The organism is Emticicia sp. 17c, assembly GCF_037153985.1.
GTDB lineage: Bacteria > Bacteroidota > Bacteroidia > Cytophagales > Spirosomataceae > Emticicia.
This window is the reverse complement of the sequence record NZ_JBBAYI010000006.1, coordinates 57,672-115,342: the sequence shown is the minus strand read 5'-3', so window position 1 is coordinate 115,342 and position 57,671 is coordinate 57,672. Positions and strand designations below refer to the sequence as shown.

Here is a 57,671-nt window from a genome sequence, read left to right as displayed (position 1 = left end):
GGCCGACCAGATTGGTTCGGTAGAAGTAGGGAAACTGGCCGATTTTGTGATAACAGAAGAGAACCCTTTGGCTAATCTTAAAACGCTTTATGGAACCGGAGCCATCAGGGTAAACGATAAAAACGAGGTTGTAAGGGTAGGAGGGGTAAAATATACCGTAAAAGATGGTGTGGTATACGATGCCAAAAAACTATTGGCAGATGTACGCAAGATTGTTGCTGAGGCCAAAGCCAAAGAAGGCTTTGAAATTACGCAGCCCGGAGTACCGCCCAAGAGTACATCGAAAGTTCAGGGTTCTGACAAGAACTAATGTAAAAAAAGCCGGACACTTTGCGAAGGGTCCGGCTTTTTTTATTTCTTTTTATAATCGCCACGAGAGAAGTGTTTCTCTATCCAGCAATACATCAGAATAAAGAAATAACGGCTGCCCATTTCCTTTATTTTCAATTTCGATTCGCCATACTTGCGGTTTGTCCAGCTATTGGGTACAACGGCAAAAGAGTATCCTCTTACAATTGCTTTAAGGGGGAGTTCAACCGTTAAATTAAAGTGTGGAGAAAGAAACGGCTTAATTCCTTCAATGGTTTCGCGTTTGTATAGTTTAAAGGCATTGGTGGTGTCATTATATTTAATGCCCATCATGGTTTTAATAATGAAATTGGCAATGCGATTGATAAATTTCTTTAATGGGGGGTAATCAATTACTTTTCCGCCTTTTACCCAGCGGCTACCATATACCGCATCAACGTTTTCGCGGAGCATGGTCTGGTAATATTTTACCAAATCTTCGGGGTCGTCCGACATATCAGCCATAAAAACGGCCACACAGTCGCCCGAGAAACGCTCCAATCCATACCGAACGGCATAGCCAAAGCCATTAGGGCCTTTGTTAGTTTCAAAAACCAAGGTTGGAATTTCCTTTGAAAGCTCATGAAGCACATTCAGGGTTCCGTCTTTTGAGTTATCGTTTGTTACCCATATTTCATGCGGAATCTGATATTTGGTTAGTGTGGCATATAGCGTGCGTAGTGTTTCGGGGATGCTTTCTTGTTCGTTGTAAGCAGGAATAACAACACTTAGTTTCATTCTGTTTCTCTGGATATATAAATGGCCCTTCGTTTATGAGAAAGACTTCTGCATAAACATTGGAAAAAGATTAAACATCTACTGATAATAAAACGCAAATGTCTGAAAACTAAGGATAAAATCAAAATGAGGGAAACAGAATGCTACCTGCAAATACAAATTAACCCAGACATCAAACATTAATGCTGGGTTTATATTGCTAATATTTGAGATAGGGGGGCTTTTAATACAATAATCTATTTATAACTGGAGTGAGCCTGTAAAAAATCAATCAATGAATTAAATAATGGGTAAAAAACACTCTGGTCACTTGGATATAAATAAGGTGCTTCTGATACGAATAGGTATTCACCTGTTTGAGGGTAAAATAGTTTGAGTTGTGCATAATATTTTCTGTCTCTTTGTAGAGCAACTAAAGATAAATATAGAAAGGGTTTAAATTTTTTTGAAGCATTGCTTAGACCTATTAGGCTATTCACAGTAGGGATTTCGTTTTGCAGATTCTGAGCAATAATTTTTCTTTCTAATCCCTCAAGGTTCATTGTTTCTTCAAAAAAATTCAAGTTTTTGGTCATCCCAATTAAAAACTCATTATTATCAACAACAACGAGGCTTTTAAGCGAATCTAAATCAATGTTTTCTTTAGCTTCAATAATGGGAGCTTTTAAAGTTTTTTTAAAATATCCAGTTTTTGAGTCTCGTGTTGACACTTTAAAGGTTGTACAGCCGGTTACTAAAGTTACTAAAAAAATCAATAAAGCTAGATGGATTTTCATAATTGTATAAATGAGAGGTTATTATTTGTTTTTTTTAAACACAACTAAATCAGACTGATATATGTTAAGTTTTTTTAACTCTTCAGCTATTAATTTGCGCCATTTTTTCTGTATTTCATCATCAATACCATGCCCGGCTTCTTGGTCATATTTTTGTTGAAGTTTTTCTAAATCACTCATTGTCTGTTTTATTTCCTTTTCTAATGTTTCCAGGGTTATAGGGGTAATATATTCATTTATTAACTTTTTCCTTAATCTTCTGGCAAATAGCTCTGTAATATCAAAATGTAGTTGTTCATGTTCAAGTACTTCTGGGTTTTCAAAATTTTTATCAAACCATGATTTTCTGCAATCGAAATAGCTTTTTATATAACATTCTTTTATCAAAAAAGTAAAAGGAGTAATTTTACTAGCTCTATAAAGTATACCTGCACCAGTAGTTGCTATCGTTATTGGATGAAAAGACTCAAGGGGCTTAACTTTACTTTTAAAGTCACTGTAAATAAGTTTTCGAGTATCAGACCAGTAAATAATCTTTTCAAATTTTCTATTATCGGGTGTATGATATACTAGTGCCTCTATTCGGCAGCAAGTACTCCAATTATCAGGTAATTTTAAAGAGGTTATTTTAATCAGATTTCCTCCACATTTTATAGCTTGTTTAGTAATAGCGTCTTTTGCGCTTTCATAGTCACAATTGATAGAGGCCCCTTTGTCGCCAAAACGAATTGAGGCAAGAAGGGTAGCTTCCTGAGGCAAAATATCATCGGGTTCCATAATTATAACATCTTGTGTAAGAGAATTGCCTGTTTGGTAGATTTTTGTAACCACCATAGGGCTGCAGGATGTAAATAGGGCCAGAAAAATGATTAGTATATATCTCGACATTTAATAATTGGAGAGTAGACCAAAGCCGAATTTGGTTATAGGTTTTTAAATTTTATCAAATATAACAAAAAAATTATTTTACGGTATATTAATCCTCTGCAATAATAGTGACCCGCAAAATTATACATATAGATATGGATGCCTTCTACGCCTCGGTAGAACAACGCGACTTTGCCGATTTGCGCGGGAAACCTATTGCTGTTGGTGGTAGTAGTGAGCGTGGTGTAGTGGCTGCGGCCAGCTATGAGGCACGTAAATTTGGGGTACGGTCGGCGATGTCGTCCAGAATAGCTAAGCAGAAATGCCCGCAATTGATATTTGTTAAGCCGCGTTTTGAGGTTTACCGACAGGTATCGAGAGAGATACGGGAGATTTTTCTTGAATATACGCCTCTTGTTGAGCCTTTGTCGTTAGATGAAGCGTATCTGGATGTAACAGAAAATCTGAAAGGGATTGAGACGGCTACACAGATTGCTCAGGAAATAAAAACCAGAATTAAAGAAAAAACAGGGCTGACCGCCTCGGCAGGTGTTTCGGTTAATAAGTTTCTGGCAAAAATTGCCTCTGATTATAAAAAACCAGATGGCCTTTTTGTGATTAAACCAGCACAGGCGGCGGCATTTGTTGAAGCCTTAGAAATTGGCAAGTTTCATGGTATTGGGCGTGTTACTGCCGAAAAAATGAATAAAATGGGGATTTTTACAGGAAAAGACCTCAAACAAAAAACGTTGGAGTTTTTGACCAAGCACTTCGGCAAAGTAGGCAAGTATTATTTTGATATAGCACAAGGGGTTGATAACCGCACAGTAAACCCCGATAGTATCAGGAAATCGATAGGGGTAGAGAATACCTTCGACCGCGATTTTACAGAACCCGATGATTTGTATCGGGAAATGGATGATATTCTGGAACAACTCTGGAAAAGAATGGCCCGAATAAAAGCCTACGGAAAAACCATTACCTTGAAAATTAAATTTGCCGATTTTGAAAGTATTACCCGAAGCCGCACGTCACAGCTTTCGGTAATGGAAGCAACATTACTGGCAAAAATCTCTTACGAAATGCTACACGCGCTTTTGCCTATGCCAAAGGGCGTGCGTTTATTAGGAATTTATTTATCGAACCTTGAGTTTGAAGACGAAATGATAGGCAGGCAATTGACTCTTAACTTCTGAGGTTGGGCAATAAAAAAGCCCATCAGTAAAGATGAGCCCTCTTATTACTACATGATTCAGATTAGTATTATTCTACTCGGCTTAGTTTTACCGTATTAGTACGGTTGTTTTCCTGCAAAGGCATACTAAGCGTGTTAATAAACAAATCACCTGTTTCCAGTTCTCCTTTTTCTACCAGAAAATTACGGATAGAAGTAACAACTTCTTCAACTGTGCTGTCTTTCAGGTGGTTATATTTGAAGGCGTTTACGCCAGAGTAAAGACTTAATTGTGTAATGAGCTTATCGTTGCCCGTGAAAACAAATGTACTGGCTTTTGGGCGGTGATGCGACAACCGGAATGCGGTGTAGCCTGACGATGTAATGCCAATAATAGCTTTTACTTTTAAGTCACGAGCTAAACGGCAGGCTGTCATAACTACGTTATCGTTCTCTTTTTCGTCCGACACATAATCATCGGCTGTAACTCGTGCATGATGGCGATAATATAGTTTTTTCGGGTCGGCGTCTGCTTCAACTTTCAGAATGGTATTTACCATTGTCTGAACGGCCAGAATCGGGTATTTACCTGAGGCACTTTCGGCACTTAACATTACGGCGTCGGCTCCATCCAGTACGGCATTGGCTACGTCGCCTACCTCGGCGCGGGTTGGGCGCGGGCTGTCAATCATGCTTTCTAGCATTTGTGTTGCTACAATTACAGGTTTCGCTGCCAGATTCGATTTCTCAACCAGATTTTTCTGAATCATAGGTACATCTTCCGACGGAAGTTCAACACCGAGGTCACCACGGGCAACCATAATACCGTCAGTAGCTTCTATGATAGAATCCATGTTAACTACTGCTTCTGGTTTTTCTATTTTGGCTATTACTTTTGCTTCTCTGCCTTGTTGTTTAATAAAGCTTTGAATCTCCTTTATTTCTTCGGCGGTTCTCACAAACGAAAGGGCAATCCAGTCAACATCGTTGGCTAAGCCGAAACGTAGGTCTTCCCAGTCTTTTTCGGTAACAGAAGGTTGCGAAATATTAGTATTAGGCAGGTTTACGCCTTTCTTTTGTTTTAATAGCCCTCCATAAACCACTTCTGTGATTACATCCATGCCATCAACGCCTATTACTTTTACTTCTAGCTTGCCATCATCCATCAGGATTCTCTCGCCAAGTTTTACGTCTTTGTACATACCTTTATAGGGTGTACTTACACGCTGGGCGTTTCCGACAATATCTTCGTTGGTAAAAACTAATTTATCTCCTGCAAAAATTTCAACCCCATCATTCCCCTTCTCCATTTGACCGATACGGATTTTCGGCCCTTGTAAATCTTGTAAAATGGCACATTGAAAACCGTGTTCAGCATTTATTTTACGAATACGGTCAATTCGCATCTGATGGTCCGCATGGGTTCCATGTGAAAAATTTAAACGGAAAACATTTACACCAGCCTTTGCTAGTTCCAATAACATTTCTTCACTTTCAGAGGCAGGTCCGACAGTAGCTACAATTTTGGTTTTTCTATGCATATTTAAAATAAAATATTTCTTCGCCTTTAGAATCTCGCAAAAATAATAACTATTTATGAGAATTACCGAATAAACTATTTTGAATTGTATAAGTTATATACGGGCGACGAAAACAAGGATAGGGGTAAGGGGTTTATAATCAGCAATTTAGCTGCTTATTAAATTATAATGAACAAGCCTTTTTTAAAAGGGCAAATACTGAAAATACATTTTTATATGTAAATTCTGAATGGAAATGACGACAAAAAAACATTAAATTTGTAACTAAGAAGTGGATTTTTTCTTTCATGATTTGTATTTGAAAAAAATATATAGAAGTTTTTGCCGGAAAAAAATATTCTGTTAAATTTGTGTCCTTGTAAAATTCAAAAACAATTGAAACAAACAGCTATCGCAAATTCACTTCTCCTTCTACTCAGCTTTTCAGTGTGAGAAACGGAGATTTTGTATAAATCAAAAGCCCTTTCTTGCACAATGTGAGAAAGGGCTTTTTTGCGAGATAAGAATCAGTAAATTAACTAAAATAACCTCGTTCAGCGATGAGCCAAAAGATTTATGTCTTCGACACCACCTTACGAGATGGAGAACAAGTTCCCGGATGCCAACTGACAACCGAAGAAAAGGTAATGATTGCCAAACAACTCGAAAAACTGGGTGTCGATATTATTGAAGCAGGATTTCCTATTTCAAGTCCTGGCGATTTCAAGTCAGTAGTAGAAGTGGCAAAAGCCGTAACCGAACCTACCGTTTGTGCCCTCTCAAGAGCCATTAAAGGCGATATTGAAGCAGCAGCCGAAGCACTGAAACTAGCCAAACGCCCACGTATTCATACCGGAATAGGGGCTTCAGACATTCACATTAAGCATAAATTCAATAGTACTCGCGAGCAGATTATCGAACAAGCAGTTGCTGCGGTGAAACACGCCAGAAAGTATGTAGATGATGTTGAGTTTTATGCCGAAGATTCGGGCCGCGCTGATTTGGAATTTTTAGCCAGACTTACCGACGAGGTAATTAAAGCAGGGGCAACCGTTGTAAACCTGCCTGATACCACCGGTTATGTATTGCCTAACCAAATGTTTGAACGTATATCGTACATCATGAATAATGTGCCAAATATCGATAAAGCCATTATTTCGATGCACAACCACAACGATTTGGGGCTGGCAACAGCTAATACTATTGCTGGTATTCAGGCCGGAGCCAGACAAGTAGAGGTAACGATTAATGGCATTGGCGAACGTGCCGGAAATACGTCGCTCGAAGAAGTAGCCATGATTCTGAAAGTACATAAATCGTTGGGGTATCATACCAATATCGAAAGTACCTTGCTTTCACCATTGAGTAATCTGGTATCAGAAACCATGCGTATGCCTGTGCAGGCCAATAAAGCCATTGTGGGGCGTAATGCTTTTGCGCATTCGTCGGGTATTCATCAGGACGGCTTCCTGAAACACACCGAAAACTACGAGATTATCAGCCCGCAAGAAGTAGGAGTTGATAAATCATCTATTGTGTTAACAGCCAGAAGTGGGCGTCATGCCTTAAAACACCGCCTCGAAAAACTAGGTTTTAAACTCGATAAACCTGAAATTGACGATACATACAGCCGCTTCTTGGATTTGGCCGACCGAATCAAGGAAGTAAACGATAAAGATTTAGTAACGTTAATGAAAGAAACTGTTTCTTGATAGTACGGCAAAATCATGAGGGGGGAGTTTATGAAGTATATTCATGAACTCCCTTTTTTTATTTACCTTGCATAGTAAAACGTTTTTGAATAAACCTTAACCCTGCGAACAATATGCTTAATCGCCGCCATTTTCTTCATACATCAATTTTGTCTGGCTTAGGTTTGGCTAATATGAATTTTAAGTTTTCGGAAGAAAAAGCCGCAACTTTAAAACCTGCCGCCCTCAAACCCGGCGATACCATCGGGCTGGTTTGTCCGGCGTACTCGGCTTTTATCAAAGAAGACGTGCAGGTTGCTATCGAAAGTCTGGAGGCGTTGGGCTTTAAGGTAAAGAAAGGAAAACATATTTTTGACCGATACGGGTATCTGGCAGGAAAAGACGAAGACCGGGCCGCCGATATTAACCAGATGTTTGCCGATAAAAGTGTTAACGGAATTATGGCCATGCACGGGGGGTGGGGGTGCGCCCGTATTCTGCCTTTGCTCGATTACAAGACCATTCAGCGGAACCCAAAGGTTTTTATCGGATATAGCGATATTACCGCCTTGCTGATAGGTATTTATAGCCAGACAGGGCTGGTTACTTTTCATGGGCCGGTGGGGTCGTCGTCGTGGAATAGCTTTTCGGTTGATAATTTCAAAAGTATGCTTATTGATGCGCAGCCTGTGCGTATGACAAACCCTGTTAAAAAAGGCGATAACCTGACACAGGTTGAAGACCGGATTTATACCATTAATGTCGGAAAAGCAAAGGGCCGCCTGCTAGGAGGAAACCTGACCGTTCTGAGCCATTTGTTGGGGTCGCCGTATGTGCCTGATTTTAAAAACAGTATTCTGTTTCTAGAAGATGTCGGAGAAGATATTTATCGGGTTGACCGAATGATTACCCAGTTGAAGATTGCGGGTATTCTGAATCAGATTTCGGGCTTTGTGTTCGGAAAATGTACCGACTGCCCCCCCTCAAAAGGTGGCTTTGGTTCTTTAACGATGGAGGATATTTTTGAAGACCACATCAAGCCCTTGCAAAAACCTGCTTTTTCGGGGGCTATGATTGGGCATATTAAAGATAAATTCACGGTGCCGGTGGGTCTTGAAGCCACCATTGATGCCGAAAAAGGAAGTATTGAGCTAAGCGAAGCGGCTGTTAACAAATAAAAAGGCTTTCGGCTTTTGAACCAACGGCTAGCAAGCACTCAGTTTGTTCAAAACTGAGTGCTTTTTATTTTAATAACCCTGTTAGCGGGCTGCAGGAGCCCTTCTTTTAAGCACAAGGCTATCGGCCGGATAATGCGCTTTCAGTGTATCCATCTGGGCTTTTGCCCAATCAACAATAGCTTTTCTGTCGGCTTCGCTCAGGTTGGCTTCTTTGTGCAAACCCAAAAAAGTGTAAGATTCCAGAGGCATTTCTTTTTCGTCGACCATTTCGATGGTTTCTTCAAACTTATGGTTTTGAACTGCCACAGGTAATGAGGTAAAAGTTGAAAAATTAAGGTGGCGTTTGCCATCTTCAACGTGGTGGTTCATCCACCATGCCACAGGTTGTATCTGCGAGTACCACGGATACGTGGTTTTATTGCTGTGGCAGTCGTTACAGGCTACCTCGAGCAAGTGATTTACATGAGCCGGAACCACATATTTGGTTGAAATGTCATGTGTTTTGTCGTCAGATTCGTTTTTGGCAGGACGAATAAACTGAATCAATACAAGAACGACGCCGAGTGCTAACAGAATTTTCTTTACCATTTTTGAATAGATTAGTGTTTAAATTAAAAAGGAACTTATATCAAAAAACGATGATACCATTGAAAATATATTCAGGATACTTACAGAATTTCTACGTAGCCATCTGTTCCATTAACCCTTATGCGTTGCCCGTCTTTTATTAGGTGTGTTACATTTTCTACCCCAACAACGGCCGGTAGGCCGTATTCACGTGCAATAACGGCTCCGTGGGTCATCAGGCCGCCTACTTCTGTAACCAAGCCTTTTATTGATACAAAGAGTGGTGTCCAGCTAGGGTCTGTAAACGATGTTACCAGTATGTCTTCTTCTTCCAGAACGGCATCTTCAATGTTCAGAATGACCCGCGCTCTGCCTTCAACTATACCCGACGAAACAGGTAAGCCCACAATTGCACCAGCAGGCAGGTTTTCGCGTTTGTATTTTCCTGTGATAATCTCCCCGTCGGATGTAATCACGCGCGGCGGAGTCTGTTTCTCATACTTGCTAAACTCGTTTTTCCTGTTTTGAATCAGCGCGTAATTGACCTGACCTGTACGCACTGTTTCTCTGAACTCATCAAAAGTAAGAAAAAATACATCTTCTTTTTCATAGATTACTTCTTCTTCCTGAAGCCTTTGGGCCTCTTTCATCAAGCCTTGTTTATAAACAGATAAATGGCTGATGATGCTATATTTGGGGTATTCCCGATAACCAATAAAGTTCCGAAGAATACCAATAACACGCGCAACTTCGCTGGCTTTTTGTTCGCCGTCGGGTAGGAGCCTCAATTTTGCCAGTAATTCCTGTTCTTTTTTAAGGGCTTCCTGCCGCCCCTGTTCAAATTTTTGCTTACTAGCCCCTGCCCCAAAGTTTTTAATGTTACCCAGAATCATCGGAATAAGTATTGCGGGTTTTTCGCTCCAGCGGGTTCTGGTAACATCAATTTCTCCGACACAACGCATTCCGTACTTGTTAAGATACGCATAAATAGCTTGCTGTGCTTCCTTCCCTCCATTAAAGTTAGTTATTTCTGTCAGGAAGTCATCATTTTTGGTTTGTTGTAAATACGCAATCAGGTCAGGGTATGGACGAATCACATCTGCTACATCTAGTAATTCAAGCCCCATTGCAGACGTGATGTTATTTGGCACCGACTGCGAAAGGGTATCGGCTACATTTTTTTCGCCTAACCAGCTAGCTATTTTTTCGTTAAGCCATGCCGAGGCGTTAATGGCAGCCATAATTACTTCCATACTTTTGGGTTCGAGTAATGATTTTCTTAATTTCTGGAGGTCTTCCAGAATAAAATCGAAGAGTGCTTCTCCTGATATGCTCTCAATGTTATGCTTTAATTCCTTGACAGAAGCCTCGCTACGGTTGATTAAATCGTTGGCAATGGCCGAATTATCTTCGATAGGCGACTGAAAAGCCTCTGGTAAGCTATTTTTGTTGGCAGATACCGGCTCGTCGGCAGGAATTGGTTCTAAAAAATCACCCCGTTCTATTAATGTCACGAGCGCATCTTTAATAAGGGGGTCGTGTTGCCCCATGGCATTGAGTATGGCTGTTCGTTGAACGGGTGTGACCAGATTGGGCATGATGTCGACAAATAGCCTTCCACCTGCTTTAAACATAGGTCGAAAAGCCGTTAACTGCCATAACGATAAACCGAGCGGCCGCATGGGGTCGGTCATCATTTGCTGGTGCCCTACCGATACGTAAACATGTTTTTCTTGGTCGGTCGCTTCCGGCACAGGAAACAAAGTCGTGATTGGCCTGCTTTGCACAATATAAAAAGTATCGTCTGCCATACACCACTCAATATCCTGTGGCTGGCCAAAGTGGTCTGCTATTTTTTGGCCTATTCTGGCAAGGCTTAAAATCTGTTTGTCGGTTAATGCCTGCGTTGTCTGTTGTTCGGGGGCAAGCGGGTGTTCGTATGTGCCGCCTTCTTTTAAAGCATCAATAGCCAGTTTTTTGGCAGATACCATTTTGTTGATAATTTCGGCATTACGTACTTTATAATTATCGGCATTTACAAGGCCGGAAACCAGTGCCTCGCCAAGCCCGAAACTGGCATCAATCGATAACGTTTTTCTGTTAGAAGTTACAGGGTCGGCAGTGAATAAAATGCCTGACACTTGCGGAAAAACCATTTTCTGAACAACCACCGACAAGTAAACTGCGTGGTGGCTGAATCCGTTCTGCATCCTGTAAACCACAGCCCTTTCGGTAAAGAGTGATGCCCAGCACTTACTGATATGTTTCAGGATGGACTGTTTGCCGATTATATTCAGATAAGTATCTTGCTGGCCTGCAAATGAAGCAGTTGGCAAATCTTCGGCAGTAGCACTTGAGCGTACGGCATAGGGGGTGTTTTCGCCAAATATGGAAAGAAAGTGCGTAACTTCGTCCTGAATGCTTTGGGGGATTGTGATGGATTCGATATTCTGGCGGATTTCGGAACTCAATGCAATTATTTTATCCCGATTATCCGATTTCAGATATGATAACTGTTTGAGCAAATTGTTAACCGACGGGTTATTTTCAACAGCCATTTTATAGGCTTCGGTTGAAATACAAAAACCTTCTGGTACATTTATGCCGTTAATATGCGATAGTTCTCCCAGATTCGCCCCTTTACCACCTACAAGTATAAGTTTTGTTTTGTCGATGGCCTGAAAACTAAATGTGAATGATGTTTTGCCAGTAATGTTTTTCATATTTTGATTTTATTTAATGTGTACTCACAAGGCTAAATACCAATAAGTTATGTTAAGAAGATTAAGTAAGCCAACAAATTTAGCGTATCATGCTTGCCAAGTAGCTTTAACGGGTTTTATAAAGTATTTTATGGTGTGTGGCTGATTTATTTTTGGTGATAAATACAGGCTATTTACTTGGCTTTTACAAGCCTGTATAAAATCAAAGCCCTTTCAGGAGGTTGGCTGAAAGGGCTTTGGCTTGAGTTGCTTTAGGGTTACTCTTCTCCGCCAAATCTGTTTCCGCCAATGATATGCCCGAAAAACAGGGTGTTCAGGAATAATTTATTGGTTCCGTACCAGAATGCCCTGAAATTAGGATTCTCTGACATCAGTATGACCCTTCCGGCACCAAGATTCTGGGTAATAACTGCCGGAGAGTTTTTAATCATGGCTTCGTTTTTCGGATGCACATAACCAGCCAGTAGGGGGTTAGCCGTAAAAACGAGTGGCGTATTATATGGGTTTTTAGTGTCTTCAAAGAAAATGTTGTTGTCTTTGAACAAGGCCAGTTTATCTTGCGAGTACCCGAAACATATTGGATGCGTAGGGTCAATTTTTGCTTCAAAAATAGTACCTGCCGTTTCCATGGCCCCATTGTAGCGTTCTTGTAAGGCATAAGGGCGTTTTTCGGTACCCTCATTGTTTGGCCTGCTCTTGATGCTGACAGAAGCTATTTTTTTATTGGCTGCCCATTCGGTTGCATCGGTTGTAACCACTAACACACCGCCGCCTTGCACAAATCTTTTAATTTTTTCGTCCGAAAGGTTATTGTAATTGCCGGCAACCATCACAATATGGGTATATTTTTCCAGATTTATCCGGTTAACCGTTTCAACATCAGCAAAAGTAAGCGGAATATTGATGCGTTGGTCGAGCAAATGCCAGATTTCGCCAGCATCGTTGGCATTAATGCCTGCTCCTGCCAGCATCAGAACACGTGGTTGCCGTAACCTGCGGAATTTCTCGCTTCCGAGGTCAATACCTGCCGGAGTTAACCCTGTGGTTGTGGCATAAAAATCAATGCCGTCTCTTTCGGCTAAAGTCTGGAGTAATGCGTTAGGGTCATTTCCATTACAAATTATCTGAATAGTGCCGTAGTCGAATTTCTGTTCTTTGCCACCAATAATGGCGGTTAAAGGCTCAACAGCCACCTTTAGTGTATAACCTTTTTTAAGTAGCTCATAAGCGGCGCGAGGGGCAAAATAACTGTTCCACTCAAATAAATAGGCATAAGAGCTAGTGCCTACAACTTTCCCTTTCGGGAAATCATTTGTAGTAACTTTTTCGCCTAACGAAACGTTGGTTTTAACTTCGACGGTAGGGGTATTCATACAATATTGAAGCGACCACGCCGAGATATCATAAAAAAGGCTGTCTTCAAACTTGGTGCGCTTCTCGAACATCGATTTGATAAGGCGGTGCTGAGGTTGGTTCATCGGAACCACAAAAGCATTGCTTTTGCTAAACGAAGTGCCATCAATATTTTCATCTTTTGATAACTTATATACATCAATCTGGTTTCGTTTCAGCATATTGACCATTTCCCATGTTTTGACGGCATCTTTGCTGCCGCCGAAAACGTATGCTTTCACGGCATCGGTTGAGGTTTCCTTGTAAAAATTACGCATGTGTTCCAGTAGTTCTACGCGCATCTCTCGGGCGGCTTTAAGCGTTGAAAGCGTGGCAGAAAACTGATTACGGATAGTAAACGGAAAACTTAGTAAACCATTTGGGGTTTCTTGTAAATGCCCGCGCGATGAGGCCTGCTCGAACAGAATACCAATAGAGCCGTTTACATCGGGCAGGGTTGAGCCTTTGCCATAATAAAAATCATCGTAGTTTTCCTGTGTGTAATAGGCCGAGTTGATTTTGTCCAGACCGGTGGCATGGTATTTACCTATTTTGGCCGTTAGCTCAATATTACTTTTGGGGGTAAGTGGGTGTGTACGTGACGGAACACCCGGCTGAAAGAAAAATGTTGAGGCGCTACCCATTTCGTGGTGGTCGGTCAGGATATTAGGCCGCCAGTCGTAAAACTTCACTAAACGCCCTTTACTTTCAGGCATTTGCTGATAAAGCCAGTCGCGGTTCAGGTCAAACCAATAATGATTGGTTCGGCCACCGGGCCATGTTTCGCTGAACTCACGGCTGTTGACATCGCTTACGAGTGTGGTGCTACGGTTAATATTTACCCAAGTGGCAAAGCGGTTGCCTCCATCGGCATTAATACAGGGGTCAATCAGAATAACAGCTTCGTTCAGCAGTGAATCAATGCCCGCCCCTTGTGCTGCCGCCAGATAATAGGCCGACATGAGGTTCGAGTTTGTGCCGCTGGGTTCGTTTCCGTGTACCGAATAGCCCATCCAGACCACAATTGGCATTTTCTTTATATCCAGACTACCCGACTGCGACGGGTTTACGAGTTTCTGGTGTTCGGCTTTTATCTGCTCAATTTGTGCATGGTTTTTAGGCGAAGTTACTGTCAGGAGCAGTAGTTCACGGTTTTCAAAGGTTTTGCCGTAAACCTCTACTTTTATTCTGTCTGAAAGGCGCGCCAGTTCGCGCATATAGGCATATTGTTCGTAGGGAGTTACGTGTTGCTCGCCCACCTGATAACCCAGAAATTTTTGTGGGGTCGGAATTTTCGGGTCATAGCTAACATTCTGGGGCAGGTAGTAGCTGTCGGCTACTTGCCCTGAGGCACAAAAGTTTAAGAGAATCAGGCAGAAAAGTAGTAGTTTCTTCATGCGAATAGTTTTAGTTTGTTTGAGATAGGTTATCATGCTTTTGTTCTTTGGAAGGTAAGCCGTAATGGCTGAGAGCTAAGTTCCGCCAAATAAGTTTAAACATAATTGGTGGAATGTAAAAATACAAAAAGCCTCCGACAGAGAGGCTTTTTGTATAGACAAAGGAATATATAAACCTTAAAAACCGATATAAAAGGGCGGTATGCCCATTATATACTTTTTAAGGAGTCTTTGGTTGAGTACGATGTAAAAAAATCAGTTAGCAGCTTTCAGCTTTGCTTCTATGGTTTGCTGCGTATGAGGCACGGCTCTTAAACGCTCTTTCGGTATTAGTTTACCGGTGTCGCGGCAAATGCCATAAGTACCATTTTTAATTCTAATCAAAGCAGCTTCTAACTGTTGGGCAAACTTCTGCAAACGACCCGCCGACTGGCTTAACTGTTCTTTCTCACTCACGTCAGCACCATCTTCTAAAAGTTTTGTACTACTTGAAGTGTAATCAGTACCATTGTCATTTTTACGACTCAGCGTTTCCTTGATAAAGTTTAACTCGTTTCTTGTTGCTTCTAATTTGTTGGTAATAATTACCTCAAATTCCCTTAACTCTTCTTCTGAATATCGGGTTTTTTCTTCAACTGCGGCCATAATCGTAATGTGTAATTTGTTAAGATTCGGGGTACATGTCTAAAAAAACGCCACAAAGATAGCGTTTTTCGACGCGGAATCCAATGGCTTGCTAAAAATATTAGAAAAGCCGTAAAAAAATTTATTTAAAGGTAATTTTTTAAAAACAATAAAATATTTGGTTAAGTTCGTTATTGTCAGTGCAGTATTAGGTATATTTAAAAAAAGTAGCATAAAATAATATTCTGAAAAAGTTTAACAATTTTAAGAAATACTTTCTTTTTTCTAAGTTTGCACCCTAAAAATAATCATCAACAATAGAAAATTCTGTTTATGAATTACATAGAACCGGCTCCTATTAAGGATACAGAAAATCCGCTGGAGTCAATGATGTCGCGATTTGATGCAGCAGTGAAGATTCTCGGAATCAGCGAGGAAATGTATTATATTCTGAAGGTTCCGGCGCGTCAGGTAACTGTTGGCTTGCCCGTAACGATGGATAACGGGCAAATTAAAGTGTTTGAAGGATACAGAGTGATTCACTCAACTATTCTGGGGCCTAGTAAGGGTGGGATTCGTTTTGACCCCGCTGTTAATATTGATGAAGTGCGTGCGTTAGCCGCCTGGATGACGTGGAAATGCGCCGTGGTAGATATTCCGTACGGTGGTGCTAAAGGCGGAATTGCCTGCAACCCCCGTGAGATGTCGGCAGGTGAAATGGAACGCCTCATGCGTGCTTATACGCTGGCAATGCTCGATATTTTCGGGCCAGATAAAGATATTCCGGCTCCTGATATGGGTACAGGGCCACGCGAAATGGCATGGCTGATGGATGAATACTCGAAAGCAAAAGGCATGACAGTAAATGCCGTTGTGACGGGTAAACCATTGGTTTTGGGCGGTTCGTTGGGCCGTACGGAAGCAACTGGGCGTGGAGTAATGGTTTCGGCGTTGTCTGGTATGGAGAAATTACGCCTGAACCCATACCGTGCTACGGCAGCCGTACAGGGTTTTGGCAATGTGGGGTCGCATGCGGCACAGCTATTGCAGGAAAAGGGCGTAACAATTTGTGGAATCAGCGATATTTCGGGAGCTTATTACAATGCCAGAGGTATTGACATCGAAAAAGCCATTGCTTACAGAAATGCCAACAAAGGTAGCCTTGAAGGATTTAAAGAAGCCGACCTTATCAGTAACGAAGAACTATTGGCCCTGAATGTAGATGTGTTGGTTCCGGCGGCGAAGGAAGACGTAATTACACATGAAAACGCGGCTAATATTCAGGCAAAACTGATTGTGGAAGGAGCCAACGGCCCAACCTCGGCCAGTGCCGATGATATTATCAATGAAAAAGGTATTATGGTTGTGCCTGATATTCTGGCTAATGCCGGAGGTGTAACGGTTTCTTACTTTGAATGGGTACAAAACCGTATTGGTTACAAATGGACACTCGACCGCATAAACCGCCGTTGCGACCGTATGATGAAAGATGCCTTTGACAAGGTTTTTGAAACATCGCAGAAACATAAAGTGTCGATGCGTCTGGCGGCTTATATTGTAGCTATTGACAAAGTAGCAAGTACGTACAAGTTCCGTGGTGGATACGGTTGATACATTCACTTGAGTAGCTGATGTTTTTCTTATACTGCGCCCATCTGGCTGTTAATAGTGCAGGTGGGCGCGTTGTGTAGAGCCATTATATTTTTACTTATTCTTTTCAAAACAGTTTATTCAGTAAGGTAAAAAGCGTATTTTTGCCAAAATTTTTAAAAATTAAACGATATGGCAAGTAACAGAACTTTCACAATGATTAAACCGCACGCTGTGGCTGATAATCATGTGGGTGAAATAATAGCAATGATTGAAGCTGCTGGCTTTAGAATCGTGGCAATGAAAAAAACGCAGTTAACCCCTGCACTGGCAGGTAAATTTTACGAAGTACATAAAGAAAGAGGTTTTTATGGCGAATTGTGCGAAATGATGTCTTCTGGACCAATCGTGCCGATGATTCTTGAGAAAGAAAACGCCGTGGCTGATTTCCGTACTTTAATCGGAGCTACGAATCCGGCTAATGCAGAAGAAGGCACTATCCGTAAAAAATTCGCGAAGTCATTGGGCGAAAATGCCATTCATGGCTCAGACTCAGACGAAAACGCAGCTATTGAAGGTTCGTTTTTCTTTGGTGTAACAGAGCAATATTAATACTGATACCCCATTATATACAAGAAAGCCTTACGAAACAACCCGTAAGGCTTTTGTTTTAAGTAATCTTACTCTTTATTTTTTAACTCTGTCCAATTCTGGTTGGCTTTTCTGATACGTTCATCGCGGTCTTCTTTCCATTTAACCTGTACTTTCGTGTTATAATTCAAGTACAATTTATTGTCTACGATTGTCCAGGCATCGGGTTGAGTAGGGGCTTTATGGCCTTCTGATAAACCATAGGCACAATACCCACCAAACTGAGGCGCATATTTTTCGGGGTTTTCCTTAAAACGGTTCAGGTTTTCGGTACTCGAAAAATACCACTTGGCCTCGTTCCATTCATACATCAATTCGGGGTTTCCCTTTACAGGTTTGCCTTCAGTAAAGTAAGCTACTACATCGTAGCCCCTAATGGCGCCGTCGGCGTTACTGAAAACCGCAGCTTTCTGTGCAAATAATTGTAACGATACCGCCATCATTACAACAGTAATAAACATTTTCCTTGTCATGATTCTTTTTTGTTTTATCCGACAAAGATGGCATCTCTCCACCATCTTATTTGTCGGCTAGCTTACAGTTTAGAATGGTTTCAGGCTGTTTATTACTAGGTGCTTTTCATATTTTGTACAGGAAAAAAATACGCGTGTAAAAAAAGGTTAGGGTTCGTTTATTGTTGGTAATAGTGGTTAGGGTTTTATTTGAGTATGTTTTTTCTGACATATTTTGCGCTTTTTTCGATGCAATAAAAGGCATTGGGTACGTAATTGTTTCCTTGTTCTACGTATACGTGTTTAAGGCCAGCCAGTTGGGTATCGGCAAAAAACTCATTGAAATCAATTGTGCCGTCGCCTACAATGGTGTGGAGGTCGCGGTTGGTTTTGTCCATGTCTTTTATATGCCAGCAAACAAAACGGCCGGGTTGCTGTGTAAAGTAATGATGCGCTTTTAATTTTGAGGTATGCGAAATCCAGTATAAATCAAGCTCTAGTTTTACCAGATTGGGGTCTGTTTCGTTCAGAATAATATCATAGCCGATTTTGCCATTGTGGTCGATAAACTCAAAGTCATGGTTATGATACGCTAGCTGGAGATTAGCTTTTTTTATCTGTTCGCCAATCATATTCAGTTTTTGGGCTACTACCTTAAACCGTTCCAGACTTCTCGACTGTGGGTCGAGCCACGGCCATACAATGTATTGCTGTTTCAGGGCTGTGGCTCCGGCAATACATTCATCAACGTATCTTTTTAAATCGTCATCGGTTTTTCCGGCTACAATAAACTTGTCGAGGTCATAATGCCCGCTTGGGCTTGTCAGGTTGTTGTCGTCCAGTATAGCCTTCAGGTCTTTCGGGCTAAAACCCCAATAGCCTTTGTTGCTTCCATAATTAAAACTATACGTTTCTACTTCCTGATAACCAAATGAAGCCACTTTCTGCAAGGTACTTTTTACATCGGTCGACATCTCTTTGTGAACTGTGTATAGTTGTAGCCCAAGTTTAAAATTGTTTTTGGCAAAAACAGCAGGAGAAATAGCACCAGCAGCAGCCAGTATGCTTGCTTGTTTTAGAAATTCTCGTCGGTTAGTCATACTCGGTTGAATTAAAATAAAATAGTTAATACCTTTGACAAATGCTTTGTTGTGGCAAAATTACCAGAGATAAAATCTGTAATATTGTAAAAAAGCGAACGAAAATATTTTACCTAACGCCAATATACCTCTTACTATGACTGGGCCTTTTGCGTATCGGGAAAGCTACACTAATGCCGAACTTGGCAAATACATAAAAAAATACTGGGTGCTCGACAACTCCCTTAATTCACAGGCATTAGTAAATAAAAGTGTAGTTCCGAATGGCAGTTTTAACATTGCTTTTATTTCGGGTGGTGGCATAGCCATTACGCACCACGGTTACACACAAACTACCCTTAAAGAAGGTGTTTATTTATGTGGGCAGTTGAAATCGAGCGTTGAAATTTGCCTGAATCCGTACTCAAAAATTACGTTGGTGCAGCTATATCCGTGGACGGTAGCGATGTTCAGCAATTTTCCGCAACAACAAAGTGCGAATCAGTATATTCCTTTGGAAGAAATAAACGCACAGCTATGCCGGAACCTGAAAGGGGTTGACTTCTATGATGAGGCCTACATTATTGATTTTTTTCAGCAGAAATTCGGAGCTTTTTTGCAGAAAAATACTAGTTCGTATATTGTTGAGGAAGTTTCGAGCCTGATAAAAAACAGTAAAGGAGAGATTAATATCCGAGAAATAGCAAAATCTTTGCGTTGTTCGACACGCCTCATTGAAAAAAAGTTTAACCTAAGCGTAGGTATGAGCCCTAAGGAGTTTTCGACCATAATCAAGATAAGAAACCTGATATCTAGTCTGGCGCAAAAACAAACGCCGCAATCAATGGCGCAGTTAGCGTTGGAATATGGCTTTTATGACCAAGCACATTTTATCAAGACTTTTAAAAAAATAGCGCAGATATCTCCCGGAAAGTTTGAGGCCGGAAAATATCTGCTGGCCTTACAGGATACCTGAAATATTAATCGATGCCTTCGTAAAAAATACCCGCTTTCTGGCGGATTTCGTCTAACAAACTTATGAGCTTCACGCTCATCGACAATGGCATTTTAACGCTTTCTTTTTTATTGGTGCGTAAACAATTATTTACTTCTTCAATTTCGAAATTATACCCTCTGGTTTCGCGGTCAAAAGTGAAGGTTATCGGTTCTTTATCTGTTTCGTAGAGCGTAACGGTTTTGCTTTCATGAAACCGTTCGGGCAAATGAATGTAGCCTTTTTCGCCATAAATAAGGGCTTCGGTGCGCGTTCTTGACGCAAAGGTGGCATTTAGTAAAGCAGTAGCTTGCGGATATTTAAATACAAAACTCGTGGTTTCGTCAACGCCCGTCTGGCCAAATGTACTCATGGCATGAATATCAGTCGGATACCCCAATAGTAACAGGCTCAAATAAGCCGGATAAATCCCGATGTCGAGCAATGCTCCGCCACCTAGTGTCGGATTAAGCGTTCTTTTTTCGGGCGTATAAGGTGCTACAAAACCAAAATCGGCGTGAATAGTCTTGATTTTACCAATTCGGTCTTCTGCAATTAACTCTTGTGTTTTCTGGATAACAGGCATGAAGCGTGTCCACATGGCTTCCATCAGGAAAGTGTCATTTTCGCGCGCGGTTTCTATCATTTGCTGCACTTCTTTCAGGTTCATGGCGAAGGGCTTTTCGCACAGAACAGGCATTTTATTTTTAAGGCAGAGAATAGTGTTAGCCGCGTGCGAAGCGTGGGGCGTAGCTATATAGACTACATCGAGATCGGGCGTTTTAAAAATATCCTCGTATGAGTCATAATGGTAAGGCACGTTAAATTGCTGAGCGAAATTCTGGGCGCGCTCAATAGAGGTAGACGCAACAGCGTGCAGGTATGTATCAGGGGTTTTTATGAGGTCGGTGGCAAATTTTTCGGCAATTTTACCAAGCCCTATAATACCCCATCGGATAGGCTGAACCATGTGTAATAGAAAATAAGTATGTTTAATTAACGATTATCGTGAGCGATTGTTAACAAGAAGCAGAAAAATCTTGTATAAAAGCAATTGAACAAAGTAAATGTAGGGAAAAAACAGCTTACTCGACAATAACTTTTTTAATGATTTTGTGTCCGTTCAAATCAATAGCAAAGAAGTAAACGCCTGCGTTCAGGTGTTGTTTAACCAGTACTTTATGTTGAGAGGTACTAATGGGCTGTGTCTCGATAGCCATATTATGACCTTGCTGATTGATGAGGGCGTACCTGCCCGACAGGTTTTCGGGAGTATTAACGTAAAAAATGCTTTCAGTTACAGGGTTCGGAAATACACTAAAGCTATTATCGACCGGATTTTCGGTTGGAAGTAACGATACTACCGCCGATACGGTTTTATAGGTAAATTCTTTTCCGGTTTCGTCATAAAATTTCAAGCGGTAGTAATTTCTCCCGAAAATGGGTTTCATGTCTGTAAACGAATAGGCTTTTGAGGTGCTGGCGTTTCCTGAGGCGTTTATGGTTCCTAGTGCTGTAAACTTTATTTGGTCGAAGCTCCGTTCTATCACAAAGTTTTTGGATTTTGTTTCATTAAGCGAGGTCCAGGAAAGTTTTACGTATTGTTCGTTGGTAAGTTCGGCTGAAAAACTTCGTAAAGTAACGGGCAGTAAGCTGCCGACCTTAATTAACCAGAAGTCGGTAGAGCCATTGTTTTGAGTAAGGTCGCCATCAACAGAGTCAGAGTTGGCAGCTATAATAAAACCGCCATCGGCAGTTGCAAAAGCGTTGCGGGCTATGTCTACATCGGCACCGCCCATTAGTTTGTGGTCATCAATGGTTCCGTTGGGGTCAATATGTACTATCCAGACATCGCCTACGGGGCCTTTAGGCTTCACTGTGCCTATGGTAGAGTTACTTTGCCCCATTGCATATATTTTGCCCCCAATTGCCTGTCGGATGGTATAAAGCCCGTCTACGTCGGTTCCTCCGACTTGTTTTCGCCACAATACGTTACCCTCGTTAGATATTTTCAGCACAAAGCCATCTTTCTGACCAAGATTGCCGTTAAAATCTCCATCAACTGAACTCGTCTCGCCTACAATCAGAAAAGAGCCATCGGCATTTTGTAGCCCTGAAAATGCTTGGTCGAGGTTTGACCCACCCCAAGCCCTTTGCCACAACAAATTACCCGTGGCATCAACCTTTACGGCATAGGTATCAATAAAACCTTTGCCTGCGCCGGTTATTTCATTGGCGTTTGCTTCGGTGCCACCCAGCATGAGGTAACCACCGTCAGCACAGACCACCACTTCGTTCATCCAGTCGTTCTGATTGCTACCAAAGGTTTTTGTCCAGAAAACCGTTCCGGTGTCAGTTACTTTAGCCAGCCAGAAATCGCTGTTATTGAGAGGTAAAATATTTGCTCCTATAATATAAGCACCATCAATGGTGGGTTTTATGCTTGGTTTTGAGTAGGCATCGGGCCGTACAAAGGCGATTTCGCCAACGTTATAGCCACTTGCAAAAACTTTTCGAGATAAAAGGCTGCCATCGGGCTTGAGTTTCAGTAACAATAATCCCCCGCGTGAGCCGTTGCCTTGTGCGTCGCCATCGTTAGAGGCCGTCATGGCCATAATCAGTAAGCTTTTGTCGGTAGTTTCGAGAACATCCGTGGCAAAATCGTCTTTAGAGCCACCAAAAGTTTTTGACCACACTACTTCGCCCCAGTTATTTACTTTTACTACCCATATATCGTTACCGCCGTTGCCATTAAAAGCCTTTGATGCGGGTACGTCGCCATCGTTGTTGTTGGTGGTTGAACCCACAATAACATAGCCCCCATCGCTTGTGGGGGTAGAAGCATAAGCGTAGTCGCTGGTTTTTCCGCCGAGGCTTTTCTGCCATTGCAGGGCAGTTTGGGCCGACACCGAAGAATGAAAGTAGCAAAAGAGGCTTAAAGCTATGTAGAATAATTTCATGGGTACGCATAAACAAGATTACTGCCATAGCCGGAGCAAACATCATACCATACACAAAAAACGCCTCGGCAGTTATACCGAGGCGCGTAAGGAGGCAACGTAAGGGATAATATCTTACTGTTGAGCTAATTTTGCTTTAAGATTCTGGTCAATTGCATCCAAGAATTCTTCTGTATACAAATAGTGTTCGCCGTGGCTTACTTTGTTGCCATGAATACAAACTGCTAGGTCTTTTGTCATTTTGCCAGATTCTACGGTTTCAACGCAAACTTTTTCTAATGTCTGACAGAAATTGATTAACTCCTGATTGCCATCTTTTTTACCACGGAATTCAAGGCCGCGTGTCCATGCAAAGATAGAGGCAATAGGGTTAGTTGATGTTGGTTTACCAGCTTGGTGGTCGCGGTAGTGGCGTGTTACAGTGCCGTGTGCTGCTTCCGCTTCCATTGTTTCGCCGTCTGGCGTTACCAGAACAGAAGTCATTAAGCCTAATGAGCCGAAACCTTGTGCTACTGAGTCAGACTGTACGTCACCATCATAGTTTTTACAAGCCCAAACAAAAGAGCCATTCCATTTCAAGGCCGAAGCCACCATGTCATCAATCAGGCGGTGTTCATAAACAATACCAGCGGCTTCAAATTTAGCTTTGTAGTCGGCCTGATAAATTTCTTCAAAAATATCTTTAAAACGGCCATCGTATTTTTTCAGGATGGTGTTTTTGGTAGATAAATATAAAGGCCATTTTTTGTTAAGAGCTACATTGAAGCAAGAGTGTGCAAACCCACGGATAGACTCGTCGGTGTTGTACATACCCATAGCTACTCCGCCTCCTTTGAAGTTATATACATCAAATTCTTTCACAGTACCGTCAGCACCTTCAAATTTCATGGTTAGTTTACCCGGGCCGTCTACGACGAAATCGGTAGCGCGGTATTGGTCGCCAAAAGCGTGGCGGCCTACGATGATAGGGGAGGTCCAGTTTGAAACCAGACGAGGAACGTTCTGGCACACGATTGGCTCACGGAAAACAGTACCATCCAGAATGTTACGGATTGTACCATTTGGTGATTTCCACATTTGTTTCAGGTTAAATTCTTTTACACGTGCTTCGTCAGGAGTAATAGTAGCACATTTAATACCTACGCCGTATTGTTTGATGGCATTTGCAGAATCGACGGTTACTTGGTCGTTAGTTTCATCACGATACTCGATACCAAGGTCATAATATTTAATATCTACATCAATATAAGGTAGAATCAATTTTTCTTTAATAAAACGCCAGATAATTCTGGTCATTTCGTCTCCGTCTAATTCAACAACGGGGTTTGCTACTTTAATCTTATTCATGATTATGTGTTTAATTAATTAAATACGGCTGTAAAGTTATAAACAGAATGCGAAAAATTGTTAATAATGTCGAATTTTCTATCGGTAACTATAAAAAAAGAGCCTCCAATCGGAAGCTCTTTTTAACTTAAACCAAAGAAAATTATGAAAATTAATAAAATCTTATTTGTTCAAAAGTTCGTCGAACGATAATGCCACGTAGTACATTGAGCCTACTGCTGCGCTACCATACGCCTGAATGTATGGTTTTCCGCCAATATTAGTACCACCTACTTTGATGATTGACTTCATGCTCGGAATCTTCATGCTAACCTGTGCATCAACGTTGTTGATAGCCGGCACTGTAGTGTTAGTAAAGAAAGCTAGGCCGGTAGTAGTAGGCTGGTTAAAGCTAGCCTGCCACAAGAAGGCGTTTTGGTGTCTGAAATTGATGTTGAAACCAAATTTATTACCACTACCAAGTCTTTTACCAAAGCCGAGGTTATAGCGGTAGTCAGGGGTGTTAAAGCCTGCATATTGTTGCTCAGCACTTGGTTTGAAGTTTTTCAGCTCGTTATTAGCAATATTGGCATTGATAAAGAAACCTTTTACAAGCGAGTAGTTCAGACCAATGGCCCAGCCACTTACTTTTATTACTTCAGAGGTATTGGCTGGTCTTGAATAACCAAGTCTGGTACTGGCACTTGATACGCCTGACTCGATAGGCAAGCCAGTAGCCGCAGGTGCTGTTGGTACTACAATTGATACACCTCCGATGAAGTTTCTGTAAGTACTTGTATAGTAATAAGCATCAACGAAAAGTTTTTTAGCGATTAAGCCTTTATAACCGATTTCGATAGACTGGATACGTTCTGGTTGAAGTGCTTTAGCCTGATATTTAGGTAAAGTAGCTAATGCAAATGCCGGAGCCACTTGTTGGGTTACACCCGGAACGTTGGCAACCAATACTTTTTGAAGCTCTGCATTGAACGCAGGTTGGAAATTAGCCGCTAATGCACCCGGTAAGGCTGCATTTACACCCGGTTGCAGGTTTTGAGCCAATGCACCCGGTAAGGCTGCATTTACGCCCGGTTGTAAGTTTTGAGACAATGCACCCGGAAGGTTCTGTGCAACACCTGCCTGAATAGCCGCCGCAGCATTAGCCGCAGGAATTTGTCCGGCAGCAACGGCAGCATTTATTTGCGCGGTTACAGCAGCCGTTACTTGTTGGGTAATAGCACTGGTTACGGCAGCCGTTACTTGTTGTGTAATGGCGGCTGTTACGGCAGCTGTTACTTGTTGTGTAATGGCGGCTGTTACTCCTTGCGTAATGGCTGGTGTAGCTTGGGCAGTTACTACCTGAGTAGCGTATGCCTGAGCTTTAGAAAGTACGTCAGGAGTGATGTATTTCAACGGGTTGGTCTGGAAGTCGTTCAAAACTGGCAGCGCAATACCGTTGTTCAGGTTATATCTGGCATTAAACTCTGGCAAACCACCAATAAGGGTTCCCGCAGGAGTTTTCAGGTCGATATACTGGTTTTGTGTAGTAGGAATACGGAAACCTGACTGATACGATAAACGGATGTTTTGTTCGCCAAACGAAGCAACCCCCGAGATACGTGGCGTAAATTGTCCGTCGAAGTTTTGGTTTTTGTCATATCTTAACGAAGCCGTTATTTTGAAATGGTCTTTGAACAAGCTTTTTGCTGCCTGAACAAACGCACCATATTCATTAATAGCAATGCTACCGGTTCTGCCATCTTTCTGGTCGGCAAACAAGGTTCCGTTTGAACGTAACTGGTATTGTCTGAAGTTAGCTCCGGCTAAAAGGTCAATGAATTTAACCTGATTTTTGAAGTTATATACACCTTCTGCATGATACAGGTTTGTTTTGTCGAGGAATGCACCACCGCCATCAACAATGGCTTTGTCTCGGTATTTATCGAGCAATGCCTGATAAGCGGCTGTTCCGGGCTGAGGCATACCCTGATCGGCTGCTGCGCGTGCAGCCAGATGTGCCTGGTCTTCGCTCATGCCACCGCTTCTTGCCTGCACAAAAGCTCCTACATACTGCCCGAACCATGTTTCATGAGGTTTAATATCGTTCAGCATCGATACCGCAGTTAAGCCAGTAAAGTACGATTGCCCCGAGCGTTCTTGTGTAGTATAAGCTCTTAAAGTGAAGTTATCTCCTTTTAACTCAAGTTTTGCCTGTGTCAGGTTGAAGTTTCTTAATGAGTAACGGCCTGTTCCGGTATATGCCGTAGTACCATATCCATAGTTTACCTGTGCAATTGCTTCTACTTTTTCGTTAATTCTGTAATGCAACGCAACATTGGTTTTAAAGCTCTTGGTGTTGTAGTCAATCATGTCTACTTCTTTGTAGCCTGTGCGGCTCACATTCACGTTAGGAATAAGTCCGGCAGCAGCAGAAGGCAGCAAGCCTTTGCTAATTAAGCCATTGGCTACGGTAGTCATGTTGGCTTGTACTTCATCGCCATAAATGTTCATCCCGTCGTAGTCGGTTTTAACACCGGCTCCGCGTGTGCCGTTCTGTACACCACCTAAGTTAAGGTTGGTATAATCGTTTGCCTGCCAGTCTTTGGCGGTGATGTAAGACAAGTTTACTTTAAATGCAAATTTATCGTTAAATGCTTTGGCATAACGAACAGATAAGTCAGAGAAAGGCGTATTAACCGTAGTACGGTTTGAGGCACTCATTACGCCACCTTTTGCCGTAGCACTCAAGCCCTGATAAAGAAACGGGCTTTTGCTGTTCATTAATATTAAACCGTTAATAGCATTAGGGCCATAAAGGGCCGAAGCAGCACCCGGAAGTACCTCAACGCTTTCAACGTCTAGTTCTGGCATACCCACGATGTTATCAACAGGGAAATTAAGGCCCGGTGCTTGGTTGTCCATCCCGTCAATCATCTGAACGGTTCTTGGGTTTCCGGTAGCACCAAATCCACGCATATTGATCGACTTGAATAACAAGCCTTGTGTGGTCATGTCAACGCCTTTCATGTTTGCTAGGGCATCGTAGAAAGAGGGGCTGGTAGATTCACGAATAGCACGGATGTCCATTTTTTCAACAGCTACCGGCGACTTCATCACGGTTTCTTCCACGCGTGAGGCCGCTACTACTACTTCCTGCCCAAGAATAGATTGTTCTTTTAGCGCAATATTAATGGCAGCAGTATTGCTTGATACGTTTACCTCCTGTGTTTCATAACCAACCGAAGAAATCACTAAAGAAAATGGAGGTGGGGTTGAAGTACTGAACGAGAAGTTCCCCTTCGTATCGGTGATAGTTCCGATTACTTTTCCTTTAACCTGCACACTTACCCCGATTAAAGGTTCTTTGGTTACTGCGTCTGTTATAGTTCCAGAAATCTTGGTTTGTGCAAAGACCAAGTGTGTTGTTAATAAGCACAAGATTCCGACTAACAATTTTTTTGCGGAAAGTTTATACATGAGGGTATTGATTAGTGGGTTAACAAAACGTAATTTTGTGTCAAACATAGAAAAGAAAACAATAATATGCAAGCATACTATTACCTGATTTTATAGAAATTTTACAATTTTACCAAAAAATAATCATATAAGATGCAAAAAGCGTTTTTTTCATATTTATTTTCCTTTTTATTGTTATTTGGTGGTTCTGTGTCAGGTCAAAAGTATGTTGTGCTAAGTACAGGCTTTGATGCCTCAAATGTGCCTCCTGCGCCCGATTATAGCCTAAAAGATACTTGGGCCGCATTGCCTGACAAGGACGATGCCGCCGATAAAATACCACTGAAAGCCCCCGTAAAAGATGGGCAGAAAGATGCCAGAGCCGATGTTTTTTTTCTGCATCCGACTATTTACACCTATGCCCCACAAAACCAGTATATCTGGAATGCCGATGTGCATGACGAGGCATTAAACAACATGGTTGATAACTCAACGATTCTGAATCAGGCAACAGCTTTTAACGGCTCGGCAAGAGTATATGCGCCACGTTACAGGCAAGCCCATTATTACAGTTTTCTGACCCGAAACGCCGAAGATAAAAAACAAGCGTTAGATGTGGCCTATGCCGATGTAAAAGCAGCCTTTGAGTACTACCTTCAACACTGGAATCAAGGGCGACCAATTATTATTGCCTCGCATAGCCAGGGAACTGTTTTAGCCAAGCGGCTGTTAAAAGATTTTTTCGATGGTAAACCCTTACAGCATCAGTTAGTAGAGGCTTACCTGATTGGCATTGGTACAGCACCCGATACGTTCGAGTTTATTAAACCAAGCCAGTCGGCCGAAGAAACAGGCGGCTTTGTGTCGTGGAATACCTTCGCCCGTGACTACACGCCAACTTATTACAAAGACGGCCTCAGTACGGCTGTTTGTACAAACCCACTGTCGTGGAAGCTAAACGAAGATTTTGTGTCGAAAGACCAGAATAAAGGCGGCGTAGGGCTGAAATTCAAATTTGTTAAAAATGCCGCCGATGCGCAGGTGCATCAGGGTATTTTATGGATTAACAAGCCGTATGTTCGGGGCAGAATGTTTCTGCGAACTAAAATATGGCATAGGGCCGATATAAACTTGTTTTGGATGAATATCCGAGAAAACGTAGCTTTACGTGTAGAAAACTATTTAAATCAACAAACTAAATAATACCAGATAAGAAATCAGCGGTTTGATTCACATAAAAAATTCAGTGCACAACTTTAGCTTTTAATTATTGGATTAAAATTTGTTTATTTCCAAATCTGAGTAAATTACTAGGTTATCATTTTAATACTTGGGAAATTTTAATGAAAGATAATTACGTTATTATCATGGCAGGGGGCGTCGGAACGAGATTCTGGCCTTTTAGCCGTAGTACCAACCCGAAACAATTTCATGATGTGTTGGGAGTGGGAAAAACAATGATTCAACAAACCGTAGAGCGTTTCGAGGGTATTTGCCCCATCGAGAACGTGTATATCGTTACCAGCGAAGAATATTACGACCTCACCAAACAGCAACTGCCGCATTTAGCCGACGACCAGATATTACTGGAACCCAGCCGCCGCAATACAGCCCCCTGTATTGGTTATGCGTGTTATAAAATAGCCTCGCAGAACCCTAATGCCAATATTGTGGTAGCACCTGCCGACCACATTATTCTGAAAGAAGAAGAGTTTCGGAAGAGAATTAAGATAGCGTTGCATTTTTCGGCCAAAAACGATGTGCTGGTTACGTTGGGTATTAAACCAACCCGCCCCGATACCGGATACGGCTACATTCAGTTTACGGAGTCGGAAGGAGATATTAAACGGGTGCGTACTTTTACCGAGAAACCTACGTTGGAGTGGGCAATTAAATTTGTCGAAACCGGAGAGTTTGTCTGGAATGCCGGCATATTTATCTGGAATGTGCAGGCAATCAAGAAAAGTTTTGAGGCTTTTCTGCCTGAAATGGCCGAAGCCTTCGAGGAAATCAAGAAAGATTTTTATACAGAACGCGAAGCCGATGCCCTTAAAAAGGCATATCCGCAATGTAAGAATATCTCGATTGATAATGGTGTAATGGAAAGAGCCGAGAATGTGTTTGTGGTGCTTTCGGATATTGGCTGGTCTGACTTGGGTACATGGAAGTCGCTTTATGATGTGTCAGAAAAAGACGAAAACAAAAATGTCATAGACGGCCAGACACTTCTGTACGATACGCATAACTGTATCATTAAAACGCCTGACGAAAGATTGGTCGTAATTAATGGGCTGGATGGCTACATTGTGGCTGAGTATGACAACGTGCTGATGATTTGCCGCAAAGAAGACGAGCAAAAGGTAAAAGAATTTGTGTCGGCAGCAGGCAATAAAGGAAAAGAGTTTATTTAATGCACTTATGAAAAGAAACATAGTTCTGATAGCAGGCATAATGCTAGGGCAATGGGCGTGTACTAACGTTGAGCGATTAGACACAACCGAAGTAAAGGAAGAAATGGAGGGCCATAAAATTAAAAGGGTTTCGCCGGCTCAGATAATGGAGCAGGTAGAAGTGCTTGGCAGCCAATTAGGTGCAGAGTTGACCCGTGACTTTGAAAAGCAAATGAAAAATGCCTCAAAGGAACGCATAGAGGAAATTTGCCAGTTAAAGAATATGCCTGTGGTAGATTCGCTTGCAAAAGAATATAACCTCACCATCAGGTTGCTTGGCCAGCCCGACATCGGTAGTAACAATCAGTTATATGCCAAAGAAAAAGAAGTACTGGAAGCATACGCCGACAACGCCCTGAAAAAACTGCCTTTAAGTAATAATATTCAGCGGGTTGATGATTCGCTGTTTATTTATACCGTTCCGATTGGGGCCGATAAAGGTGTAGGAAAACTTTGTTTCAGCGATGACTCTGGCTTTGCTATCTGGAGTATTATTATGGAAAAATCGGCGGTAGTTAAAAGTATCAAGCCTAAAAAATAGAAAGAGAGCTATCAATAATAGATAGCTCCTTTAACAAAAACAAAACTATAAAAAACCTAATTTAAATCCTTAATTGTTCATATTATTGCTTTCTCCGGCTTTCACGTCATCATTCTTCACCGATTTGGTTTTCTTTTGTTCAACCATTCTCATATTGCCGATTTTGTAGCTAAATGTTAACTTAACATTCTGATTATAAATATTGTTTATACTTACCTGATTGAATTGCGCCGAATTCAACGTCGATTTCACTACAATACCTCCCAAGAAGTTTTCAGTAGCTAAGCCAAAACTTCCTTTTTTGTTTTTGAAGTCTTTTCTGAAGCCCAACGAGTACATATAGAAACTGCCTTGTGTACCTTGTAACTGAACCTGATTTCCTCTGAAAAAGCTAAAGCCCTGAATACCCCAGCCATTTTTAAGTTGTATTTGTGTTTGAAGGCGGCCACCAATTACTACACCTGAGTTGTTAATTAATGTCGACACGCCATCGGCTCCTTGTGCTTGTCCTTCCAGATAGTTATAGTACAGGTCTATACCCGCATTTACCGACCACTTAGGCGTAATAGAAATGTTTGCATATACATTCGAGCCAAACATTTGTTGTTTACCAATATTCTGGAACGTAGTTACGATGGCTCCCACAAGTGTATCAGACGGCGCACTTAAACGTAAGATTGAGTTGTTTGTCTGACGGCCAAATACCGAAGCATTCAGGTAAACTTTCTTGATATTTGAACTTAAACTTAACTCAAAGTTATCGGTTATTTCAGGGCGAAGGCTTGGGTTACCAATAGTAATATTTTGTGGGTTAGCGGCATTGAAGTTCGGGTTTAATTGTTGTAAACCCGGGCGTTGGATACGTTTGTTGTATGCTGCCTTCAATGTAGTGTTCCCGATAGTTTTAGAGACGTTTACGCTTGGTACAAGGTTGCCATAAGACGGAATATTAATGTCTTTAACTTGGTCTTTGGCTTCGATGGTAGTGTATTCATAACGGGTTCCTACTTTAAATACATACTTGTTTTTGGTTGAATAAGTATATGAAAGATACCCCGACGCTACATTTTGTGAGTAATTAAGCAAGCCTGATGGATTTCTGGCATCGGTGGCAAAGTCACCAGTAGCACCAGCAATCAGATAACTGAAATCGCTGTTTACTTCGCGGAAGATACCTTTTACCCCAACTTCAAACATTTGATTCTGGCTGATTGGTGTCTGAAAATCAGTTTGCACTGTAAACTCCTGATTGGTGTTTCCGTTAAGGTTTTTCTGGCGGCTCACGGTTTCGTTTGAGTTATTCAGCAGGTCGGCCAGAAAGTTATTTTTAAGATTACTCTTACTATATTGTGTAGACACCGACCATTCTTGCGATGGCTTGAAGGTACGTATATAGTCAAGGTTAATATCTACTGAGTTCGACAAATCCTTGCTATCAACATTTCTGAATGTCGTAGCGTTTAATACATTGTTTGTATAAAGGCTGGTGGTGTAATCTTGTGTTCTGATAAAATTACGGGTACCAAAGTTAATACCTGCGGTTAACGACTGGTTTTTAGAAATGTCGTAGTCAAAACCCAGATTATAGCGGCCAAATAAACCGTTATCAAAAGCATCGGCGGTTTGTTTGGTTAGGGCTGTGTTGCCATTCAGAATTGTACTTTGGTCGAGCGAAGTAGCGGCTCTGTTATAGAACGCACGGCCACCGCCACCCATCGAAACACCTAATTTGCCTTTACGGAAACTACCATTTAAACCCAAGTTAGAGCCACGCACACCCACGCCTGCATCCAAGTTCAGCGTTAAGCCCTGAATCGTGCTTTTCTTGGTAATAATGTTGATAATACCGCCCGAACCTTCTGCATCATATTTTGCCGATGGCGACGTAATTACCTCTACCGATTTAATCAGGTCTGAGGGAATCATTTTGAGTGCATCGGCAATACTGCTGGCAATAATGGTTGAGGGTTTGTTATTAATTAAAACCTTGATGTTCGACGTTCCTCTCAGCGACACATTTCCATCTAAATCAACCGTTAATAACGGTACTTTACGTAAAACATCGGCGGCATCACCACCTTTTGAGGTAATATCTTTTTCGGCGTTATAAACCAGACGGTCAACTTTTTCTTCAATCATTGATTTTTCGGCTGTTACAGTTACTTCATCCAGTTGTTTTACACTTGCCGATAACTTAATTACACCTAAATCAATGTCTTTTCCTTTTTCAACTTTAATATTATCAATTACCTTATCGGCAAAGCCAATAAACGTTATCACCATTTTGTATTCTCCGGCAGCTACTCTCGACAAAGTGAATTTACCTTTTTCGTCGGCCATGGCTCCGTCTACTACTTTGTTGGTTGCTTTGCTATAAAGGGCAATGTTGGCAAACTCTACGGCCGTGGTTATCGACTCATCAATGACAAAACCTGTAATTTTTGAGTTGCCTTTAGGGGCGTTACCGTCAAGGTTTAGTGTAGGTGTTTGTTGTTGGTTGCCTCTGTCTCGGCCGTTACCGTCTCCACCCCTCGGAGGGCCTCCCATACCACCCGGAAACTGCGCAAATGCAAAAACATTAGCAAAGGTGACTAAACTTAGAATAGTGATAAATTTTTTCATTGTATAATTTTTTATATTTTGTTTTCTCATTGCTTTGTTTATTTAACGACACAAAATAAACACGGCTTTTTTGTACATTTTCAGAGAATAGATGAAAACTGCAAGAGTGAAGATGAAAAAGAAAAGGACGCTTATATAGGCTAAAAAAAGCCTGAAATTCACCCCAAAAGGTATTTTGATTGCTTTTTTCGGATTTTTGTCGTCAGACTTGAACCGTTGGTCTGTTTGATGCTAATTGAATTATTTTAATATTATAGATTTGTTTGTGCTTCTTGCCATCACACCTGTTGTAATTTTTAAAGTGCTACATTAGAAAAATACAAAAAAACATGAAAATAATTTAAAGTTTAATGACTATACTAAACAGAAAAATATCTTTTGAGTTCCTCTTTCGTTTGCTGTTTCACATAATATTCTGGGGCATCTGGACTGTGCTGCCAATTATTAATGCGTACATAAACGACACAGAGTATGACAGATGGTATTTACAAAATATTGTTCCTTTATCATTAACGCACTTACCTCAGTTCTTTATCAACACAATGGTGCTGATACCTTTCTTTCTCCGACAGAAAGGTATGGGGTCTTATGTGGTTTCTGTTATTGTACTCAGTTTTGCCTTTATGCTTATTCAGTATGTGTTAAAACTGATGATCTGGGACGAAGGAACCATGATGCACGGCAAACCAATCGAAATCAAGTTTTTTGATAAAAGTATGTTTGCGGTTTTCTTTGTAAGTGCGGCCAGCACAGTATATGGCTTGATTAATTTCATGGCCGACCAAGAAAAAACCAAACAGGAAGAAAAACAGGAGAAATTACAGGCCGAATTATCGTTTCTTCGCTCACAAATAAGCCCGCACTTTATTTTCAATGTCTTGAATAGCATTGTTTACCTGATTCGTACAAAATCAAATGCTGCCGAACCTGTTACTATTCAACTCTCGGAACTGATGCGATATATGTTATACGAGGCCGACGATGTGCAGGTATCGCTCGACAAAGAAATAAATTACCTTACCAATTATATTCAGTTGCAGCGGGTGCGGTTTGAGGAAGACGTTGAGATAAACCTGAGGGTAGAAGGTAACATAGGGTCGCAGATAATTGAACCAATGCTGCTGATTCCGTTTGTTGAAAACGCCTTTAAACATGGTGTCGGCATGATTGACTCGCCTATTATTGATGTGCTGGTAAGGTGCGACGAAAAAGAACTCTACTACGAAGTAAGAAATAAAATTACTCCTGAACTACCCGAAGATAAAGACAGTAGCTCTGGAATCGGGCTTAAGAATGTGAAACGGAGGCTGGAATTACTATATGCTGATAAGCACAAGTTAGAAATTAAAAAAGAGGATAATTGGTTTATTATTTCTCTGTTTTTACAATTAAAAACGATTGGCTTATGACACTGAAATGTATTGCCGTTGATGACGAAAGTATGGGTAGAAAATTGCTGGAAGAAAACATCCGGCAAATCCCCTTTTTAGAGTTGGTACGTACCTGTAAAAACCCTTTTGAGGCAATGCAGGTGTTGCAAGAAGAAAAAGTCGACCTGATGTTTCTGGATATTCAGATGCCGGGTATGCTTGGAACCAAGTTTTTGCAAAGCCTGCGCGAAAAACCAATGGTGATTTTCGTAACCGCGTATGCCAATTATGCCGTAGAAAGCTATGACCTCGATGTAGTAGACTACCTCATGAAACCCGTAAGCCTCGAGCGTTTTACCAAAGCAGCTTACAAAGCCCTAGAACTACACCAGAAAAACACCACCGCAAGCAATGTGGCAGGTGGCCACCCCAGTACTGAACCCACAGCCAAAGCCGAAGAATTTCCTGAGTTTTTCTTCATTAACGTTGAGTATTCGCTAGTAAAAATAACAATCAAAGAAATTACACACATAGAGGGGCTGAAAGACTACATAAAAATATTTTTAACTACGCAGGCCAAACCGGTTCTTACGAAGTCGACCATGAAGGCTATCGAAGAAAAACTACCCCCCAGACACTTTATGCGTGTGCATAAATCATTTATAGTGAATCTGGACAAAATAGAGTCAATAAGAGGGCAGCGTATTAAAATAGGGGCGCATGATATTCCGGTAAGTGAATCAACTATCGACGACTTATTGAAAGCATTGAATTATTCAAAATAAATCCGTTTATCTATTACCTAATTGTTTACTATGATGAAATACAAAAAGTTTACAAGTCTCTTTGTAACAGGGCTTTTCGTTGCCATTCAGAGCCTTGCCCAAGCTCCAGAAGAAAACCGTTTTACGAAGGTTGTGTTAGCCGAAAAGCTCGACGAACCCATGGAAATGGCATTGCTTAAAGATGGGCGCGTGCTATTTATTGAAAGAAAAGGGGCATTAAAGCAGTATAACCCTACTACTAAAGAAGTGAAAACGCTGGCTACGATTCCGGTTAATACCAAATACACTAACAGGCAAGGCGTAAAACGTGAAGCAGAAGAAGGTTTAATGGGCTTGATACAAGACCCGAACTTTGAGCAGAATCATTGGATATATATGTACTATGCCGACCCCGAGGTGGCTAAACACGTATTGGCCCGTTGGGAGTTAAAAGGCGAAGAACTGGTGGAAGCATCGAAGAAAATTATTCTGGAAGTTGGCACTCAACGCGAAGAATGTTGCCACACAGGAGGCGGAATGGTGTTTGATAAATCAGGAAACCTGTATTTAACCGTAGGAAACAATACAAGTAACAGTAATTCGGATGGGTATGCACCTATTGACGAACGTGCCGGGCAAAGCACATGGGACGACCAACGCGGAGCCGCCAATACAAACGACCTTCGTGGTAAAATCTTACGAATAAAACCCGAAGCCAACGGAACATATTCTATTCCGAAGGGTAATTTATTTCCTGTCGGAACCCCGAACGCACGCCCAGAGATTTACACAATGGGCCACAGAAACCCGTGGAGACCTAGCATTGACAGCAAAACAGGTTATTTGTATTGGGGAGAAGTAGGGCCAGATGCCTCGAAAGATTCGGAACGTGGCCCACGTGGATATGATGAGTTTAATCAGGCCAAAGGCCCGGGCTTTTTTGGTTGGCCTTATTTCATAGGCGACAATAAATCTTATACCGACTGGGATTTTGAAACCAATAAGTCGAAAGGCGTGAAATTTGACCCTGCCAAGCCAATCAACGACTCGCCCAATAATACAGGTTTAAAAGAATTACCTCCTGCGCAAAAAGCCTTTATCTGGTATCCGTATGCTATTTCTGAAGAGTTCCCGCTGGTAGGAAGCTCAGGCCGTAGTGCAACAGGTGGGCCGGTGTATCACCGTTCTGATTTTCCACAAGCCAAGCGTGCATTCCCAGACTACTATGAAGGCAAATGGCTTATTGTAGAATTTATGCGTGGCTGGATTATGAGCGTAACAATGGACGAAAACGGCAACTATAAATCGATGGAACGGTTTATGCCTAACACCGATTTTGGCAGTGCAATTGATATTGATTTTGCTCCAGACGGAGACTTATATGTGCTTGAATATGGTACAGCATGGTTTAAAGGAAACGATAACGCCCGTTTGGTAAAAGTTGAATACAATGCAGGTAACCGCAAACCAGACGTACAAATTGCGGCTGATAAAATAGGCGGAGCTATTCCGTTAAAAGTGAGCCTTTCGGCAGAAGGAACTACCGATGCCGACGGAGATGCACTTAGCTATGAATGGAAAGTGAGCAACAAAACAGCAGGTACCAGAACCTTTAAAACGGCGAATCCGACGGTTGATTTTACCAAAGCAGGCGTTTATAAAGCTACCCTGACGGTAACCGATGCCAAAGGTGCTAAAAACAGTAAATCGTTAGATATTAAAGTGGGTAATGAGCCACCAGCAGTTGAGTTCGACATCGTAAAGGGTAACAAAACATTTTATTTCCCTGAAAAACCTATCGAGTACGAAGTAAAAGTGCAAGATAAAGAAGATGGTAGCCTGACCAGTGGAAAAATAAAACCAGAGCAAGTAGCCGTAAGCATTGATTATATGCCTATCGGATATGATAAAATTGAGGTGTCGCAGAACCATAGAGGGGCCGATGCCGCCGCTTTTGCCTCAACAGGGCAACGCCTTATTGCAGCCAACGATTGCAAGGCTTGCCACGTGATTGATAAAAAATCGGTAGGACCAAGCTATCAGGATATTGCCAATAAATACAGAGGCAATGCTGCTATTGTTGACCAGCTAGCCAAGAAGGTAATTAGCGGAGGTATGGGCGTTTGGGGAGAACACGCCATGAGTGCGCACCCACAATTGTCGCAGAGCGATGCCACTTCAATGGTAGAGTATATTTTAAGCATTGGTGAGAAAAAAGAAGTGAAAACTTTCCCGACAAAAGGAAGCTATACAACGAATATTCCTGCCGGACAAAAAGAAAATGGCTCTTTCGTACTAAGAGCAGCGTATAAAGACAGAGGCACCAAACTCATGCCGGCGTTGTCGTCAGAGCAGGTTATTGTGTTAAGGCACCCATTCCTTGACCCTGAACTGGCCAATAAAGCCAAAGGTACACAGAAGGTAATGACACCGTCGAAATCGTTCTTCATGGTGGGTTCTGATTCTTACATTGCTTATGACAAAATAGACCTTACCAATATAGAGCAAATAGAGTTTTATGTGCAAGCCACCACCCGCGTAGGGGCTGCCGGAGGTGTAATAGAAATACACCTTGATTCTCCGACAGGAACCCTTATCGGGAAAACCGACATGATAGAGGTAAAAGAACCGGCTCCTTTCCGCGCGCCGGCAGCTACGCCACCTGCCAATAATGCTAACGCAGGCACACAGCCTAAACCAGCCACAGCGCCAGCCATGCCAGACATGAACGCCATGATGAGACGCGGCGCCACCAAAGCCGCAGTAAATATTTCTTCAAGCGGTGCGCATGATATTTATTTTGTGTTTAAGAACGATAAAGCGATTCCGACGCAAATATTAATGCAGGTAATAGGAATAGAGTTTAAAAGTAGTGCTAAATTGTAAACCGTTATTTTCACTATTTAACCTTAAATTTCTATGAAAATTAAACAATACCAGAAAATCAGTGCTACGCTGATTTTCTTCTTTATAACATTGGTTACGTCTGCGCAAAAACTGGCCTCTGGCCCGCAGGTGCTTACGTTTCATTCCGATGTAGATGATACCGAACAGCCTTATGGGCTTTATTTACCAAAAAACTACAACCCAAAGAAAAAGTATCCGTTTGTGGTAATGCTTCATGGGGCGGGGTCAAACCATCGGTTGGCGTTAAGGCGTGTTTTTGGCAAAAGTAATGCAGAGGGGGAGTCAGACGTAGAAGCAAGCCGGTATTTTCCTGAGTGGAAAGATGTTGATTACATTGTGGTTTCTTCTTTTGCACGTGGAACTATGGGGTATCAGGGTGTAGCTGAAAAGGATGTGATGGACATGATAGCCGATGCAAAAAAACGCTTTTCGATTGATGAAAACCGGATGTATCTGACGGGCTTGTCGATGGGTGGTGGCGGAACCATGTGGGTTGGCCTTAGCTACCCCGATATGTGGGCCGCTATTGCGCCGGTGTGTCCGGCTCCTCCTGCCGGAACCCTCGAGCTTGTTCCTAATGCCTTGAATTTTCCGGTTTATTTCTTTCAGGGAGATGCCGACCCCGCTGTAAAAGTAGACTCGACCCGTAAATGGGTGCAACGCCTGAAAGATGCAGGCACAAAGGTAGAGTATACGGAGTATCCGGGTGTGAAGCACAACAGTTGGGAGAATGCCTACAAAGACGAGTTTATTTTTGACTGGTTTGCCAGATTTCAACGTAATCCTTACCCTGAGCGTGTGCGCTTTGCCACAAGCCAGTATAAACATAACAAATCATACTGGGTAACACTTGATGATTTTACGCCGGGTACTACTGCACTAATAGATGCCAAATTTACAGCCGGAAACAGTATCGAAATTTCAACACAGGGTTTAAAAGCCTTCTCGCTCAACCTGCAAGGGCATCGTGGGTTTAAGGCGAAAAAGCCGCTGACGCTTGTAATTAACGGGCAAACCATTAACGTAAATACTGACGGGGTTTTGACTTTGACCGAAAGTGGCAACGCGTGGGCTGTTAATGCTTTGAATACCTTGACATCGGCCAAGAAAAAAGGAGCCGAAGGCCCTATGACCGAAGCCATTGCCGACCGCCATATATATGTATATGGTACAGGCGGAAGCCCATCGGTTGACGAACTGAACAAACGCCGTGCTGAAGCACAAAAAGCAATGGATTGGTCGGTATACAGAGGCGATTTTCTGGGTCGGGTAATGGTGTTTCCTCGTTTGTTGAGCGACAAAGAGGTGCGCCCGAGCGACATCGAAAGTTCAAACCTGATTCTGTTTGGTACAAAAGAAACCAATAGCCTGATTGAGAAATTCAGCGATAAACTTCCGATGCAACTGAAAGCCTCGGCTACTGACTACGGGCTGGCGTATGTGTTTCCGGTAGGAGGGCATTATGTATTGGTTAACTCTGGCTTGCCATGGTGGACCACCGTAGCCGAAAACTCGCCTATGAGCCGTCAGGCATCGCCTGCACCTATGAATGTGTTAGGTCGTTTTCAGGATTTTGTGCTTTTCAAAGGTACAATTAACACCGTTGTTTCGGGTGGCAGATTTAACAATGACTGGACACTTCCTGCAAAAGAGGCCGACAAACTGAAAGCCGCGGGTGTAGTAGAGTTTAAATAAACAAATCAATATGAATTCCTGTGCGTGCTTTGTTCTTAAAATAATTTTTAAGAGCAAAGCACGTTTTATTTGCATTAGCTCAATTTTTTGGCTCCATATTTGACTTATTTGGAGAAAATCTTGTAGCTTTGCAACCCTAAATGAGAAAAAACTCTTACATATCACGTTCTTTTGGACTTTTAATGTTCATTATGGTGATTTTGACGAGTGTGTTGGGTAAGCAGGTTTACCACAAGCAGTCGGACGAATCGGCTATGGCTACTAAAAAAGCCGAACATAAAAAGGCCACAGATAAGGACTCGCCTAAAGAACAGACGGTTGTCAGGAGTGTCTCTTTAGAGGTCGTAGTGCCAAGTTATGCTTTTGATTTCGGGCATTATGCCATTCTTGTACCAGTTCCGCAAATTATCTATGTAATTGTTGAAACCTCGGTTAAAACATTTACAAAACCCCTATACAGGCTTTCGTATTTTGATAAACTATACGAGCACCACATTGCGCCTAACGCCCCATAGTTTTTTGCCCTTTCAAGGGCCCTTCTCTGCTTTATACGCATGAAACCTTCATGATTTAATTCATCAATTAATACATTTTATTTTTTAAACATTACCTATAATGAACAATAAAGGTGGAGTTATAGCACTTTTGATTGCCTTCTCGACAATTAGTGCTTACTTTTTATTAAGAACCTGGAAAATCAACGACATCAGAAAAGATGCCGAGGCTTTTGCCACAGATAAATCAGGAAAAATAAATTATACTAAAAAACAGGAATACCTCGATTCTCTCTGGAAACAACCGGTTTTTCTGGGTACTACAACCGAAGACCTTACAAAACAGGAATTAGGTTTGGGTCTTGACCTTCAAGGGGGTATGAGTGTGATTCTTGAAGTATCACCTGCCGAAATCGTGCGCTCACTGGCTTCTGGCTCAAGAGACCCTAAAGTGGCAACCGCTATCGAAAACGCTCAGAAAAGAGCTCAGACAACCAGTACAAACTTTGTTGAGTTGTTTGCAGATGAATATAAAAAACTGGCTCCTGACACAAAATTAGCTAAGGTTTTCTCGAATAGCTCAAACCGCGGTACATTAAGCCTTGAGTCGTCAGACAGTCAGGTTATTAACTATATCAAAAAAGAAGTTGATGGTGCCTTTGACCGTGCGTTCAGAATTATTCAGACCCGTGTGGATAAATTCGGGGTTTCTAACCCTAACTTACAAAGGTTATCAAATACAAACCGTATTCAGGTTGAGCTACCGGGTGTTGATAATCCTGACCGTGTGCGTAAGTTATTGTCAGGTTCGGCAAAACTTGAGTTCTGCGAAGTATACAGTATGCAAGAACTAACTCCGGCATTTGATGCTTTGTCGGGCATTTTATTGCAAATGGACATTGAAGCAAAAGCAAAACAGGAAACTGCCAGTAAAACCGCCCCAGCTACTGCTGCCGCTGCTAAAGATACTACCAAAAGCAGCCTTACGGCACAGCTTGCAGGTAATAGCAAGAAAGATTCAACCAAAAAAGATTCAGCCGCTATTGCTCAACGCCAGAATAATATTTTCAGTAACCTTTTCATCGGAACAGGTTTTGGTGTAGCGGTTCGTACAAAAGATGTAAGCCGTGTAAAAGAAATCATGGACCGCTCTGATGTACGTTCTTTGTTCCCTGCTGATGCCAGTATGGTATTTAATATTAAGCCTCGTGCAAACGGAACAAATGTGAATGAGGAAATTGTGGACATCTATTTCGTGAAAAATCTGGGCAAAGCTCCGTTAGAAGGAGATGTGGTAACAAACGCTACTCAGGATTATGAAGAAGGAAAACCTGCCGTAGAAATGCAGATGAACGCAGAAGGTGCCAGAAAATGGAAAGCATTGACAGGGGCAAACATTGGCCGTTCGATAGCCATCATCCTTGATGGATATGTATATTCGGCTCCGAACGTAAACGGCGAAATTCCGGGTGGTCGTTCAAGCATTTCTGGTTCATTTACAGTTGAAGAGGCACAAGACCTTGCCAGCGTATTAAAAGCCGGTAAATTGCCAGCACCAACAAACATTATCTCGGAAGATATTGTAGGGGCAACCGTAGGTTCTGAAGCAGCAAGTGCGGGTATTATCTCATCAATTATTGGTTTGATTATCGTATTAGGCTTTGTATTAATTTATTATAATAAAGCGGGTCTAATTGCCGATATTGCCCTTTTGGTTAACTTGTTCTTGTTATTAGGAGTAATGGCATCGTTTGGTGCAACACTTACCTTACCGGGTATTGCGGGTATGGTATTATCAGTAGGGGTGTCGGTCGATGCAAACGTATTGATTTACGAGCGTATTAAAGAAGAACTGGCACTTGGCAAAACATTTAAAGATGCCGTAAGAGATGGTTTTAAAAATGCGATGTCGTCAATTATTGACTCAAACGTTACTACAATTATCACAGGGGCAGTATTATTTGCTTTTGGTACAGGCTTGATTCTTGGTTTTGCTACTACACTCTTGATTGGTATCTTTACCTCGTTATTCTCGGCTATTTTTGTTTCAAGATTATTCTTCGAACATTACATTGCAAAAGGTAAGTCGATTTCATTTGTAACAAAATGGTCAGAAAAACTATTCAAAGATTCGCAGTTCGATTTCGTTTCTAAACGTAAATTATACTATACCATTTCAAGTGCTATTATTATTGCGGGTATAATTTCAATCTTTATTAAAGGTTTTGGTTTAGGGGTTGATTTTAAAGGTGGCCGTACGTATGTAGCTAAATTCTCAAAAAATGTTGATACTGACCCTATCAAAGAGGCGTTACAGAATAATGCGTTTGAAGGACAATATACGGAGGTAAAAACTTTCGGAGGTTTTGATCAGGTGAAAATCACAACACCATACAAAATCGACAACACCAATACCGATGTAGAAAAACAAATCCAGAGCACAGTAAATAAAGTAATTGCTAGCATAGATGGTAACTCTGGAAAAGTAGTTAGCTCATCAAAAGTAGGGCCAACCATCGCAAACGATGCTATCTGGGGTGCTATAAAAGCAGTTTTATTATCAATTGCGTTGGTATTTGCTTATATCTATATCCGATTCAGACGTTTGGCGTTTGGTTATGGCGCCTTAGTGGCCTTGTTCCACGACGTCCTTATTATCTTGGGTATTTTCTCAATCCTGAACGGATTCCTTCCTTTCTCGCTTGACGTTGACCAAGCCTTTGTGGGTGCGGTGTTAACAATTATGGGTTATTCAATGAACGACACCGTGGTTGTATTTGACCGTGTGCGTGAATACCTGACAGAGAAACGCGGTATAAAAGAAGATATCCCGACAGTTATCAACAACGCCTTGAATAGTACCCTGAGTAGAACAGCCGTAACAGGTTTCTCGACCTTGCTTGTACTTTTGGTATTGTTGATTTTTGGTGGTGAAACCATCAGAGGTTTCGTGTTTGCTATGTTTATCGGGGTAATTGTAGGTACTTACTCTTCGTTGTTCGTTGCTACGCCTATCGTAGTTGATGGTATGCAACGTGACCTTAAAAAAGAAGAAGAAAAATTTGCCGCCGCCGTACCAGTAGCAACTGAACCTAAAAAAGGTAAGAAAGCGTAATTTATAACAAAAGTTCAACTAAAAGCCCTGACTTGCAAAGGTCAGGGCTTTTGATTTATAGAGCCTCTTCGGTGGATTCAGCTATTTCAACAAGCTGGTTAATCTGGCTGATTATCTTCGTAGTAGGTTTTACTTTCATTTTCTGGGCCGTTACCTGATACCCCGTTAGCAGGAGCTTAATATCGGGGAACCTTGTTTCAAGTTTGGTTACGTATTCCTGAACCTCATGGTGCGATGGCGTTGAGATAATAGCCGCAAAAATATAGTCAGGCTTTTGTGACTCACAAACAAAAACCAGTTCTTCAAAAGGCAGCGTTTGCCCCAAGTAAATAACCTTATGATTACGCGCCCTTAAAATATAATTGGCAAAGAGCAACGAAAGCTCGTGTAGTTCGCCTTCTGGTAAAAACAATACGAATTTCTTCGAGTAGGGTTTGGCCCTTACCACCTGCCCGTCAATGGCAACAATTAGCTTCTGCCGAATCAGGTTAGAAATAAAGTGTTCTTGCGCTGGGCCAATAGAGCCTGTTACCCACAAAATACCAATTCGGCTTAAAAACGGGTAAATAATATTTACCATCATATCTTCAAGGCCAAATTGCAGGATATTAGTCGACACAATTTTCTCAAACCTTTCTTCGTCAAGGTCAATCATCGCAATCGTGAGGGCATGAATCTGGTCAGGATAACTCAGTTTTCTTTCCGAAACGCTCATCACTTCTTTTGATAGCTTTTCGGCTGATAATTTTGCTATTTCAGAAATCTTGTACTCATGTTCTTTCAGAAGAGCAATATTCAGAATTAACTTGAGGTCCTGATCGTCATAGATACGTATATTAGTATCTGTTCTTTTGGGCGTAATAATATTATAACGCTGCTCCCAGATTCGGAGAGTATGAGCTTTAATGCCCGATAATTGCTCTAAGTCTTTTATGGAGTAGTTACTCATTATAATTTAGGTTTCGTGCTTTATGAATTGGCAGTTAAAATAAATTTAAAATGTTGTTTATTGCTATGATATAACTCATAAAACCGAAAAGATGTTTTGAAAATTAATCTGCTTATGAGATAAGATTGAAAGATAATAAATAAAATTGAGTATTTTTGTGCCCTGATTTGGAAACAGTGAAGAAAAACTGTTTTTTATTTATACTTTTTTAAACAATAATATGACTACCGAACAATTGAAGGAGTTAAAAGCCAGAGTAGCGGCTTTAAGGGGGTATCTTTGACTACGATAGTAAGAAAGAACATTTAGATGACCTCGAAAACCAAACCGCACAGCCAGAGTTCTGGACTGACGCCGAAAAAGCTGAAAACGTAATGAAACAGGTTCGTGCCTTAAAAGGCTGGACCGTAGGCTACGAAAAAGCTGAAAGTGCTTTGGGTGACCTTGAAACCCTTTTTGAGTTTTATACGCTCGGCGAAGCAACCGAAGAAGAAGTAGACGAAGAAGGAAAAAAATTTGATGAAATACTGCAAGAACTTGAACTGAAAAAGATGCTTTCTAACGAAGAAGACCAGTTCAGTGCAGTACTTGAAATAAATGCAGGCGCAGGTGGTACCGAAAGCCAAGACTGGACGAGTATGCTCATGCGGATGTATATGATGTGGGCTAATAAGAAAGGCTACAAAGTATCTGAGCTTGATTATCAGGATGGCGACACCGCGGGGGTTAAATCTGTTTCTTTACAGATTGAAGGCCCAATGGCGTATGGTTTCCTGAAGTCTGAAAACGGTGTACACCGTTTGGTGCGGGTGTCTCCTTTCGATTCAAATGCGCGCCGTCATACCTCTTTTGCTTCTGTGTATGCGTATCCGCTGGTAGATGATTCGATTCAGATTGAAATAAAAGACGCAGACATCGAGATTCAGACCTCGCGCTCTGGTGGAGCCGGTGGGCAGAACGTCAACAAGGTAGAAACCAAAGTGCAGTTAACTCACAAACCTACGGGTATTGTTATTACCTGCCAGATAGAACGTAGCCAGCACGCCAACCGTGAGCGGGCCTTACAAATGCTTAAATCGAAGTTATACCAACTCGAAGTTGAAAAACGTAATGCCGCCAAAGCTGAAACCGAAGCCGGAAAAATGAAGATAGAGTGGGGGTCGCAGATTCGTAGCTATGTGCTCGACGACCGCCGCGTAAAAGACCATCGTACCAACATTCAGACCTCGAACACCGAAGCTGTATTGAATGGCGAAATTGATGAGTTTATCAAAGGGTATCTGATGGCAAGTTAAAATACAGGCACTTGTTACAACAAAGCCCCATAAGTTTAACTTGTGGGGCTTTGTTATGGTATAAGGTCAGTAAAAATCAATCGAATTTATGAGTAGAGTAGTACTCGGCATCTTTTTTACCTTTATTAAGTGAGTAAATCAGAATACCAATGCCCAGAAGTACGGCAGGGATACTCAGAATTTGCCCCATATTCAAGGCCATATTGTCTTCAAAGGCTTCTTGGTTTTCTTTCAGAAACTCATAGAAGAAACGCAAGGTAAATACCCAAATCAGGAAGATACCTAGCAACAGGCCATGCGGGGTTTTAGCTTTATATTTATTCCAGATTAAGTATAACAAGGCACAAAGAATAAAGCACGAAAGAGATTCGTACAACTGTGCCGGATGCCTTGTAAATGCCTCGGGTGTCATTTTAAGTGAGCCATCGGTATTCAAGCTAAAAGTATTAAACCTGAATGCCCATGGTACATTGCTTTCTTTGCCTAAAATTTCATGGTTCATCAAATTCCCTAAACGAATAAAAGCACCACCTAAAGCTACGGTTATAACAATTCTATCGGTAACCCATAAAAAAGGCTGGTCTTTATGCCTGCGTCCATAAATAAGCAGGGCTGTCAGAATACCAATAGTTGCACCGTGGCTGGCTAAGCCATTATAGGGTGGTACAATCATATCAATAAAAAATTTAGCAGGGTCTTTTTGCAGGCTCTCAAACTCATAAAAGAAATAATGCCCGAAACGCGCACCAATTACGGTGGCTATTATCATCACAAATAAAAGTGCATCAAGGTCTTTTTCTGGTTTGCCTTCTTTCTTGAAAATATGTGACATAATCTGATAGCCTATCAGGAAGCCTGAGGCAAACAGTAGTCCATACCAACGTAATTCGAAGCTACCTAGTTTAGCAATGATTGGGTTGACATTCCAGGGAATTTCTAAAAATATCATGTTGTAGGGGTTTGATTTTTTCTCAAAATTATAAGTTTTCTCTGAGAGATAAACGTAAAAGTTTTAAAGTCCTGTTAAGTTTCTATATAAAACCTTTTGTCTGGCTTATATAAACAATGTTTTTGGGCATAAAATAGGTTCAATTCGCCAAATTAAAATGCCATTAGAACCTACGTTTTCGGATTAGATGAAAGAAAAACCGAAACTTCTTTCGACCAGAGGACATAATAAATGAATTTTATTATAAACTTTGTAAGAATGTTTTATTGACTCCCCCCAATCCTATGAAAACTTTGCTATTCTCACTCTTTTGTATGTCTTTTTGCTTGGCCCAAACTCCTAACTTTGTGGCCCAGACTATTGATAATCAGGTAAGTATTGGCTATGGGCTGGCTATCGGAGATGTTGATGGTGATAAAAAACCGGATATTATCATGGCCGACCAGAAACAGTTTGTCTGGTATAGAAACGGAGATTGGAAACGTTTTGTACTCATCGAAAATCTGACTGACAGAGATAACGTTTGTATTGCTGCCCGTGATATTGATGGTGACGGTAAGGTGGAAATAGCAGTAGGTGCAAACTGGAATCCGGGCGAAACAAATGATTTGAGCAAGTCTGGCTCGGTGCATTACCTGATTCGTCCGAATAACCCTACTGATAAATGGGAGGCCGTCGAATTACCGCATGAAGTTACCATCCACCGCATGAAATGGGTAAAAACTAAAAACAAATATCAATTGGTAGTTGTACCTTTGCATGGCTTGGGCAATAAAAATGGTGAAGGGGTCGGCGTGAAAATCTGGGCGTATGAGCCGCCTAAGGATGTTAAAGCGGCATGGAAACGTACTTTGATTGACTCAACTATGCACCTGACCCATAATTTTGAGGTAAAGGAGGATAAAAACAGTACTTACTTGACCATTGGTGGCAAAGAAGGGCTGCGGACTTTTCAGTATAAGGATAAATGGGAGAAAGCAGGGCCTGAAATCACGGATATGCCGATTGGAGAACTAAAATATGCCTTGACAAATAAAAAGGGTTACTTTGCAACCGTACAGCCCATGCACGGAAATAAACTGGTGGTAGTAGGAGCGGAGATGCCGCCCGTGGTACTCACAGATAACCTGAATCAGGGTCATGCCTTGCTCATGGCCGATTTCTTGCAACAAGGAACACCCCAGATACTGGTGGGCTGGCGCGAACCTAATCAGGATAAAAAAGTGGGTATTAAAATGTTTGTTCCTAATAAAAGTTTGTCGAACTGGGTTGCTCACGTAATCGATGACAACAAAATGGCTTGTGAGGATATGCAAATGGCTGACCTTGATGGCGATGGTAAACTGGATGTGGTTGCATCGGGTAGGGCAACTAAAAATCTGGTTATTTACTGGAATCGATAAAACGTATCACGGTTTGGTAAACCGTAGAGCCGAAAATGTTGCGAAGGGTCGATAACTATAAGTTATCAGAGAACCGATAAAGTTTATAAATATTTAAAATACAGCTTACGTAAAGCAAAATTATTAAGGAAAAATATGTCATTGGGTTTAGAAAAACTGGCAACCGAATCAACATCACATTACGATAACCTCGAAAATATGTCGGTGCGCCAATTATTGGAAAACATTAATAACGAAGATAAAACTGTGCCATACGCGGTTGAAAAGTGTATTCCGCAGATAGAAGCCCTCGTGAGCCAGATTGTACCACGCATGAAAGCCGGAGGCCGTATATTTTACATAGGAGCTGGCACAAGTGGCCGTCTGGGTATTGTTGATGCCTCCGAATGCCCGCCTACTTTTGGCGTACCTCATGGCATGGTAGTAGGTATTATGGCCGGAGGAGATAAAGCCATCAGGAAAGCTGTAGAAAACGCCGAAGATGACACAGAGCAAGCATGGAAAGACTTGGCAGAATACGAAATAAATGAACTCGATACACTTATTGGTATTGCGGCTTCTGGTCGTACACCTTACGTGGTTGGTGGCTTGAAAGAAGCCCGTAAAAACGGCATTCTTACTGGTTGTATCGTGTGTAATGCGGGTAGTGCCGTAGCCGCAGAAGCCGAGTATCCGATTGAGGCCGTTGTTGGGCCTGAGTTTGTAACAGGTAGTACTCGTATGAAAGCCGGAACGGCTCAAAAACTGGTGCTTAATATGGTTTCTACGTCTGTCATGATTCAATTAGGCCGTGTGCGAGGCAATAAAATGGTAGATATGCAGCTAAGTAACCTAAAACTGATAGAAAGAGGTACACGCATGATAATGAACGAACTGCAAATACCGCATGAAGAAGCGCATACGTTGTTGCTTCAATATGGCAGTGTACGTAATGCAATAGATAATTATCAGGTAACTAAGTAATACTGTTTTTTATTCAGGATAACAGGCAAAATTATTCATTCAATGTGGGATTGGTTCTCAACAGATTGGCTCTCATGGCAAACCCTGCGGTCGTTCGTATGGGCTGATAAAATATACCTGTACGGTATTGCCGGCATCCCCTTTTTATTTCTGCTTCGCTGGTTATTTTATAACCGTGGGCAGCAAAAACTGGGTTTGTCGCTCAGTGGTCCACAGCTTAAAACCCGCTGGGTGAGTTACCTGCGGTTTCTGCCGCCGCTTTTCTTTATATTAGGTATTGCGTTCATTCTTATTTCAATGGCACGCCCGCAACGCGTCCGCGAAAGCAAAGAGCAGTTTTCAGAGGGTATCGACATCATGCTTGCGATGGATATTTCTGACTCCATGCTCGAAAAAGACCTGAACCCTAACCGCCTTGACGCCGCTAAAAATGTAGCGCGCGAGTTCATCAAAGGTCGTTTTCAGGACCGTATCGGTCTTGTAATCTTTGCCGGAGAATCGTACTCTATTTGTCCGCTCACGACCGATTACGACCTCCTTAACGAATACCTTAACGACATTAACAGTAATATGATAAAAACCTCGGGTACTGCCATTGGCAGCGCGCTGGCTACCTGTATCAACCGCCTGAGAGACGTACCCGGTAATAGTAAGGTAGCTATTTTGCTTAGCGATGGTGATAACACCGCTGGTAACCTTGACCCTATTACTGCAACCGATTTGGCTAAATCGTTCGGAATAAGAATTTATACTATTCTGGTAGGCCGTGATAGCAAAAATGTAAAAGTCGATGAGTCGTCGCTCCGCGAAATCGCTAAGCAAGGCAACGGGCAGTTTTTCAGAGCTACCGATAACCAGACATTAAAAAACATTTTCGGACAGATTAACCGCTTAGAAAAAGTAAAAATCAAAGATAATATTTACCGCGACGTTGAAGATTTCTATTATATCTATCTCAACTGGGCTATTGTGTTCCTGCTGACTGCCTTCTTTTTTAAAAATACTTTTGTTGGCAATATTCTGGAAGATTAACTTTTATGTGCTGCCTTTAAAATGAATCCAGATACGTTTGTCTTAGTTTTGTTAAACCTGTAAAACCCTCAGACTATGAAAAAACTAGCTACAATTCTTGTCCTGATTGTGTTGGTCAGTTCATTTACTCAAAAAGAACTCACATGGATTGCCATCGGAGATTCTATTACCTACCTGAACGACCACCAGAAAGAAACCGATAACCGTATCACGAAAGGATACATGACACTGGTAACAGAAAAACTTCCTCATATTAAGTATGTAAATCAAGGGCATAACGGCTGGACCTCCGGCGGCATTGCTAATGCTATTGATAAATTGGGCTTAACAAAGGCAGATATCTACTCAATTTTTTTGGGTACAAACGACTGGTGGGGCGGTCGGCCGCTGGGGCAACTCACCGACTATAAGAATAACACAGGCAATAACACGGTTTATGGCTCTTTTCGTATTATTATCGACAAGTTGCGTAGCCTTAATCCAGAGGCCCACATTATTCTGATAACACCCATGCAACGCGTCGATTTTGTTTACCTCTTTAATTTCAAAAATAATGCTTATGGGTCTTATAAAGCCAAAAAAGACCAGATGCTCGAAGACTTCGCCTATGCTATTGATTCTATCGGGCGTTATGAAAAGTTTCCAGTGGTAGACCTCTACCATACCAAAGGGCTGGAAATGCACAATCTGGTTAAGTTTAAAAGGCTCAAAAATCCTCAGACAGGTACTTATACCGAATATCCTTTTCCTGACTTTATCAATATTCCATTTAATCCTGAAACCGACGAGTACCCATATCCGCCTGAATCTATTGATAAAACTTACGACGGCCTCCACCCGTCCGACAAAGGATATGAGCTTATTGCCAAACCGCTAATTAAAATCATGAAAAAATACTGATTTAGCCACCTACCTAAACTCATACAGGCTAATGAAAAGTTTTTGAATGATGTTTACAGAAGCTAAACATTTTTATTTGTTAAGTGGCAGTTTCTTTTCAATCAGTAATGTTTTATAACTGGGTTATCAGTGCGGCATTGCTTTTGAATGCTATAAAACTGCCTTAAAATTGCTACCTTTGCGGCATGGCTGAGAAAGAATATCGTTTATAAAAGCACGGCAGAAACTTCTGCGGGTGTGCTGCTGTTATAAATGGTACCTTATCGGGTCATTTTTCATCATAGAAAAATCATATCAGGCTCAGGCACCCAATGAGTTGGGCTGTCTTTCATCTTATAACTGTTTATTATGAAAATAAATATTGGCATTATCGGAGGCGCAGGTTATACGGGCGGAGAACTACTAAGAATTTTATTGAATCATCCTCAGGCAAATATCAGTTTTGTTAATTCAAAAAGTCAGGCAGGTAAACCGGTTTATCATACCCACGGCGATTTGCTCGGAGAAACCGAACTAACCTTTGCCGACGAACAGGATTTCAGTAAGGCTGATGTACTGTTTCTTTGTTCGGGTCATAATGAATCAAAGAAATTTCTGGCGGCTAATGTTATTCCTGAGTCGGTAAAGATTATTGACCTCAGTACCGACTTCCGCGATGAAAGCGAGGGTTTTGTGTATGGCTTGCCAGAATTACAAAGAGAAAAAATAAAAACTGCTAATAAAATTGCTAATCCGGGTTGTTTTGCCACTAGCATTGAACTGGCACTATTACCGCTGGCACAGGCAGGGTTATTAAAAGACGATGTACACGTGAGTGCCATTACGGGTAGCACAGGCGCAGGGCAGTCGCTGTCGGCTACTACGCATTTTAGCTGGCGTAATAATAACATATCAATTTATAAAGCCTTTACGCACCAGCACCTGAAAGAAATTAATCAGAGCCTTCAGGCATTACAGGCCGATTTCGGCAAAGCCATTAATTTTATTCCATATCGGGGTAACTTTACCAGAGGTATCATGGCTAATGTTTATACCAAATTTGATGGCACTATTCAGGAGGCGCAAGAGCTTTACAAGGCTTACTATGCGGCTCATCCGTTTACGCACGTGAGCGAGGCGAGCGAAATAGACCTGAAACAAGTGGTAAATACTAATAAATGTATTTTGCATCTTGAAAAACATGGTGATAACCTCCTGATAAGTAGCGTTATTGATAACCTTACCAAAGGTGCATCGGGGCAGGCCGTACAAAATATGAATCTGATTTTTGGTCTTGACGAAACCACAGGCTTAAAACTAAAACCTGTTGGGTTCTAAAAGCTAAAACAAAAAGGGCGTTTATTCGCCCTTTTTGTTTTAGAATATTTTCATCCATTTATCCTGTTCTTTCATCACGAGTTCTATTACTTCTCTTACGGCACCTTTTCCGCCGTTTTTTTCTGACTGATAAAAAGCTACTTCTTTTATTTCAGCTACGGCATCAGCAGGGCATACCGAAAGCACATTTCGGTGTTTCATAATTTCCCAATCGGGCAAATCATCTCCCATATAAACGGTTTCTTCTGCTACCAGACTGTTATCAATCAAAAACTGGTCGAAAACCGAAAGTTTTTTATCGGTGCTAACACCCAGAAAAATATCTTTTATGCCTAAAGGCGAAAGTCTTTCTCTGACGCTTTCTTCTTTACCGCCCGAGATAATAGCAATTCTATAACCCGAACGCACGGCTTTGCCCATGGCATAGCCATCTTTTACATTAAAAGTTCGGGCTAATTCGCCCCCACGTAAGGCTATCACGGTAGAGTCGGTCAATACGCCGTCGATGTCAAAAATAAAAGTAGTGATTTTACGAAGCTTGGCTTTTAATTTTAGGTCCATGAAAATTTACAATAGTTTAAATCACAATATTCGTTTAAATTCGTTTAATTCATGTCTAAAATTTAAAAAATAAATTCGTGTTCAGGTCTTTCTTACGAAAATTGTACAGGCTGTTATTCAAGAATATTTACGGCAAAATAGCCGTTGCGCTATTGCTGATAATGCTGATACTGAACCTCCTGTTTCCGCTGAAAGTCTCTGTCAGATACTCAACACTTGTTACTGCTGCCGACAACTCGTTGTTACACGCCTTTTTAAGCCCCGACGATAAATGGCGTATGTTTGTAGAACTCCGCGAGATAAGCCCAACACTTCGGAAGGCTATTCTCACGAAAGAAGATAAATATTTCTACTATCATTTTGGGGTTAATCCGGTGGCAGTTGTAAGAGCTTTGTATAACAATATCGTGAAAGGCCGCCGAACCTCCGGCGCAAGTACCATTACTATGCAGGTGGTAAGGCTCTTGTACCCGCACGAGCGCACGTATCTGCACAAGCTCTCAGAAATGGGGCGAGCCATACAACTGGAATTATTTTACTCGAAAGACGAAATTCTACAACTATACCTTAATCTGGTGCCGTATGGCTCAAATATCGAAGGCATCAAATCGGCTTCATATCTGTATTTTCAAAAATCGCCAGACAGGCTTAGCCTTGCCGAAGTAACCACGTTGGCAATTATCCCGAACAGGCCCACCAGCTTGCAATTAGGGGTAAAAAATGCCTTAATTGTACAAGAGCGTAATAAATGGCTAGAAAGATTCAGGAAAGAAAACGCTTTTTCTGGGCAGGTTATTAATGATGCCCTCAGAGAACCTTTGCAGGTAAGCCGCCATGAAGCACCCAAACAAGTGCCGCATCTGGCTATCAGGCTCAAAAAGCAGTTTCCTGATGTGCCTACTATTCGGACAAACATCAGGGTATCGGTACAAGCCAAAGTAAGCCAGTTGGTCGAAAATTACGTGAATCGGCTGCGGGCCATGAATATTCATAATGCGGCGGTTCTGGTTATTAATAACGAGAATATGCAGGTAGAAAGTTATGTTGGCTCGGCCAGTTTTTATGACAAAGCCGATGGCGGGCAGGTTGATGGCATACAGGCGATACGCTCGCCGGGCAGTGCCTTAAAACCAGTGCTTTATGCTACGGCTTTCGATAAAGGCATTATTACGCCTAAAAATATTATTAATGATGTGCCTACCAATTTTAATGGTTTTGAGCCTGAGAACTTCGATAAGAAGTTTAATGGAAAAGTAACGGTTGAGTTCGCACTGGCCAATTCGCTGAATATTCCGGCGGTGAAGGTTGTGCGTGATTTAGGAAAAAAAGAACTCATTGATGTCTTAAAAAAGGCTAATTTCCAGACGGTAAAGAAACAGGAAAAAGACTTGGGTTTATCAATCGTACTAGGGGGGTGTGGTGTAACGCTTGAAGAAATGACACAGCTTTATACTGTTTTTGCCAATAAAGGCGTTTGGAGAAATGCACAGTTCAGAAAAGTAGATGAAAAGGTAGATGGGGCTTCGGTTTTGTCGGAAGAATCGTGTTTTCTGATTACGCAGATTCTCTCCCAGATTAAGCGGCCTGATTTGCCCAATAATTTTGATTACACGTATCGTTTACCCAGAATTGCGTGGAAAACCGGCACTTCTTTCGGTAAGCGTGATGCGTGGAGCATTGGGTATAATAAAAAATATACGATTGGGGTTTGGGTGGGTAATTTTTCAGGCGAAGGAGTTCCCGAACTCAGCGGGGCCGAAATAGCCACGCCTCTGTTGTTTCAGGTATTTAATAGTATTGATTACAACTCTACTAACGAGTGGTTTCAGCAGCCCAAAAATGTGGTTTCCAGACAGGTTTGTGCAGAGTCGGGCGATTTGCCGGATGAATATTGCGCAAACAAAATTCTGGATTATTCTATCAAGAATGTCTCACACGTGCGCAAGTGTAACCATATCAGGAAGTTTTTTATCAGTTATGACGAAAAGATAAGCTACTGTACACAATGCCTGCCCATAGATGGCCGATATAAAGAGAAAGCATTCCTGAATCTGGCCCCAGAACTGATTAGTTTCTATGAGTCGAAACATATTCTCTACGAAAAAATTCCGCCGCATAATCCGGCGTGTACAAGGGTGTTCAGAACGGCCAGTAATAATCCGCTTATAACTAACCCTAATGATGGCAGCGAGTATTATATCAGTAGCAACGACCCCCAGCAATTGCAGTTAGCTTGCCAAGCAGCTAACGACGCAAAAGAAGTATACTGGTATGTAAACGACAAACTTCTGAAAAAATCGGGGGCTAATCAGCCTGTTTTCTTTACTCCGGCTGTGGGTAAACTTAAAATTTCCTGTACGGACGACAAAGGCCGGAGCAGTAGTATTTATGTAACGATAAAAACCGAGTAGCGGCCATAAAAAAAGGGAGTTTCGACAACTCCCTTTTTTGCGTTAAAACTATCTATATTATTAATAACGATACATTTCTGACTTGAATGGCCCTTCAACAGAAACACCAATGTAAGCAGCTTGGTCGTTATTTAGAGTATCTAGCTTAGCACCTACGTGTGCCAGATGGAAAGCCGCTACTTTTTCGTCTAATTGCTTAGGCAATACGTATACTTTTTTCTCATATTTTTCGCTGTTGTTCCATAGTTCGATTTGCGCCAATGTCTGGTTCGAGAATGAACATGACATTACGAAAGATGGGTGACCCATTGCGCAACCTAAGTTTACCAAGCGTCCTTCAGCCAGAATAATTATTTCTTTACCATCAATTTCGTACATATCAACCTGTGGTTTAATAACAGATTTTGTATGTCCATAGTTTTTGTTCAACCAAGCCATATCAATTTCGTTATCGAAGTGGCCAATGTTACAAACAACGGCTTTGTCACGCATGGCTTTAAAGTGGCGGTCACGGATAATGTCGATGTTTCCGGTTGCTGTTACAAAAATATTGGCACGGGTAGCGGCTTCGTCCATTGTTACTACTTCGTAGCCATCCATTGCTGCTTGTAGCGCACAAATCGGGTCAATTTCAGTTACTAATACTCTACAACCAGCGCCACGTAACGAGTCGGCCGAACCTTTACCCACATCGCCGTATCCGGCTACAACGGCTACTTTACCTGCCAGCATAAGGTCTGTGGCACGGCGGATAGCATCAACCAAAGACTCACGACAACCGTATTTATTATCAAATTTCGATTTTGTTACCGAGTCGTTTACGTTAATAGCAGGTAAGTGTAATGTGCCGTTTCTCTGACGTTCATATAAACGGTGTACACCTGTTGTTGTTTCTTCTGATAAACCTTTAATATTGCTTATTAACTCAGGGTATTTATCAAATACCATGTTTGTTAAATCACCACCATCGTCCAGAATCATGTTTAATGGTTTTTGTTCTTCACCAAAAAACAAAGTTTGTTCAATACACCAGTCAAACTCTTCGGCTGTTTGGCCTTTCCACGCATAGACCTGAATACCAGCGGCAGCAATTGCAGCAGCGGCGTGGTCTTGTGTTGAGAAAATATTACATGACGACCAAGTAACTTCAGCACCTAACTCTACCAATGTTTCAATCAAAACAGCAGTCTGGATGGTCATGTGTAAGCAACCTGCCACACGTGCGCCAGCCAACGGTTTTGACGGACCGTACTCTTTACGAATTGACATTAGCCCGGGCATTTCGGCTTCGGCTAATTTTATTTCTTTACGACCCCAATCGGCAAGGGAGATGTCTTTTACTTTGTAAGGAATGTAATTATTTGTTGCTGTTGACATTATGATTTAAGTTAAATTATCCTTATTAAATTGTTAATTTAGTTGGTTTTTCTAAATTTTCTGTAAAATTAGGATAATTTATTGGTAGTATAAATTTTTTATGGATAATTTTATTTAATAAGCCCATAATACAGGATATTTTTTAAGGAAGCCCCCGCAGGAGCCATGTTTTGTGCTAGCCTATATGAGTTTCAGGCTGGGTAATGTTAGCATTAATCATGAGACTAAACCACAGGTATAAAAAATCCTCTGCTTTATTGGGCAGAGGATTACTTGGTAAAGAAATGATGTTGGTTTATAACTCTCGGAGCCATTCCTGTGCAATTTCACGGAAGGCCATTGTAGCGGGTTTTCCTATTCTGAAACACTGCTTCCAGACTCTGGGTTTGTCGCGGTATGTTTCGTTCTCAAACTCTTCAAAACCGTTCGACTGTTTAATTATTTTGGCATTAAAGTCTACATCGACCGATTCGTCTAGAAATTGCTGTAACTGCGCTTTTATATTGGCTTTATAGTTTTTCTTGGCTTGAATTTCGGCCATTATGCGGGTGTTTTCTTCTTTGTCCTGCTCCAGATTAGATTGTATTTCGCTATCGGCCAATGCCTTAGCATATTGTTTGGTAAACTCGGCAGGGTTTGACTTGAGCAATGGCTTTATTTTAAGAATATTCTGTGCTAACGCAATTTGCCTTTTGTATAAGTTTTTGAGCGAGTTAAGCTGTTGTATATCGTCGAGGCTTGCGTTAGTTACGTCTTTGTTTTCTATGTCTTGCAGCCCTTTCTGAAAGTTATCCAGAGAACTTTGCTGAATCTGGAAAATCTGTTCGGACATTCCGGGTATTTTTATGAGCGATTCGGCCGACTCCAGATTACTTCTGTAACTGTCTTCATATTTTTCTTTTATTTCAGGCGAGTTTCGGTCAACATTTCTCAATTGGCTCATCAGGCTTTTTTCGTAGTCGGCCTTAAAGTTGGTTCCCATTACAAAGGCTTTTACCATTTTGCCGATACTTCGGGCGGCTGAGGCTTGTTCGGCAACCGGAATAGCCATGC

The 57,671-nt window shown here is 41.6% G+C and carries 43 protein-coding genes (2 of these 43 cut by a window edge); 23 read left to right on the top strand and 20 right to left on the bottom strand.

From position 1 onward, the window contains the following. Positions 1-310: the end of an amidohydrolase family protein gene (locus WAA15_RS13300; protein ID WP_337043265.1), read on the top strand. It extends 1,304 nt beyond the left edge of the window; 310 of the gene's 1,614 nt are visible here — the last part of the coding sequence; the start codon falls outside the window, past its left edge; it ends in the stop codon at positions 308-310. A 41-nt stretch (positions 311-351) separates the two neighbouring features. Here WAA15_RS13300 and WAA15_RS13295 read toward each other — a convergent pair whose 3' ends face one another. The 3 genes from WAA15_RS13295 to WAA15_RS13285 form a co-directional block, all read right to left on the bottom strand. Continuing rightward, entirely contained in the window at positions 352-1,086 is a 735-nt protein-coding gene (locus WAA15_RS13295; protein ID WP_337043264.1) for a glycosyltransferase family 2 protein, read from the bottom strand. Between the two features lie 236 nt (positions 1,087-1,322). Further along, positions 1,323-1,862 (bottom strand): hypothetical protein, encoded by a 540-nt coding sequence (locus tag WAA15_RS13290; protein ID WP_337043263.1) that lies wholly within the window; start codon positions 1,860-1,862, stop codon positions 1,323-1,325. A gap of 21 nt (positions 1,863-1,883) precedes the next feature. After that, entirely contained in the window at positions 1,884-2,696 is an 813-nt protein-coding gene (locus tag WAA15_RS13285; RefSeq protein WP_337043262.1) for a DUF922 domain-containing protein, read from the bottom strand. Positions 2,697-2,884: 188 nt separating this feature from the next. Between WAA15_RS13285 and dinB the strand changes: the two genes are divergently transcribed. Then, positions 2,885-3,925 carry a DNA polymerase IV gene (gene dinB, locus WAA15_RS13280; RefSeq protein WP_442892800.1) on the top strand — a complete coding sequence of 347 codons (1,041 nt, stop codon included), beginning with the start codon at positions 2,885-2,887 and terminating at the stop codon, positions 3,923-3,925. A 67-nt stretch (positions 3,926-3,992) separates the two neighbouring features. On the opposite strand, the gene pyk is transcribed toward dinB, so the two are convergent. Then, complete coding sequence (gene pyk, locus WAA15_RS13275) at positions 3,993-5,444, bottom strand: pyruvate kinase (RefSeq protein ID WP_337043260.1); 1,452 nt, start codon at positions 5,442-5,444, stop codon at positions 3,993-3,995. Positions 5,445-5,983: 539 nt separating this feature from the next. Here pyk and WAA15_RS13270 point away from each other — a divergent pair. Together WAA15_RS13270 and WAA15_RS13265 are read left to right on the top strand one after the other, a co-directional pair. Continuing rightward, the gene (locus WAA15_RS13270) at positions 5,984-7,135 is read left to right on the top strand and encodes a 2-isopropylmalate synthase (RefSeq protein ID WP_337043259.1); all 1,152 of its coding nucleotides are present in this window, start codon (positions 5,984-5,986) and stop codon (positions 7,133-7,135) included. Positions 7,136-7,248: 113 nt separating this feature from the next. Next, on the top strand, positions 7,249-8,292 hold the full coding sequence (locus tag WAA15_RS13265; RefSeq protein WP_337043258.1) for a S66 peptidase family protein: 1,044 nt from the start codon (positions 7,249-7,251) through the stop codon (positions 8,290-8,292). An 81-nt stretch (positions 8,293-8,373) separates the two neighbouring features. Here WAA15_RS13265 and WAA15_RS13260 read toward each other — a convergent pair whose 3' ends face one another. From WAA15_RS13260 to WAA15_RS13245, 4 genes are all read right to left on the bottom strand, one after another. Further along, on the bottom strand, positions 8,374-8,880 hold the full coding sequence (locus WAA15_RS13260; RefSeq protein WP_337043257.1) for a heme-binding domain-containing protein: 507 nt from the start codon (positions 8,878-8,880) through the stop codon (positions 8,374-8,376). Positions 8,881-8,960: 80 nt separating this feature from the next. Then, the gene (ppsA, locus tag WAA15_RS13255; protein WP_337043256.1) at positions 8,961-11,582 is read right to left on the bottom strand and encodes a phosphoenolpyruvate synthase; all 2,622 of its coding nucleotides are present in this window, start codon (positions 11,580-11,582) and stop codon (positions 8,961-8,963) included. Positions 11,583-11,839: 257 nt separating this feature from the next. Continuing rightward, positions 11,840-14,371, bottom strand: a complete 2,532-nt coding sequence (locus WAA15_RS13250; RefSeq protein WP_337043255.1) for a M14 family metallopeptidase — start codon at positions 14,369-14,371, stop codon at positions 11,840-11,842. Positions 14,372-14,626: 255 nt separating this feature from the next. Then, complete coding sequence (locus tag WAA15_RS13245) at positions 14,627-15,016, bottom strand: TraR/DksA family transcriptional regulator (RefSeq protein WP_337043254.1); 390 nt, start codon at positions 15,014-15,016, stop codon at positions 14,627-14,629. A gap of 312 nt (positions 15,017-15,328) precedes the next feature. Between WAA15_RS13245 and WAA15_RS13240 the strand changes: the two genes are divergently transcribed. Continuing rightward, on the top strand, positions 15,329-16,606 hold the full coding sequence (locus WAA15_RS13240) for a Glu/Leu/Phe/Val family dehydrogenase (protein WP_337043253.1): 1,278 nt from the start codon (positions 15,329-15,331) through the stop codon (positions 16,604-16,606). A gap of 171 nt (positions 16,607-16,777) precedes the next feature. Next, complete coding sequence (locus tag WAA15_RS13235) at positions 16,778-17,197, top strand: nucleoside-diphosphate kinase (protein ID WP_337043252.1); 420 nt, start codon at positions 16,778-16,780, stop codon at positions 17,195-17,197. A 68-nt stretch (positions 17,198-17,265) separates the two neighbouring features. On the opposite strand, the gene WAA15_RS13230 is transcribed toward WAA15_RS13235, so the two are convergent. Next, positions 17,266-17,709, bottom strand: coding sequence for a YHS domain-containing (seleno)protein (locus WAA15_RS13230; RefSeq protein WP_337043251.1), 444 nt, complete (start codon positions 17,707-17,709; stop codon positions 17,266-17,268). 185 nt (positions 17,710-17,894) lie between these two features. After that, a complete protein-coding gene (locus WAA15_RS13225) occupies positions 17,895-18,788 on the bottom strand; it encodes a sugar phosphate isomerase/epimerase family protein (protein WP_337043250.1) in 894 nt (297 codons plus the stop codon). Positions 18,789-18,924: 136 nt separating this feature from the next. On the opposite strand from WAA15_RS13225, the gene WAA15_RS13220 reads away from it, so the two are divergent. Continuing rightward, entirely contained in the window at positions 18,925-19,743 is an 819-nt protein-coding gene (locus WAA15_RS13220) for a helix-turn-helix transcriptional regulator (RefSeq protein WP_337043249.1), read from the top strand. A 4-nt stretch (positions 19,744-19,747) separates the two neighbouring features. Here the strand turns inward: WAA15_RS13220 and WAA15_RS13215 are convergent, their stop codons facing one another. The 4 genes from WAA15_RS13215 to WAA15_RS13200 form a co-directional block, all read right to left on the bottom strand. After that, complete coding sequence (locus WAA15_RS13215) at positions 19,748-20,731, bottom strand: Gfo/Idh/MocA family protein (protein ID WP_337043248.1); 984 nt, start codon at positions 20,729-20,731, stop codon at positions 19,748-19,750. Between the two features lie 115 nt (positions 20,732-20,846). Continuing rightward, complete coding sequence (locus WAA15_RS13210; protein WP_337043247.1) at positions 20,847-22,721, bottom strand: T9SS type A sorting domain-containing protein; 1,875 nt, start codon at positions 22,719-22,721, stop codon at positions 20,847-20,849. A 114-nt stretch (positions 22,722-22,835) separates the two neighbouring features. Next, positions 22,836-24,068, bottom strand: coding sequence for an NADP-dependent isocitrate dehydrogenase (locus tag WAA15_RS13205; RefSeq protein ID WP_337043246.1), 1,233 nt, complete (start codon positions 24,066-24,068; stop codon positions 22,836-22,838). Positions 24,069-24,230: 162 nt separating this feature from the next. Next, entirely contained in the window at positions 24,231-27,524 is a 3,294-nt protein-coding gene (locus WAA15_RS13200; protein ID WP_337043245.1) for a carboxypeptidase-like regulatory domain-containing protein, read from the bottom strand. 132 nt (positions 27,525-27,656) lie between these two features. Here WAA15_RS13200 and WAA15_RS13195 point away from each other — a divergent pair, with 132 nt between their 5' ends. The 3 genes from WAA15_RS13195 to WAA15_RS13185 all read left to right on the top strand — a co-directional run bounded on the left by WAA15_RS13195 (position 27,657) and on the right by WAA15_RS13185 (position 30,494). After that, positions 27,657-28,706 carry a DUF3089 domain-containing protein gene (locus WAA15_RS13195; protein ID WP_337043244.1) on the top strand — a complete coding sequence of 350 codons (1,050 nt, stop codon included), beginning with the start codon at positions 27,657-27,659 and terminating at the stop codon, positions 28,704-28,706. 140 nt (positions 28,707-28,846) lie between these two features. After that, positions 28,847-29,914: a mannose-1-phosphate guanylyltransferase gene (locus WAA15_RS13190; protein WP_337043243.1), complete on the top strand. Its 1,068-nt coding sequence runs from the start codon at positions 28,847-28,849 to the stop codon at positions 29,912-29,914. A 7-nt stretch (positions 29,915-29,921) separates the two neighbouring features. Next, positions 29,922-30,494, top strand: coding sequence for a hypothetical protein (locus WAA15_RS13185; RefSeq protein ID WP_337043242.1), 573 nt, complete (start codon positions 29,922-29,924; stop codon positions 30,492-30,494). Positions 30,495-30,563: 69 nt separating this feature from the next. Here WAA15_RS13185 and WAA15_RS13180 read toward each other — a convergent pair whose 3' ends face one another. Next, complete coding sequence (locus tag WAA15_RS13180) at positions 30,564-33,116, bottom strand: outer membrane beta-barrel family protein (protein ID WP_337043241.1); 2,553 nt, start codon at positions 33,114-33,116, stop codon at positions 30,564-30,566. A gap of 350 nt (positions 33,117-33,466) precedes the next feature. On the opposite strand from WAA15_RS13180, the gene WAA15_RS13175 reads away from it, so the two are divergent. From WAA15_RS13175 to secDF, 6 genes are all read left to right on the top strand, one after another. Continuing rightward, positions 33,467-34,525, top strand: a complete 1,059-nt coding sequence (locus tag WAA15_RS13175) for a sensor histidine kinase (RefSeq protein ID WP_337043240.1) — start codon at positions 33,467-33,469, stop codon at positions 34,523-34,525. Continuing rightward, complete coding sequence (locus tag WAA15_RS13170) at positions 34,522-35,271, top strand: LytR/AlgR family response regulator transcription factor (protein ID WP_337043239.1); 750 nt, start codon at positions 34,522-34,524, stop codon at positions 35,269-35,271. The genes WAA15_RS13175 and WAA15_RS13170 overlap by 4 nt, the downstream gene beginning before the upstream one ends. Positions 35,272-35,301: 30 nt before the next feature. Continuing rightward, on the top strand, positions 35,302-38,136 hold the full coding sequence (locus WAA15_RS13165) for a PQQ-dependent sugar dehydrogenase (protein ID WP_337043238.1): 2,835 nt from the start codon (positions 35,302-35,304) through the stop codon (positions 38,134-38,136). Positions 38,137-38,169: 33 nt separating this feature from the next. Continuing rightward, on the top strand, positions 38,170-39,852 hold the full coding sequence (locus WAA15_RS13160) for an alpha/beta hydrolase-fold protein (protein ID WP_337043237.1): 1,683 nt from the start codon (positions 38,170-38,172) through the stop codon (positions 39,850-39,852). Between the two features lie 140 nt (positions 39,853-39,992). Then, positions 39,993-40,367 (top strand): hypothetical protein, encoded by a 375-nt coding sequence (locus tag WAA15_RS13155; protein WP_337043236.1) that lies wholly within the window; start codon positions 39,993-39,995, stop codon positions 40,365-40,367. 100 nt (positions 40,368-40,467) lie between these two features. Continuing rightward, entirely contained in the window at positions 40,468-43,461 is a 2,994-nt protein-coding gene (secDF, locus tag WAA15_RS13150; RefSeq protein WP_337043235.1) for a protein translocase subunit SecDF, read from the top strand. Positions 43,462-43,516: 55 nt separating this feature from the next. Here secDF and WAA15_RS13145 read toward each other — a convergent pair whose 3' ends face one another. Then, positions 43,517-44,410, bottom strand: coding sequence for a MerR family transcriptional regulator (locus tag WAA15_RS13145; protein WP_337043234.1), 894 nt, complete (start codon positions 44,408-44,410; stop codon positions 43,517-43,519). A 220-nt stretch (positions 44,411-44,630) separates the two neighbouring features. Between WAA15_RS13145 and prfB the strand changes: the two genes are divergently transcribed. Then, positions 44,631-45,705, top strand: a protein-coding gene (gene prfB, locus WAA15_RS13140; RefSeq protein ID WP_337043233.1) for a peptide chain release factor 2 whose coding sequence is annotated in 2 segments (ribosomal slippage) — positions 44,631-44,690 and positions 44,692-45,705 — 1,074 coding nt in all. Because the reading frame shifts where the segments join, the coding sequence is not laid out codon by codon here. 76 nt (positions 45,706-45,781) lie between these two features. Here the strand turns inward: prfB and lgt are convergent. Next, positions 45,782-46,654 carry a prolipoprotein diacylglyceryl transferase gene (gene lgt / locus WAA15_RS13135; RefSeq protein WP_337043232.1) on the bottom strand — a complete coding sequence of 291 codons (873 nt, stop codon included), beginning with the start codon at positions 46,652-46,654 and terminating at the stop codon, positions 45,782-45,784. 284 nt (positions 46,655-46,938) lie between these two features. On the opposite strand from lgt, the gene WAA15_RS13130 reads away from it, so the two are divergent. The 5 genes from WAA15_RS13130 to argC all read left to right on the top strand — a co-directional run bounded on the left by WAA15_RS13130 (position 46,939) and on the right by argC (position 52,269). Then, the gene (locus WAA15_RS13130; RefSeq protein WP_337043231.1) at positions 46,939-48,057 is read left to right on the top strand and encodes an FG-GAP and VCBS repeat-containing protein; all 1,119 of its coding nucleotides are present in this window, start codon (positions 46,939-46,941) and stop codon (positions 48,055-48,057) included. A gap of 135 nt (positions 48,058-48,192) precedes the next feature. Next, entirely contained in the window at positions 48,193-49,020 is an 828-nt protein-coding gene (murQ, locus tag WAA15_RS13125) for an N-acetylmuramic acid 6-phosphate etherase (RefSeq protein WP_337043230.1), read from the top strand. Positions 49,021-49,062: 42 nt separating this feature from the next. Further along, on the top strand, positions 49,063-50,052 hold the full coding sequence (locus WAA15_RS13120; RefSeq protein ID WP_337043229.1) for a vWA domain-containing protein: 990 nt from the start codon (positions 49,063-49,065) through the stop codon (positions 50,050-50,052). Between the two features lie 75 nt (positions 50,053-50,127). Beyond that, complete coding sequence (locus WAA15_RS13115; RefSeq protein WP_337043228.1) at positions 50,128-50,952, top strand: SGNH/GDSL hydrolase family protein; 825 nt, start codon at positions 50,128-50,130, stop codon at positions 50,950-50,952. Positions 50,953-51,300: 348 nt separating this feature from the next. Then, entirely contained in the window at positions 51,301-52,269 is a 969-nt protein-coding gene (argC, locus tag WAA15_RS13110; protein WP_337043227.1) for an N-acetyl-gamma-glutamyl-phosphate reductase, read from the top strand. 39 nt (positions 52,270-52,308) lie between these two features. Here the strand turns inward: argC and WAA15_RS13105 are convergent, their stop codons facing one another. Next, positions 52,309-52,830 carry a KdsC family phosphatase gene (locus WAA15_RS13105; RefSeq protein WP_337043226.1) on the bottom strand — a complete coding sequence of 174 codons (522 nt, stop codon included), beginning with the start codon at positions 52,828-52,830 and terminating at the stop codon, positions 52,309-52,311. Between the two features lie 161 nt (positions 52,831-52,991). Between WAA15_RS13105 and pbpC the strand changes: the two genes are divergently transcribed. Further along, positions 52,992-55,241: a penicillin-binding protein 1C gene (gene pbpC / locus WAA15_RS13100; RefSeq protein WP_442892802.1), complete on the top strand. Its 2,250-nt coding sequence runs from the start codon at positions 52,992-52,994 to the stop codon at positions 55,239-55,241. A 60-nt stretch (positions 55,242-55,301) separates the two neighbouring features. Here pbpC and ahcY read toward each other — a convergent pair whose 3' ends face one another. Together ahcY and WAA15_RS13090 are read right to left on the bottom strand one after the other, a co-directional pair. Then, positions 55,302-56,618, bottom strand: coding sequence for an adenosylhomocysteinase (gene ahcY / locus WAA15_RS13095; RefSeq protein ID WP_337043224.1), 1,317 nt, complete (start codon positions 56,616-56,618; stop codon positions 55,302-55,304). A 295-nt stretch (positions 56,619-56,913) separates the two neighbouring features. Further along, a protein-coding gene (locus WAA15_RS13090; protein WP_337043223.1) for a hypothetical protein crosses the window boundary here: on the bottom strand, positions 56,914-57,671 show its 3' portion. 184 nt of this gene lie beyond the right edge of the window; only the last 758 of its 942 coding nucleotides appear in the window; its start codon lies off the right edge, out of view; the stop codon is at positions 56,914-56,916.

Excerpts from the sequence above, each read along its gene's own strand:
- WAA15_RS13220 (WP_337043249.1), top strand. The coding sequence starts at position 18,925 with ATGACTGGGCCTTTTGCGTATCGGGAAAGCTACACTAATGCCGAACTT.
- dinB (WP_442892800.1), top strand. The coding sequence starts at position 2,885 with ATGGATGCCTTCTACGCCTCGGTAGAACAACGCGACTTTGCCGATTTG.
- ahcY (WP_337043224.1), bottom strand. The coding sequence starts at position 56,618 with ATGTCAACAGCAACAAATAATTACATTCCTTACAAAGTAAAAGACATC.
- WAA15_RS13250 (WP_337043255.1), bottom strand. The coding sequence starts at position 14,371 with ATGAAGAAACTACTACTTTTCTGCCTGATTCTCTTAAACTTTTGTGCC.
- WAA15_RS13290 (WP_337043263.1), bottom strand. The coding sequence starts at position 1,862 with ATGAAAATCCATCTAGCTTTATTGATTTTTTTAGTAACTTTAGTAACC.
- WAA15_RS13270 (WP_337043259.1), top strand. The coding sequence starts at position 5,984 with ATGAGCCAAAAGATTTATGTCTTCGACACCACCTTACGAGATGGAGAA.
- WAA15_RS13185 (WP_337043242.1), top strand. The coding sequence starts at position 29,922 with ATGAAAAGAAACATAGTTCTGATAGCAGGCATAATGCTAGGGCAATGG.
- WAA15_RS13180 (WP_337043241.1), bottom strand. The coding sequence starts at position 33,116 with ATGAAAAAATTTATCACTATTCTAAGTTTAGTCACCTTTGCTAATGTT.
- WAA15_RS13145 (WP_337043234.1), bottom strand. The coding sequence starts at position 44,410 with ATGAGTAACTACTCCATAAAAGACTTAGAGCAATTATCGGGCATTAAA.
- WAA15_RS13285 (WP_337043262.1), bottom strand. The coding sequence starts at position 2,696 with ATGGTGGTTACAAAAATCTACCAAACAGGCAATTCTCTTACACAAGAT.
- WAA15_RS13230 (WP_337043251.1), bottom strand. The coding sequence starts at position 17,709 with ATGACAAGGAAAATGTTTATTACTGTTGTAATGATGGCGGTATCGTTA.
- WAA15_RS13130 (WP_337043231.1), top strand. The coding sequence starts at position 46,939 with ATGAAAACTTTGCTATTCTCACTCTTTTGTATGTCTTTTTGCTTGGCC.
- WAA15_RS13205 (WP_337043246.1), bottom strand. The coding sequence starts at position 24,068 with ATGAATAAGATTAAAGTAGCAAACCCCGTTGTTGAATTAGACGGAGAC.
- WAA15_RS13210 (WP_337043247.1), bottom strand. The coding sequence starts at position 22,721 with ATGAAATTATTCTACATAGCTTTAAGCCTCTTTTGCTACTTTCATTCT.
- pbpC (WP_442892802.1), top strand. The coding sequence starts at position 52,992 with ATGCTGATACTGAACCTCCTGTTTCCGCTGAAAGTCTCTGTCAGATAC.
- WAA15_RS13190 (WP_337043243.1), top strand. The coding sequence starts at position 28,847 with ATGAAAGATAATTACGTTATTATCATGGCAGGGGGCGTCGGAACGAGA.
- WAA15_RS13265 (WP_337043258.1), top strand. The coding sequence starts at position 7,249 with ATGCTTAATCGCCGCCATTTTCTTCATACATCAATTTTGTCTGGCTTA.
- WAA15_RS13105 (WP_337043226.1), bottom strand. The coding sequence starts at position 52,830 with ATGGACCTAAAATTAAAAGCCAAGCTTCGTAAAATCACTACTTTTATT.
- WAA15_RS13115 (WP_337043228.1), top strand. The coding sequence starts at position 50,128 with ATGAAAAAACTAGCTACAATTCTTGTCCTGATTGTGTTGGTCAGTTCA.
- secDF (WP_337043235.1), top strand. The coding sequence starts at position 40,468 with ATGAACAATAAAGGTGGAGTTATAGCACTTTTGATTGCCTTCTCGACA.
- WAA15_RS13245 (WP_337043254.1), bottom strand. The coding sequence starts at position 15,016 with ATGGCCGCAGTTGAAGAAAAAACCCGATATTCAGAAGAAGAGTTAAGG.
- WAA15_RS13295 (WP_337043264.1), bottom strand. The coding sequence starts at position 1,086 with ATGAAACTAAGTGTTGTTATTCCTGCTTACAACGAACAAGAAAGCATC.
- WAA15_RS13155 (WP_337043236.1), top strand. The coding sequence starts at position 39,993 with ATGAGAAAAAACTCTTACATATCACGTTCTTTTGGACTTTTAATGTTC.
- WAA15_RS13235 (WP_337043252.1), top strand. The coding sequence starts at position 16,778 with ATGGCAAGTAACAGAACTTTCACAATGATTAAACCGCACGCTGTGGCT.
- WAA15_RS13200 (WP_337043245.1), bottom strand. The coding sequence starts at position 27,524 with ATGTATAAACTTTCCGCAAAAAAATTGTTAGTCGGAATCTTGTGCTTA.
- lgt (WP_337043232.1), bottom strand. The coding sequence starts at position 46,654 with ATGATATTTTTAGAAATTCCCTGGAATGTCAACCCAATCATTGCTAAA.
- WAA15_RS13195 (WP_337043244.1), top strand. The coding sequence starts at position 27,657 with ATGCAAAAAGCGTTTTTTTCATATTTATTTTCCTTTTTATTGTTATTT.
- WAA15_RS13225 (WP_337043250.1), bottom strand. The coding sequence starts at position 18,788 with ATGACTAACCGACGAGAATTTCTAAAACAAGCAAGCATACTGGCTGCT.
- WAA15_RS13120 (WP_337043229.1), top strand. The coding sequence starts at position 49,063 with ATGTGGGATTGGTTCTCAACAGATTGGCTCTCATGGCAAACCCTGCGG.
- WAA15_RS13240 (WP_337043253.1), top strand. The coding sequence starts at position 15,329 with ATGAATTACATAGAACCGGCTCCTATTAAGGATACAGAAAATCCGCTG.
- murQ (WP_337043230.1), top strand. The coding sequence starts at position 48,193 with ATGTCATTGGGTTTAGAAAAACTGGCAACCGAATCAACATCACATTAC.
- WAA15_RS13165 (WP_337043238.1), top strand. The coding sequence starts at position 35,302 with ATGATGAAATACAAAAAGTTTACAAGTCTCTTTGTAACAGGGCTTTTC.
- WAA15_RS13215 (WP_337043248.1), bottom strand. The coding sequence starts at position 20,731 with ATGGTTCAGCCTATCCGATGGGGTATTATAGGGCTTGGTAAAATTGCC.
- WAA15_RS13160 (WP_337043237.1), top strand. The coding sequence starts at position 38,170 with ATGAAAATTAAACAATACCAGAAAATCAGTGCTACGCTGATTTTCTTC.
- argC (WP_337043227.1), top strand. The coding sequence starts at position 51,301 with ATGAAAATAAATATTGGCATTATCGGAGGCGCAGGTTATACGGGCGGA.
- pyk (WP_337043260.1), bottom strand. The coding sequence starts at position 5,444 with ATGCATAGAAAAACCAAAATTGTAGCTACTGTCGGACCTGCCTCTGAA.
- WAA15_RS13175 (WP_337043240.1), top strand. The coding sequence starts at position 33,467 with ATGACTATACTAAACAGAAAAATATCTTTTGAGTTCCTCTTTCGTTTG.
- WAA15_RS13260 (WP_337043257.1), bottom strand. The coding sequence starts at position 8,880 with ATGGTAAAGAAAATTCTGTTAGCACTCGGCGTCGTTCTTGTATTGATT.
- ppsA (WP_337043256.1), bottom strand. The coding sequence starts at position 11,582 with ATGAAAAACATTACTGGCAAAACATCATTCACATTTAGTTTTCAGGCC.
- WAA15_RS13170 (WP_337043239.1), top strand. The coding sequence starts at position 34,522 with ATGACACTGAAATGTATTGCCGTTGATGACGAAAGTATGGGTAGAAAA.